Genomic DNA, 57671 nt, shown 5'->3' on the forward strand with positions numbered 1-57671 from the left:
TGATAGGTCGAAGGTGTAAGTGCAGCAATGTATTTAGCTTATCGATACTAATAGGTCGAGGACTTGACCAATATTTATTTGATGTTCATTGATTAAAATATATATGTAGTTTTTAGAGTGTTAACTCTAAAGAAACTAGTTTTACTAGTTATAAAAATTTAATGCGGGTGTAGCTCAATGGTAGAGTTCTGGCCTTCCAAGCCAGCTGTGAGGGTTCGATCCCCTTCACCCGCTCCAAAAGATTATGTGGTTACAATAGCAGAGAGGATACACCTGTTCCCATTCCGAACACAGAAGTTAAGCTCTCTAGCGCTGATGGTACTTGGTGGGAAACTGCCTGGGAGAGTAGGACGTAGCCACGTAATCTTTTTTTGTATAAAATTTTATAAAAATGTAATTATTATATGTTTTTATTTGTCTTTTATAGATTTTTTTGGCAATAAATGATATAGTGAATATAATTAAATATTTAAATATTTAATTTTTTTTGTTTTTTTGTAAGTTTATTTTTATAAATTTCTTTAAAATTTTTGGGAGATACACTTTGACATACGTTTTAAAAGTAATTCTAACAGTAAGTAGGACAAAAAATAAATAAAATAGAAATTTGTGTTAAATAAGGAGATTAATATGAAAAAAAATGCAAGATTAATAACAACAGGAATTCTTTCAATGGCAATTGTTGCACCTACAATGGCATTTGCTACTGAGTCTAATGCTATGGAAAATAATGATAATTTAAATATAAATTTGGAGAAAAAAAGTATAGTTTTAGGAAGTACATCAAAAGTAAGTGTGAAATTTAAAGAAAAGCCAGATGCTGATAGCATTACATTAAAATATAAATGCTATGACATGCCACTAGATACAACTCTGAACTACAATCAATCAACTGGATTATATGAAGGAACAATAAACTATAATAAAGACCCAGAATATTTAAATGTGTGGGAATTACAGGGTATAACAATAAATAGTGCAACTAATCCTAAGACTTTAGACAGACAAGAATTAGAAGCTATGGGATTAAATTTAAAAGATTATGATGTAACACAGGAATGTATAATTGAAGACATAACTTCAAGAAAAGATGTAAGCAAATATATGAGAAAAACTTCTGCACCTATTACAGAACTTACAGGAAGTGATAGATATGAAACAGCAGTAAAGATAAGTAAAGAAGGCTGGAAAAATGGTTCAGATAAAGTAATTATAATAAGTGGAGATGTAAGTATTGATGGTATTATATCAACTCCACTAGCAACTACATATAATGCACCAATACTTTTAGTTGAAAAAAACAATGTACCAACCAGTGTAAAAGCAGAATTAAAGCGTCTAAATCCTAAAGATGTAATAATAATAGGAGATGAGAATTCTATTTCTAAAACTACTGCTAATCAAATAAAATCAACTGTAAGTGCTAGTCAAACACGTTTGAATGGTTCTAATAGATATGAGACATCTTTATTGATAGCAAAAGAAATAGATAAAAATCATGATGTAGATAAAGTATATATAACAAATGCAAATGGTGGAGAAGTAGATGCACTTACTATAGCAGCAAAAGCAGGTCAAGATAAGCAGCCAATTATATTAAGTGATAAAGACAGTCTTACAAATGATACATACAAGTGGCTACAAAGTGAGGATTTACAAAGTGCCTACTTTATAGGTGGTCCTCAAATGTTATCAACAAATGTTATCAATAAAATAAATGATATAACTAAAGATAGTGTTACTAAAAATAGAGTATATGGAGCAGACAGACACGAAACAAATGCAAATGTAATAAAAACATTCTATACAGAGGATGAATTAGAAGCTGTTTTAGTAGCTAAGTCAGATGTACTTGTTGATGCTTTAGCAGCGGGACCATTGGCTGCTAGTTTAAAATCTCCAATACTTATAACACCAAAGACATATGTATCTGCATATCACAAGGATAATTTAGAAGCAAAATCTGCTAATAAGGTGTATAAGATAGGAGGCGGCTTGACTTCTAAGGTAATGAATTCTATAGCAGCGTCATTGTCTAAGCACAATACAACACCAACAGACCCAGGAACTAATAATGGAGCAAAGACAGTTATGATTGACCCAGGTCATGGTGGTTCAGATACTGGAACTACAGGTAAACCATTAGGTGGAATTAAAGAAAAAGATTATACTTTAAATACTTCACTTGCAACAACTGAGTATTTACGCTCAAAAGGAATAAATGTAATTATGACTAGAGATACAGATAAGACTTTATCACTTGGAAATAGAACTGCCTTATCCAACTCTTTAAGACCAGATTTATTTACAAGTATACACTATAATGCATCTGATACAACTGGAAATGGAGTAGAAGTATTTTATAAACTTGCAGATAAAAATGGTGGAACTACTAAAACTGTAGCCACAAACATATTAAATAGAATTTTAGAGAAATTCAATCTTAAAAATAGAGGAATAAAAACAAGAACACTATCAACTGACCCTACAAAAGATTATTTATATGTTTTAAGAACTAATGATATGCCAGCTGTACTTGTAGAATGTGCATTTTTAGATAATGAGAAGGACATGAGTTTATTAAATACATCATCAAAAGTAAAAGACATGGGTACACAAATAGGTAAAGGTATAGAAGAGTCATTAAAATAGTATATAATGAAAATACTTAAAAACTCAGCATAAATTAATTTATGACTTTAGATTTAGTTTAAATTCATAAAATAAAAATATAATTCTGTTATTAATAAAGACTATGTATAGATTTTTGCATATATAAGTGCAAATAGCATATACATAGTCTGTTTTGTAGTTAAGTTCTGATTGATAGGATTAAGGTACGAGTATAGCAATGTATTTAACTTCTCGATATTAATAGGTCAAGGACTTGAACAATATTTATTGACTTACAAAAAATTGGTATAAAATTCTACAAAATATAATCATTATATGTTTTTATTTGTCTTTTATAGATTTTTTTGGTAATAAATGATATAGTAGAAATGATTAAATATATTTAATTGTGTTTATTTTTTGTAATTTAATTTTTAATAAATTTTTGCAAATTTGGGGCATACACACTTTGCTGTGTTTTAAAAAATTAAAAAGACTAAAAAAGCAAGGTAGAAATCTATGTTAAGTAAGGAGATTAATATGAAAAAAAATACGAGATTATTAACAACAGGAATTCTTTCAATGGCAATTGTTGCACCTACAATGGCATTTGCTACTGAGTCTAATGCTATGGAAAATAATGATAACTTAAATATAAATTTGGAGAAAAAAAGTATAGTTTTAGGAAGTACATCAAAAGTAAGTGTGAAATTTAAAGAAAAGCCAGATGCTGATAGCATTACATTAAAATATAAATGCTATGACATGCCACTAGATACAACTCTAAATTACAATCAATCAACTGGGTCATATGAAGGAACTATCAATTATAATCAAGATCCAGAATATCAAAATGTGTGGGAGTTACAAGGGATAACAATAAACAGTGCAAATAATCCTAAAACCCTAAACAAACAAGATTTAGAAAAGATGGGATTAAATTTAAAAGACTACAATGTAACACAGGAATGTATAATTGAAGACATAACTTCAAGAAAAGATGTAAATAAATATTTGAGAAAGACTTCTGCACCTATTACAGAACTTACAGGAAGTGATAGATATGAAACAGCAGTTAAAATAAGTAAAGAGGGCTGGAAAAATGGTTCAGATAAGGTAGTTATAATAAATGGAGATGTAAGTATCGACGGTATTATATCAACTCCACTAGCAACTACATATAATGCACCAATACTTTTGGTTGAAAAAAATAATGTGCCTGATAGTGTAAAATCAGAATTAAAACGTCTAAATCCTAAAGATATAATTATAATTGGAGATGAGAATTCTATTTCTAAAACTAGTGCTAATCAGATAAAATCAGCTGTAGATTCTAATCAAACACGTATAAATGGCTCAAATAGATATGAGACATCTCTATTGATAGCAAAAGAAATAGATAAAAATCACGATGTAGATAAAGTGTATATAACAAATGGTAAGGATGGAGGAGAACTAGATGCACTTACTATAGCAGCAAAAGCAGGTCAGGATAAGCAACCGATTATAGTGACTGATAAAGATAGCATTACAAATATTACATATAAATGGCTGGAGAGTGAGGACTTACAAAGTGCTTATTTTATAGGTGGTTCTCAAATGATATCAACAAATATTATCAATAAGGTAAATGATATAACTAAGGATAATGTTGCTAATAATAGAGTATCTGGAGCAGATAGACATGAAACAAATGCAAATGTAATAAAAAAATTCTATACAGAAGAGGAATTAGAAGCTGTTTTAGTAGCTAAATCAGATGTACTTGTTGATGCTTTAGCAGCAGGTCCATTAGCTGCTAGTTTAAAATCTCCAATACTTATAACACCAAAGACATATGTATCTGCATATCATAAGGATAATTTAGAAGCTAAGTCTGCTAATAAAGTGTATAAGATAGGAGGCGGATTGACTTCTAAGGTGATGAATTCTATAGCATCATCATTATCTAAGCATAATACAACACCAATAGACCCAGAAACTAATAATGGAGCAAAGACAGTTATGATTGACCCAGGACATGGTGGTTCAGCACCTGGAGTAGATGGAACATCATTTGGAGGAATTTTTGAAAAAGATTATACTTTAAATACTTCACTTGCAACTACTGAATATTTACGTTCAAAAGGAATAAATGTAATTATGACTAGAGATACAGATAAAACTTTATCTCTTGGAAGTAGAACTGCCTTATCTAACTCTTTAAAACCAGATTTATTTACAAGTATACATTACAATGGCTCTACTAATAAAAAAGGTCATGGAGTAGAAGTATTTTATAAGCTTAAAGATAAAAATGGAGGAACTACTAAGACTGTAGCTACCAATATATTAAATAGAATTTTAGAGAAATTTAAACTTACAAATAGAGGTATAAAAACAAAAGTACTTAAAAATGACCCTACAAAAGATTATTTATACGTTTTAAGAACTAATAATATGCCAGCTGTACTTGTAGAATGTGCATTTTTGGATAATGAGAGTGATATGAAGTTAATAAATTCACCTGCAAAAGTAAAAGAAATGGGCATACAAATAGCTAAAGGAATAGAAGAATCATTAAAGTAATTACAAATAGGATGCTTAAAATTTAATATAAATTTATGATTGTGAGTTTATATTAAAGCTATAATTTGAAATATGGGTGTGTAAATATATAAAGACTATATATACATTGTTGCATATACTAATGCATAACAGTGTATATATGGTCTTTTTTGTAGTTAAATGCAATAATTTGATTGTATTTTGAGAAATGCACAATATGATATAATTAGATAATATACACTTAATTTAATTAAGGAAGGTGATTATGTGGAATATTTATTTAAAAAAAGCAGTCTAAAAAAAGATGAAAATGAATCCTTAGGTAAATATAAGGAATTGTTAGATAGAACTGAAAATAACTCAAGAAGTATTATTTTATTAGTACCAAATAACAATACTAGAATAAGATATGAGAGGTCATTAGAATTAGATTATAGTGAAGAATTAAAAATAACAACATATATAGGATTTGTAAAAAAAGAATTATTAAAATACTGGGCACTTATAATAGAAAAATGTGAAGGAATAAATAAAAAATCTATATCTCCAACATTTATATCAAATAGTTTAAGTGAATATTTAATAATTAAAAAAGTTAAGGAAAAAAGAGTGAAAGAAGGATATTTTGAAGATATCACAGGAACAAATAAATCAATCGCAAAAAGTATAATTACAAATATAAATAAGTCAGCATTTAATTTAATTGACTTTGATTTTATTGGAGAAAAAATATATTCATCAAAGAAAAATAGAAATAGTATCTATAGATTTTCATATACTCAGATGGATGAAATTATATCATATTACATAAATACATTAATTTCAAATTCAATGTTAGATAATGCATTGAGTGTGTATCTATATAATAATTACCTTCTTAATGATGAATTTTATTTAAAAATTTTACTTAAAGAATTGAGATATATAGTAGTTGATAGTCTTGAAAATTCAAGTAATGCAGAAGTAGATTTTATTGAAAAGGTATCAAGTAATGTATTAGAAAGCTATATATTCTTTGATTTTAGTAAAGATTATTCTGTGTTTAACAATACTGACATGGATTATATAAATGAAAAGATAATATCTAAAATTAAATTTAAAGAAGAAATTAACTTTAAAAAAAGTAATATAAAAATAGAAGATTTATATTTATTACCTTCAAGTATAGAATTAAATCAATCAAGTCAACTGTATAATGAAATGTTAGATTTAGTGAGTGAAAAGGTTATAACTCTTATAGAAAGTGGTATATCTCCAAAAGATATAGCAATTATATCACCTATAAACAATACAATATTGGAGTATCAAATTAAGGATTCTTTGAGAGAAAGAAATATAGATGTTTTCAACACTAAAAAAGATAAAAAAGCTATAGATTATCTATATGGAAATGCTCTAGTGGTTGCTACTTGCATATTTTATGGATATTTAGACTTTATAAAAGATGAAGAATATATAAGTTTTTTAGAGACCATTTTAGACATAAACAGAATAAAAGCATTTAAGATTTTTAAAGAAACAAGGCATTTAGAAGTTGATAAAATAGAAGGATATAATCAATATCGTGATATTTTACAGTATATTGAAGAAAAGAAGAAAAGTGACATAAAAATACATGAATTTTTAATTCAGTTTTATATAGATAAAATGTTAAATTTAAAAGATGGTAAAAAGAATGTTGGCCTATGTAAACAAATAATAGCTGAAAGTGAATCATTTAGTGAAAGTGCAGACCTACTTGGATTGAAAGAGGAAAAGATTTTTATAGAAGCTTTAAAGACGACAATAAATGATTATTATTCTGTTATTGATATAGAAGAGTTAAAAAGCAAAGATAAAATAGTAATAACGACTCCTTATTCATATATATCATCAAATATAGATAGAAGTATTCAAATATGGGTAGATATAGGAAGTAATTCTTGGAATATGAAAATAGAAAAAGATATAAGTAATTTAATTGTACTTAGAAAATCTTTTGAAGAGAAAAAAATTTATACAAATGAAATGGAAGAGTACTACAAGAAATACTATCTATATAATACAATATATAATTTATTGTTAAGTGCAAATAAAGTTTATGCATATAAGAGTGAATACACAATTAATGGTTATATTCAAGAAAGTATGCTATATAGTATACTTTTGAAACTCTCACATAAAGGGGATAAAATTTATGATTAATATAAATTATAGAGAAGACCAAATACCAATAATAAATTATGAGGATGGAACTATGGCAGTTCCAGCAGTTCCTGGGGCTGGAAAGACATTTATAATAACAAATTTAGTAGCTAAACTACTACTTGAACAGAAACATAAAGGTGGTAAAATATTAGTTCTTACATATATGAATAGTGCTGTAAATAATTTTAAAGGTAGAATAAAAAAAATACTTGAAGAAAACGAAATAGACGATATTAACTCATATGAAGTAATGACTATACATAGTCTAGCTGTAAAAATAATAAAAGAAAAACCCGAAATAGTAATGTTGAGTGAGGATTTTAATATAGCTGATGATTTACAAAAAAGTATTATATTAAATGAATGTATAAATAAATTTAGATTTGATGGAGGAGAAAGAGCATTTAGATGGTTTCTAAAAGAGCAAAAAGATGAGAGATGGAAAGAGATAACTCTTGAAGCTTGGGAGAGAGGTTTTTTTGAATTTGCAGGAAATGCTATAAGTGAACTTAAATACAAGGGAATTTCTCCAGATAAGCTTGAAGAGATACTATCAAGAGGACACAAAGGCATGCTTAAAGTGATTTTGCCAATATACAAATTATATGATAGAAAATTAAAGCAAAATGGCTTGCTAGATTATGATGATATATTAATTTTAGCAGAAAAAACTTTAAGCTTAGATGAAGGACTTAGAAAAAAATTCCAAACTAGATATAAATATATTTTTGAAGATGAATGTCAAGATTCAAATGAAATACAAGGGAATATAATAAAAATTATATCGAGTGAAAACAATAATTTAGTTAGAGTGGGAGATATAAATCAGAGTATAACAGGTACATTTTCATCATCAGACCCTAAGTTTTTTAAAGAATTTGTAAAAAATGCAAAGTGTTGTTATAGGATGGATATGTCAAATAGAAGTTCAAAAGATATACTAGATTTAGCAAATACACTTGTAGAGTATGTCACAAAAGAATTTAAACAAGAAGAATGTAGATATGCTCTTGAGGATATGCAAATAAAAACTGTTCCAACTGGAGTGGGATATAAAGAAAACCCTAATCCAGAGCATTATAATATAAATGTAAAATGGTATGATAGTTGGAAAAATGAAATAGAACAAACTGCTAAATATGTTAAAGGTATAAAAAAGAAATATCCAGATAAGAGTATAGGGATACTAGTTCCATTTAATGAACAAGTTACACAAGTTGCTAAGGAACTTAGAGAGTATAATCTAACATTTGAAGAATTGGGTCCAAACTCTTTAAGTAAAAGGAAGGTTATAAATAACATAGCTTCTATTATAGATTTTATGCTAAACTGTGATGATATAGAAAAATTAATAACCGTACTTGATAAGGTTTTTATAAATACAGATAATGAAATAGAAGAAAAGAATTTTTTAGACGGATTAAAAAACTATACAACAGAAGAAATTATATATGATTTTAAATTTAATAAAGATAAATTTGAACCACTAGAAATTAATGAGGAAAGCAATATATATACAAGTTTTAAAGATGGTATAGATATTATAAAACAGATATTAGAATACCCAATAATAAGGTTAGACCTGCTGATACTATTTATTGGTAAAAAGCTTAACTTAGAAAAAGAGGATAAGGCAGTATTAGATTATATATCTTTTTATATAAAGTATTTAGTTTCGGAAAATATATATATGGACTTAGAGGATGTTTACAATGTTCTATTTGATGTTAAAAATAAGGTGTTTAATCACATAATAGATGTAGTTTATGAGATAAATGGATATGAGCCAGAACCTGGTAGCATAACACTATGTAATTATCATAAATCAAAGGGGATGGAATGGGATTGTGTGTTTTTATTAGGTCTTGTTGAATATAATTTCCCTGACAATATTACTCAGAAATTTCAGAGTGATAAATGGTACTTAAAAGAAAAATACAAAAACCCAATGGCTATTATTAAGTCAGAAATTGAAGCTATACTAAAAGGGAGTATTTCAACTGATTACGCTTATCAAACTAAAATTGATTCTATAAATGAGAAGATTAGACTTTTATATGTAGGAATCACTAGGGCAAAGGAGATGTTAGTACTTTCAGGGAGTGCTTATAGAGATGAAAATGATATAGGAAATAAAAGAAAAGAACAGAAACCATGTGTCTATTTAAGAAGGCTGAATCGACATATTATTGAGAAAAGGTCAAATTAACATATAGATGAGTTAAGTTGATATATTGTTGAAAGAAAGTTAAGTTAACATATAATGAGTTCAGTTACTATGTTGTTTAAAGAATGCCAAATTAATATATAATAAATAGTTATTAAAAAATAAAGTTAAGAGAGAAGTGATATGATTGAATGATAAATTAAAATATTTTTCCTATAGTCAAAATTCAATTAACACATATAAGTCATGCCCACTAAAATTTAAGTATAAGTATATTGATAAAATAAATTGGAAAAATGATGATATAGGTAGTAGAGTGTATTATGATAGTTTAAAAACTGGAAGAGACTTTCATTTAATTTGTGAAAGATACTTTAGTAATATACCACTTGGAATCTATTTTAATGAAGATGACAAAAATAGTAAAAGATTTTTAAAATGGATTGAGAATATAAAAAAAATTGTTCCCATCGAAAAAGAAAAAATATATTTACCAGAATATGAAGTAAGGATGAATTTAAATGGGGACATATTACAAGCAAAGTATGATTTAATTGTAATTGGAAAAGGAAATATAGAGGTATGGGACTGGAAAACTGAATCTAAAAAGATTAACCATAAAAATGTAGAAAGTAGGATTCAAACAATAGTTTATATGTTTTTGGCAAAAGAAGTTATTCCGAAAGTTTTAAAAATAGAAGTAAATGTTAAAGATATAAGTATGAAATATTACCAACCTGAATTTGATGATTTGCCAATTAATATCTCATATAATGAAGAAAAACATGAGACAAATAGAAATAAAATTCAAAGCTATATAAACATGATAAAAAGTACTAATTATGAAGAACATACATACGAACACAATCTATACAATAATATAGAAAAGGTATATAATAAAGAAGAACGTATGTGCTATAGAAATAAAAGTCATTGTAAGTATTGTGAATTTAATAAATTATGCAATGGCAAAGAAATAGATTATAGTATTTTGGAGGCGGAAATTTATGGGACTTAGGTTTATATTAGGTAGATGTGGAAGTGGAAAATCTACATATATATTAGATGAAATTAAAAAAGAATCTCAAAAAAATGAAATGACATCTGTTATACTTTTAGTTCCAGAACAGTATACATTTGAAGCTGAAAATAGAGTAAGCAAACTATTTTTAGGAGGAGAAAAGGACAAGTATTTAAGAGTTAGAGTGCTTAGTTTTAAAACACTGAGCAACATAGTTTTTTCTCAAACAGGAGGATTAACAGATGTAAATATAAATTCTAGTGGAAAAGCAATGATGGTGTATCGAGCGATAGAAGATGTAAGTGAAGAGTTAAATGTATTTTCAAAATCAAAGTCACAATCTGGTTTTGTAAGTTCAATTACAGATATGATATCAGAAATGAAACAGTACAATATAAGCCCTGAAATGTTAGAAAACATATCTGGAGAATTAGAAAATGAGACATTAAGTTTAAAATTAAAAGACATAAGTAAGATATATAATTCTTTTGAAGGAAAATTACATGAAAATTATATAGATGCTCAAGATATGTTGACTTCATTATCAGGCAAAATAGAATTGAGTAACTATTTAGAAGGAGCTTATGTTTATATAGATGAGTTTACAGGTTTTACACCAAATCAATACAATGTTATAAAAAGTATATTAAATAAAGCTAAAGATGTTAGCATATCTTTGACTGTAGATAATGTTAATTATATTGGATATAGTAAAACAGATGTATTTTCTAGAACTAAGTTTACTTATTCAAAATTAACTCAATTATGTAATGAAGAAGGAATAAAAATATTACCACAAGTAAATTTGAATACAGGCGTTATAAAAAGGTTTGAAGAAATTCAAGAGTTACAACATTTAGAAAAATTTTATAATGCTTATCCATATAAAACATATATAAATCCAACTAAAAATATAAAAATAAAAGAATTTAATAATCTATATTCAGAGGTAGAAGAAATAGCTAAAGAAATTGTACATTTGGTTAGAGACAAGAATGTTAGGTATAGAGATATAACTCTTGCTACAAGAGACTTAAATAGATATGATTTTTTGGTACATTCTATATTTAATGAGTATAATATACCTAACTTTATAGATAAAAAGAGAGAGGCAAAAAGTAATCCAATAGTCATATTAATTATTTCAGCTTTAGAAATGAAAAACAGACGATATGGATATGAAACTATGTTTAGGTATTTAAAGAGTGGTCTTATAGGAATTGATAATGATGATATAAATTTGCTGGAAAATTATGTACTAGCCAATGGAATTAAAGGTAAGAAATGGTTTGATGAAAAATGGGATTATAGAATAACGCAAAGTCTTTCTAATGAAGAAAGTGAGTTCGAGTTAGAATTAAAAGATAAAATAAATGAGATAAAAAATAGAGTATTAGAGCCAATAATAAATTTACAAGAAAAACTAAAAGGAAAAAATAGAGTAAAAGAAATTTGTAAGTATATATATGAGTTTTTACTAGATATAAGTATGCCAGAAACGATAGAGAGTTTAATAGTAAATTTTAAGGATAAAGGAGAACTTGATGTTGCTAATCAGTATTCACAAGTTTGGGATATAGTAGTGGATGTTTTAGACCAAATGGTGGAACTTATGGGTGAAGAAATAATATCCTTAGAAAAATTTATAAAATTAATAACTCTTGGATTTGATGAGTATGAGTTAGGGCTAGTTCCTCCTAGTATAGATCAAGTACTTGTAAGTAGTGTGGATAGGATGAAAAATCCAAATACAAAATACTTATACTTAATAGGAACTACTGATGGTGTATTTCCTTTAATTACAAAAGATAGTGGAATATTAAGTGATAATGATAGGGAAAGTCTTGGAAATAAAGGTATTGAAGTTGATATAGATAGTAAAACTAGAAGTTTTGAAGAACAATTTTTAGTATATAAAGCTCTTACTTCAACATCTGAAAATTTAATTATAACATATCCTATATCTGACCATGAAGGTAAGACACTTAGACCTTCAATAATTATATCAAGATTAAAGAAGATATTCCCAAATATAGAAAATAAAAGTTATTTAATAGAAGAAGATAAAAGAACTAATGAAGATATACTTAAAAAAATAACTGTAAAATCACCTACATTTAATGAGCTTATAAGTGTAATAAAAAACTACGATAATGATGAGTACAGCAAAGAAGAAATTAATAGTATCTGGTTAGATATATATAGATACTATCTAAAGGATGAACTGTATAGTTCTATAACAAAAAAAGTTATAAAAGGTCTTAGTTATACTAATCAAGTTCATAGAATTGAAGAGAAAAAAATAAGGTCATTATATAAAAGTAATTCTCTTAGTGTGTCTAGGCTTGAAAAATATGCAGAGTGTCCATTTGCTTATTTTATACAATACGGTCTTAAAGCTAGGAAGCGTAAAGAATATTCATTTACACCACCAGATTTAGGAACCTTTGTTCATAATATTTTAGATAGATTTTCAAAAGAGCTATCACAAGATAATTTATTGTGGAAAGATATTGATGAGGAATATATAGAACTAAAGGTAGGTATTATAGTTGATGAAATAATCTCAAAGATACCAGGGTATATATTAAATAGTTCTGAAAGATATAAATATCTTGCATATAGATTAAAGAATATGCTTACAACAGCTATAAATATAATTAGCCAACAGATAAAACAAGGTTCATTTGAACCTGTAGATTATGAAGTTAAATTTGGTAAAGACGGTAAATACCCTCCTATAAAAATAGTTTTGAATAATGGAGAAGAAGTAAATTTAATTGGTCAAATAGATAGAGTAGATGAATTTGAAGAAGGTGAAAACAAATATATAAGAATAGTAGATTATAAATCAGGTAATAAAACTATAAATTTAACAGAGATATACTATGGTCTACAATTACAATTACTTGTGTATCTTGATGCAATCCTTGAAAGTGTAAAAGAAGAAGATATAAATTTAAATCCAGCGGCAATATTATATTGTAGAATAAATAATCCAATAGCAAAGTTTAATGAAGATAAAGATGATACTGAAATTCAAGAAGCTATACTAAAAGAACTTAGAATGAAGGGGCTTGTGGTAAAGGATTCTCATATAATAAAAGAGATGGATAAATCATTAATAGATGGAGAAAGAAAAAATTCCTTAGTAATACCAGTAGGTCTTACAAAGGATGGAAATGTAGGTAAAAGTACATCTACAGTAAGTTATGAAGATTTTAGGTTACTTAGAAAATATGTAAAACATGCGATAAAGGATTTATGTGAAGAAATGTTAAGTGGTGAAATAAAGATATCTCCATATAAACATAAAGAGGGAACATCATGTGATTTTTGTGATTATTCAGCTATATGTCAATTTGATTCAACTATGAAAGATAATAAATATAAAATTTTAAATAATAAGAGCAATGAAGAGATAATAAAAATGATGGAAGGAGATGTTGATTGATGAGTTCTCCTAAATGGACAAAAGAGCAAACAGAAGTTATAGAAAGTAGAGACTGTAATTTACTTGTTGCAGCAGCTGCTGGGTCGGGAAAAACAGCAGTACTGGTTGAACGTATAATTCAAATGATAACAAGTAGAGAAAATCCAATTGATATAGATAAATTATTAGTAGTTACATTTACTAATGCAGCTGCATCAGAAATGAGAGAGAGAATAGGTGATGCTATAGGAAAAGCATTAGATGAAAATCCAGAAAATAAGCATTTACAAAATCAACTTGTTTTATTAAATAAATCGAGTATTACAACAATACACTCATTTTGTTTAGATGTTATAAAATCGAACTTTCATAGAATAAACTTAGACCCTAATTTTAGAATAGGAGACCAAACTGAATGTGCTATTTTGAAACAAGAGGCAATCGAAGAAGTATTTGAAAAATTATATGAAGAAAGAGATGAGGGTTTCTTAAATTTAGTTGAAAGTTATGCAGAAAGAGGAGGAGACAAAGAAGTTCAGGATATTATTCTAGGAATATATTCATTTGCAATGGCTTCTCCTGAGCCTAAAAAATGGCTTATTGATTCAGCAGAGAGATTTAACATTGATGAGGATTTTGATTTTTCAGAATCTATTTGGGCTAGAGCTATATTAGATACTGTAAAAATAGAAATTGATGGAATTTGCTCAAATATGGAAAAGGCCTTAAAAGAAGTTAAGTCAATAGATGAACTAGAAACTTTTACAGAGAAGCTGTCGATTGAATATAAGAGAATGGTCGATATTTCAGAAGCATGTAATAAATCATGGAATGAGGCATATAAGAAGATGTCAAGTATGTCTTTTGAAAACTATGTCAAAGGTATAAAAAGGATACCAAAAGATGCTCCTTCATATATAAAAGAGTCAAAAGAAAAAGCAAAAGCAATAAGAGACAAAATTAAAAAATCTTTAGAAAGTATAATAAATTCTACGTTTAATAAAGATAATGAATCTATTAAAGATGAAATTAAATATCTTTATAATATAGTTAAACCAATCTCTAATATTGTTCTGAGATTTGAAGAAGAATACAGCAATAAGAAAAATGAAAAAGGAATAATAGATTTTAATGATATAGAGCATTTTGCCTTAAATATACTTACGAATATAGATGAGAACGGAAATATCATACCTTCTGATATAGCTATGGGGTATAGAGATAATTTCTATGAAATATTTATAGATGAATATCAAGATAGCAATCTTGTACAAGAAGTACTTCTTAAAACTGTGGCAAACATAGAGACTCCAAATAGATTTATGGTTGGCGATGTAAAGCAAAGTATATATAGATTTAGACAAGCAAAACCAGAGTTGTTTTTACAAAAGTACAATAACTATAAAGATGAAAAAGGAAGTTCTCACAGAAAGATAATGCTTTATAAAAACTTTAGAAGTAGGGAAGAAGTTGTAGACTCTGTAAATTATATATTTGAAAATATAATGAATGAGAATATAGGAGAGATTGAATATACAGAAAAAGAAAGACTTAATTTGGGTGCAGATTTTAAATCAGATTTAGAGGAGAACTCTATTGTCGGTGGAGCAACAGAAATACACCTTATACAAAAAAATACTAAACCTAGTAATGATATTATAAACAATAAAGATAATAATGCTAATAATGAAGAAAATGAAGCAGAAGAAGATGAAGAACTAGACAACATACAACTTGAAGCTAGAATGGTTGGAAAGATTATTAAGGATTTAATGAAAGTCAATGAAGATGGAAAGATTCAAAAAGTTTATGATAAAGGAATTGATGCCTATAGACCTGTGGAATTTAAGGATGTAGTGATTCTTTTAAGAGCTACATCTGCATGGGCACCTGTGTTTGCAGATGAGTTGATGAATATGGATATACCTACTTATGCTGATGTTGGAGTGGGATATTTTGATACAATTGAAATAAAAACAATACTATCATTACTTCAGATAATAGATAATCCAATGCAAGATATACCTCTTATAGCTGTGTTAAAGTCACCTATATTTGGATTTACACCAGAGGATTTAATTGACATTAGAATTCAAAATAAAGATAAAACTTTTTATGAAGTTTTAGAGAGTACATCAGAGTATGATGAATTTACAGATTCACAGAATGAAAGTAAGTCGGATTTTGTACCAAGTGAAGAATGTATAAATAAAAGTAAAGACTTTCTGATTAAACTAAAGGAATTTAAAGAGAAATCAATGTACATGAGTACAGATGAATTTATATGGTATTTATATACAAAAACTGGATATTATGCTTATGTTGGAGCATTACCAGGTGGAAGTCAAAGACAAGCTAACTTGAAAGTACTTTTTGAGAGAGCAAAACAATTTGAAGAGACTAGCTTTAAGGGAATATTCAATTTTGTAAACTTTATAGAAAAATTAAAAAAATCTAGCTCTGATATGGGGAGTGCAAAAACACTTGGAGAAAATGCAAATGTTGTTAGAATAATGAGTATCCATAAGAGTAAAGGTCTAGAATTTCCAATAGTTATATGTTCTGCTATGGGAAAAAATTTCAATACTCAAGATTTTAAAAAGAGTATTTTATATCATCATAACTTAGGATATGGACCTCAGTTTGTGGACTATGAGAGACGAATTTCTTTTCCAAGTATAGCTAAAGAAGCACTAAAAAGTAAAATAAATATAGAAAATTTATCAGAAGAGATGAGAGTATTATATGTTGCATTTACAAGAGCAAAAGAGAAACTGATTATAACAGGCTCTACTAGAAATGTACAAGATAGCATGAAAAAATGGTGTAGTGGAATTGAAAATTTAGATACAATATCACAATATGAAATACTAAAAAGTAAGAATTTCTTAGATTGGATAATGCCTTGTGTATTAAAACATAAAGATTTATCTAATTTATTGGAAGATATGGGATTAGATGTACCATTTAATGTTGAACATAATTCAAAATGGTATGGAAAGTTATGGAATAAGGATGATATTTTAATACAAAAGAAAAATGATGAAGAAAAAGAAAGTATTGAAGAAGTTCTTGAAAAAATAGATGTAGAGGAACCTGATAGCGATTATTATACTGAAATAGAAGAAAAGTTAAACTATATATACCCATATGAATTTAGTACAAAAAAACCTGCTAGTATATCGGTTACAGAAATAAAAAAGATACAAAATAATTATGAAGAAGAGTTGATAAATACTATATTTGAACAAAAAATAAACTTAAAAAAACCTCTATTTATTCAAAATGATGAAGAAAAAGAAAAAATAAATGGAGCAGAAAGAGGTACAATAATTCACTTAGTTATGGAAGTTTTAGATTTAAAGAAGGTAAACAACATAAATGATATAAAGATGCAAATAAAAAGTTTTATTTCAAAGGGTATAATAACAGAAAAGCAAGCTAGTATAGTAAATCCTTATAAAATATATAAATTTTTTACATCTAACATAGGAAAAAGGATGTTAAATGCTGAACTTATAAATAGAGAAAAAGCAATTTATGCACAAGTAAATATGAAAGATATATATATTTATGAAGAATTGATAAAAAATGATGATAAGAAAATTTATGACAAAGAAAGTGTCATGTTAAGAGGTATAGTTGATGCTTATTTTGAAGAAGATAATCAGATAGTTTTAGTAGATTATAAAACAGATTTTGTAAATGAGGAAAATATAAATCAGATAATAGAGAAATATAAAAAACAATTAGACTTATATGCAGATGTTATTGAAACTTTAACTGGAAAATCAGTAAAAGAAAAATGTATATATTTATTTGGAGTTGATGAGGCTGTTTGTTATTAATTATTTTGATATAAATTAGACATAAAGATAAAGGGGAGGGGAAAAATGAGATTCATTCATACATCAGATTGGCATCTAGGGAAATCCCTAGAAGGTCATTCTAGAATTGAAGAGCAGGCAAAATTTTGTGAGGACTTCATAAAAATAGTAGAATCAAGTGAAGTTGATATGGTAATAATTGCTGGGGATATATATGATAATTCTAATCCACCAGCACAAGCTGAAAAACTGTTTTATAAAACAGTTTCAAGACTTGCTAATAATGGACAAAGATGTGTAATAATAATTTCTGGGAATCATGACAATCCAGAGAGACTTTCTGCAATAACACCTTTAGCACATGAACAGGGTATACTTATATTTGGTTATCCATCAAGTTCTACAGAAAAAGCTAAGTATGAAAAATTTGAGATAACAGAGACTATACAAGGATGTACAACATTAAATATAAATGGAGAAAGTGTTGTAATTGCTACATTGCCTTATCCAAGTGAAAAAAGATTAAATGAGGTTTTTTCAAGTGAAGATGATTTGGAAAAGCAAAAGACTTACTCTGAAAAAGTAGGCGACATATTTAGAAGTTTAGGAGAAAATTTTAGAAGTGATACTATAAATATAGCAGTATCACATATATTTGTAATAGGTGGAGAGAGTACTGAATCAGAAAGACCTATACAACTAGGAGGAAGCTTTTTGGTTGAAAAAAAAGACTTACCAGAAAAAGCTCAATATACTGCACTAGGACATTTGCACAAACAACAAAAAGCTTCTGAACGATTAAATGCATATTATTCTGGTTCTCCACTTCAATATAGCAAAGACGAAAGAGCATATACTAAAGGTGCGTATATAGTGGATATAAAAGCAGGAGAAAAACCAAATATTGAGGAAATTTATTTTAACAATTACAAACCAATAGAAGTATTTAAATGTAATGGTATAGATGAAGCTTTAGATATATGTGAGCAAAATCAAGATAGAGATATCTGGTCATACTTTGAAATAGATACTGATGAGATAATATCTCAGGGTGAAATTAAAAAAATGAAAGAATTATTAAAAGACATAATAGAGATAAAACCAATAATAACATCTTGTTATGAACAAGAAAGTGTAGATATAAAAGAAAAGTCTATGGCAGAATTATTCAAAGAATTTTATTCCTTTAGTAGAGGTGTAGAACCAAAAGGAGAACTTATGGATTTATTTCTAGATATAATAAGTGAAGAAGGTGAATCAACAGATGAGACCAATTAGATTAGAACTGACTGGACTTAATAGTTATATTGATAAACAAGTTATAGACTTTGAAAAACTAATTGAAAGAGGTTTGTTTGGAATATTTGGGACTACTGGAAGTGGGAAATCTACAATTTTAGATGCTATAACTATTGCTATGTATGGAAATATATCTAGAAATACAAAAGAATATATAAACAGTGTATGTGATAAAGCAATTATATCGTATGAATTTGAGATAGGAAGCAAAAATACAAGAAGAAGATACATTGTAGATAGAACTATTGTAAGAAGTAAAACAGGAACAAAGACTTCTGGTGCTAGATTAGTAGAGGTGTTAAATGATAATACAAAAAATGTTTTGGCTGATAAAGTTGTTGAAGTAAATGAAAAGGTGGCTCAAGTTGTAGGACTAACATCAAACGATTTTACGAGGTCAGTAGTTTTACCACAAGATAAATTTAATGAGTTTTTGAGATTATCACGTGCAGATAGAAGAGATATGTTAGAGAGAATTTTCAATCTTGAAAAGTATGGAAGAAGTCTTGGAGATAAAGTAAAAAAGAGAAAAAATTTACATTCGCAAAAGTTAAAAGACTTGAAATCAAAATTAAGTCAATACGATGGAATTACAGAAGAAGTGTATAATGATATCAATCAAGAACTAATGGAGTTAAAAAAACTAGAAAAAGAGAAAAATAAAACTTTGGATTTAGTTCAAAAATCTTATGAAGAGAGTAAGGTAATATATGAGGAACAATTGAAACTAGAGAAAAATGAGCTTAGAAAAAATGAACTCAACCTAAAAAGCAATGAGATAAAGGAAAAGACTAATCTTGTAGAAAATGATAATAATGCAAGAAAAGTGGACCCATACATAGGAACAGTTCAAAATTTAGAAAAAAGAATAGAAGAAGATAGTTTTACAGTAGATAGATTAGATAAAAAATTAGTAATTTTAAATCAAGAACTTGAAATTACAAAACATAGATATGAAAGAATAAGTAAAATTAAAAATGAAGAAGTTCCTAAGTTAAGTGAGGAAAAAATAAAGTTACAACAAGCAATAAAATTAGAAGAAGAATTAGTTTTACTAGATAAGGAATTAAAAGAATTAAAAGAAAATGGTCTTGATTTAAGTAAGAACAAAATGGAGTTAGAAAAACTAAAAAAAGATTCTGAATCTAGAAAAGAAGCAGTTATTAAGTCTGTAAAAGAAATTGAAGGGAAAATAGATAAAGTAAATATAAGTGCAGAATTAAAACAAAAAATATTTTTAGCATATGAATATGAGAAAGATTATAATAAAGTATTAGAAGAGAAAACTCAAAAAATAAATAAACTAGAAGAAATATCTAAGGATACAGAAGATATAAATTTAAAAGTCAGATATATTGATAGAGACAAAAATGACATCAACCGTAACCTAGAAAGTTTGTCTCTTCATTTAGATGTTCTTCTTAAAAAATGTCCTGGCAAAAGTGAAGATTTGCTTTTAAAATCTGAATATGTAACTGAATTAAGGAATAAGGCAAATAATACCAAAGAAAATGAAATTAAGAAAAATAATATACAAGATGAATTAAAAGTAGTTTTAGAAAATAAATTTAATATTGAGAGAGAGCTAAATCTAGTAAATGAAAAGCTTGAGAACAATAGAAAAAATAGAGAAGACCTTGAAAAAGAGTTAGAAGAACTAAAATACTTGAATTTGGCTTCTGAGCTTAGACGTGAATTAAAAGAAAATGTGCCATGTCCAGTTTGTGGTTCAAAGCACCATGAAAATCATAATATAACTAATTATGATGAAAATATAGTTTTTGTTAAAGATAAATTAGATAAATTGGAAAAAGAAAAAGTAAGCATAAGACATAATATTGAAGAATTAAATGCTAAAGTAAGTGGTTATGTGTCTGTAGAAAAAATGAAAACTAAAGAATTGGAAGATGTAAAAGGAAAACTTGGGGAAATTCCATCCAGTCAATTATTTAAAAGACTTGATGATGAACAAAGAAAATTAGCTGTACTTAAATCTAATATTCAAGAGTGGGAAAAAGAGAAAGAGAGTACCGAAAATAAAATAACATTGGCAAAAGAAGAAAAAAATAGAATTGAAAAAGAAGAATTAAAGATAAACGAAAGTTTGAATAACTATAAGAAATTAATAAAAGATTTAAATATCGAAATTGAAAGTCTGGAACATAAATGTAAGAAATTAAAACAAGAGTATTTAGGATTAAAAACAATTACTAAAGTTTCAAATCTATCGTCAAAAGTAGAAGAATTAAGAGAAAATGAAAAAAAATTAGAATTATTAAATACTGGATATTCAAACTTATTAAAAAACAGAGATTTATTAGATATTAAAATAAGAGAACAAGAAAGTAAATTACATGAAATAGAGTTAGAGTTAATAAAGGCTAGAGAGTTATATGTAGAAAAAAAAGTGCATAGAGAAAGTAAATATAAAGAAGTAATTAACATAACAAAAGGTGATTTAGCTAAAAATCTTTTACATAATGTTGAAGAACGTATATGCAAGATACTAGAACAAGAAGAGTCTAGTAAAGTAAAGCTAGAAGAACAGAGGTTAGAATATGAAAAAAATCTTGCTGAGAAGCACAATATAGATGGAAGACTTAAAACTGCTAAAGAACAATATAAAGAACAAAAAATAATATTAAATAAACTGCTAGCAGAAAATAAATTTGAAAGTATATATGCGGTAAAAAGAGCTTTATTAGAAGGTGAAGAAGTAAAAAAACTGATTGAAGAAATATTAGAATATGAAGAAGAACAAAAGTTATTATCGTTTAAAATAAAATCATCAAAAGAAAAATTAAATGGAAGAATTATTAAAAAAGAATACTTTGAACAATTAAAAGATAATATTTATAATATGAAAGTAGAAATAGGAAATATATCCAAAGACATTGGAGCTAATCAAAATAAGTTGATAACATTAAAAGATTCTTTAGATAAGATAAATGATTTTAATAAGGAACTTAGATTGGTTGAACATAAAGTAGATTTGTTAGAAGAATTAGATAAATGTATACAAGGAAATAAATTTGTAGAATACGTCTCTACAAATCAACTAAAATATATAGCTTTAGAAGCATCAAAAAGATTAGAAGGAATAACTAAAGGAAGATATGCACTTGAAATTGACTCAACACTCAATTTTGTAATGAGAGATAATTTTAATGGAGGAGAAAGAAGAAGTATTGATACTCTATCTGGAGGAGAGACATTTTTAACTTCACTATCATTAGCACTTGCTCTTTCATCTCAAATACAATTAAAAGGGAGTGCACCACTTGAATTCTTCTTCTTAGATGAAGGATTTGGTTCATTGGATAGTGAGCTTTTGGAGATTGTTATAGAATCATTGGAAAGATTGCATAGTAATAATCTAAGTGTGGGTATAATAAGTCATGTCGAAGAGCTTAAAAATAGAGTTCCTGTTAAGCTATTGGTTTCATCGAGTGAAGCTGGAGTAGGTTCAAAAGTAAAAATTGAATACAGTTAGAAACAATATGTTAATTGAATATATTATCTAACATTTCCAAAAAATATATAATTGTGATATAATTAAAACTAATATTAAATTTATTTATAATTAATATCAATATAAAAAAACAAGTAAGTAGGAGTGTGGTAAGTGTTGGAATCGCCCAATAGTTTGGTCCAGATTATAATTTTAGTAGTATTACTTATGGGGTCTGCATTTTTCTCAGCATCAGAGACAGCTTTAATGTCTTTAAGTAAAATCAGAATTAGATATATGCAAGATGAAGGAGTCAAAGGAGCTAAGTTAGTAAGTTCATTAATAGAAAGCCCAAATAAACTTTTAAGTTCTATATTAGTTGGAAATAACGTTGTAAATATAGCAGCAACATCCATATCAACGTCACTGTTTATAGGGTTGATGGGAGAAAAAGGAGTAGCACTTGCTACAGCTGTTATGACAGTACTAGTGTTAATATTTGGTGAAATTACTCCAAAGACAATAGCAGCAAGTAACTCAGAAAAGGTTTCTCTTTTGGTATCTAAGCCTATAAGAGTAATTATATTTGTATTAAGACCAGTAGTATGGGTATTTAATATAATTACGAACGTTATATTTAAATTGTTTGGTATAACACATAAAGGAGCCAAGTCATTTATAACTGAAGAAGAATTAAAAACTATGGTAAATGTAAGCCATGAAGAAGGCGTCCTTGAAATGGAAGAAAGAGAAATCATAAATAATGTATTTGAATTTGGAGATATGCAAGCCAAAAACGCAATGATACAGAGAATAGATATGGTAGCTATAGATATGGAAGATAGTTACGATGAAATCATACAAGTATTTAAAGAAGAAAAACTAAGTAGAATGCCTGTATATGAAGAAACTATAGATGATATTGTAGGAATACTTAATATAAAAGATATTATATTTTTATCAGATGAGGAAATAGAGTCATTTGATATTAAAAATTATATGAGAGATCCATTTTTCACATATGAGTTTAAAAAGATAACACAGCTTCTTGAAGAGATGAAACTTGAAAAAAGTCAAATGGCTATAGTTGTAGATGAGTATGGTGGGACATCTGGGCTTTTGACTATAGAAGATTTAGTAGAAGTAATTGTTGGTGATATAGAAGATGAATATGATGAAGAAGAAGATGAAATACAAGTTATAAAAGAAGATGAGTATATTGTAGATGGAAGTACTAAAATTGGTGATGTTAATGAACTTATAGGTGTAAACTTAGAATCTGAAGAATTTGATTCTATAGGTGGGTTTATAATTGGACATTTAAGCAGATTGCCAGAAGAAAATGAAGTAATTGAAGTTGATAATATAAGATTTTGTATAGAAAGTATAGAAAAAAATAGAATCAAAAAAATAAGAATATATACATAATGTAATAATGTTCTTAAATTTATTATAAGTGCATTGAATGTAGAATTTAAATTCTATATTTAATGCACTTATTTTTATTTTATATTCAAATAAAACTAGTATGAAATGGACAAAATAGAAATATAAATTAGAAGGAAGGAGATTTTTAAGATGAACATATTAGAAAATGATTTTTTATACAAATTAAAAAATAACACTATCTTTTTTTGTATATACACATTGTTGTTTATTTTTATTTATAAAGCATTTCCATACATAGCTCCATTTTTTTTAGGTGGAATAATAGCTCTTATGATTAATCCTATATCACAAAAATTAGAAAATAAGTTTAACATCAATAAGGGTGTGTCCACATTAGTTTTGAGTTTTCTTGCAGTAGCAGTAGTAAGTACAGTTACTACAATAATCGTAATAAATTCAGTGAAAGAATTAATGGGATTTCTAAATAATATATCTACCAACCCTGAAGATATAAGCAATACAATTATGTATTTTTTAAATAAAGTAAATACATATATGAAATCATTTCAAGAAATAGCTAATTTTGATATAGAACAATTAGTAAGTAAGTTTAGTAATGAAGTAATGCATATTACAAAAAATCTCCTTACAAGTATACTTGGACTGGCTACTTCTATTCCATATATTATAATATTTATAATTACTTTGTTTATTGCTACATATTTTATAGCAAAAGATTTAGATAAAATTGAAAATAATTTCTATAATATGTTTACTGTTGATGTCAGAAAAAAGGTAAAGAATGTAAAGAAGGAAGCAGGTCTTTCTCTTGTAGGATATATAAGAGCTTATACAATACTTATGGCTATAACTTTTTTTGCGATATGGGGAAGTTTCGCTATATTTGGATTAAAATATGGTCTGATAATAGCTTTTGTAGGAGCTTTAATGGACTTAATTCCATTTTTAGGAATAATAACAATATATCTTCCAGTAATCGTGTACTATTTTCTTATAAAAAATTATTTTATAGCTGTAAGCATGACTATAATATTTTTTGTTTTATCTCTAATAAGAGAAATACTTGAACCCAAATTAGTATCAGTAAATGTTGGGTTAAATCCATTAGCAACACTGGCTGCAATTTTTATTGGAATTCAGGTAAAGGGAATAATAGGAGTAATTTTTTGTTTGGGTTTGGTATGTATGCATGATATACTTAAGAAGGTGGATATCTTTTAGCTATAAATAATGAAGATATTTTTGTAGTAAAATTTTATTCACTAATAAATAAAAATTCCATTAATATTGTAAGAAAGAAGGTATATGCATGAAACAAAAAGTAGTAGAAAGATTTTTAAAATATGTATCATTTGATACAACATCGAATTCTCAATGTGAAAATTGTCCATCTTCAGAAGGTCAAAGAGTTTTAGCTGAGTATATAGTTGAAGAGTTAAAATCAATTGGTATTGATGAAGTAAGTTTAGATGAAAACAGTTACGTAATGGCTACTTTAAAAGGAAATGTTGAAGGTGTAGATACTATAGGATTCATATCACACTTGGATACAATTGAAGATATAAGTGGAAAAGATATTAAACCAAGAATAATAAAAAATTATGATGGAAAAGATATAGTTTTAAATGAAGAATTAAATGTTGTTACATGTGTAAAAGATTCTCCAGAATTAGTAGAATTTAAAGGAGATGATTTAATAGTTACTGATGGAACAACTTTACTTGGTTCTGATGATAAAGCTGGAATAGCTGAGATAGTAACTGCAATAGAATATTTAATCAATCACCCCGAAATTAAACATGGAGATATAAAAATAGGATTTACACCTGATGAGGAAATTGGAAGAGGTGCAAATCTATTTGATGTTGAAAAATTTGGAGCAAAATATGCATATACTTTAGATGGAGGAGTAGTTGGAGAACTTGAATGTGAAAACTTTAATGCAGCAAATGCAACTATTACTATACATGGTAGAAACGTTCATCCAGGTTCAGCTAAGAATAAAATGGTCAATGCTATACATATAGCATCTGAAATCTCAGAAATGTTCCCAGCAGATGAAAGACCAGAAACAACAGAAGGTTATGAAGGCTTTTGGCATCTAAATACTATAAATGGAAATGTTGAAACTGTAAGCATGGCTTATATTATTAGAGACCATTGTAGAGAAAAATTTGAACAAAGAAAATCTATAATGATAGAAAATATAGAAAAAATAAATAAGAAATATGATAATAGAGTGGAATTAGACTTAAAAGATTCTTATTATAATATGAAAGAAAAGATTGAGCCAGTTATGTTCATCGTTGATATAGCCAAAGAGGCAATGGAAGAAGTAGGTATAAAGCCACGTTTAGTTCCTGTAAGAGGTGGTACTGATGGTGCAAGACTATCATTTGAAGGATTACCTTGTCCAAATATATTTACTGGAGGATTAAACTTCCATGGTAAAAATGAATGTATTCCAGTTAGTTCTATGGAGAAAGCTACTAAATTAGTTATAAGAATAGCTGAAAAATATGCTGAAAGAGTTTAGTTAAAAAGTATTCAAAAATTAAGAGTTTAAAGTTATAATAGCTATATCATTCTTTATAAAACAAACTGATTGTAAGTTTGTTTTGTATTTAAGATGATGTAGCTATTTTTATAATTATTTTGATAAAAGGTAATTATATTCACTTTGGAGTATAAATAAGTATTGCAGAGTAACAATAAGTATTAATATTTTAAATAAGGGGGAATTATATTGAAAATTAAATCTAAAAAAATAATGGTATTTGCACTTGTATTAGGGCTTGTAATGCCTAGCTGTGTATATGCAGATACAACTAGCAAGAATCAAAATTCGCAGGAAAATATGAATAGCTATATTCAAAATAGAAAATCTCCAAAGGGAGAAAAGTTAATTGGGGAAGATAGATTTGATACAGCTATAAAAATATCTCAAAGTGGATGGAATAATGGTTCAGAAAGGATTTTTCTAGTAAATTCAAATTCATTACCAGATGCACTAGCTTCAACTCCTTTAGCAAGTAAATTGGATGCTCCAATACTACTTACTAATAAAAATAATGTACCAGAAAATGTAGCAGATGAGATAACAAGACTTAATCCTGAAGAAATTATTTTAATTGGAAGTGAAGGAGCAATTTCATCAAGTGTAAAAAAATATCTTGAAGATACAGGTGTTTTAGTAAGTAGAATTGGAGGAGCAGACAGAGAAGAAACTTCTTTGCTTCTTACTAAACAATTGGATGATACAGGAGATTTAGGCGTTTCAAAAATAGCAGTAGTTAATGGGTATAATGGCCTAGCAGATGCAACTTCTATATCAAGTCCAGCTGCAAGTGATAATATGGCTATAATATATGCAAGTAAAGATAGTATAAGAAGTGAGGCTAAAAGTTTTATAACACAAAATTCAAATGAGACATACATAATAGGTGGAGAATATAATATAAGCAAAAAACTTGAGGGACAACTAGTAAATTCAGAAAGATTAGCTGGAACAGATAGAAAAGATACAAATGCTAAAGTTTTAGAAAAATTTTATGGAAAATTAAGTAAGGTTAGTAATATGTATTTTGCAAAGGATGGAAGTGGTAGAGAAGCTGATTTAGTTGATGGGCTTGCTGCTGGAGTATTGGCGGCAAAAACAAAGTCACCTGTCATTCTTGCAAGTGGAAGTCTAAGTAATGGACAACAAAGTTTTATAAAGAAAGTAAAAGCAGATAAATTTATACAAGTTGGTGGAGGAAAAAATAGTAATCCTTATACAGAAGCATTAGGATTACAGTAGTTTTATCAATTAGTAATATTATATAATAAAGACAAGTAAACTAAGTTATGTTTAATTAGAAGTTTGAATTGATGTATATGAAATTCTAATTAAGTTGCAAATAGCTTAGTTTACTTATTTTTGTGCTAATAGATACTTTACAATACAGTAGGTTATACAGTTTTCTAATGATATAGAAAAGACACCTCAATGTGAAGTGTCTATCTATAATATATTTTTCTTTTTCAATTAAATTTACTATATATGTTTTAAGTATTAACCTTTAATGTTTTTCATACATTCTTATGGAATACTACATTTAGTTAATATTGATTACATTTCCAGTATTAATATCGATTAAATTGATATCAAGTTCAAGCTCATCTTCATCATCAGTTTTTATAATATCTATAATTGCTACAGAATGGCTTCCATCTTTGGGGATAGAAGTACTTCCTGGATTTATAACTATTAAATTATCATCCATATATAGTTTCTTTACATGAGTATGTCCTAAAACTAATATGTCAGCACCCATTTTCTTTGATTTATCAATAATTTCTTCTTCTGTTTCTGTATAACCATGATTTAATATAATCCTAATTTCTCCAAATTGGCTCATGACATAAGGACTTTGAATAGGATGTTCTATTACCATCTGGTCGACATCTGCATCACAGTTACCTTTAACAATTATAATATTTTCTAATTTGTTTAACACTTCTATAAATTTTTTAGGATTATATCCTTCTGGAATATCATTTCTAGGACCATGATATAAGACATCTCCTCCATGTAAGAGAATATCACAGTCAGATAATACATTTAATGCTTTTTCAAAGTAAAGTAAACTACCATGAGTATCACTCATTATTCCTATTTTCATATTAAAATCCTCCTAAGTGCAGTCTATAAAAATTTTTCAGATACTCTATGCCAAAACTCGTAATTTGACATCCTAAGTAATTTTATTTTTGCATCAGACATGCTAACTTTTATATTTTCGATTTGTCTAAATCTGTGCTCAACACCATCAACAACAATCAATAATGAATCTTCAAATCTGTATTCTGGTGCAATCTTTATAACAGATTCATTTGAACATATTATGCTTGATGTAAAACATCTATATGCATTAGTGTTTATTGGATGTAACGGTGTAATCTGCATAAGTTCAAGTTTTATATCAACAATACTACCGCCAGCAGAATAGTTGTAGGCGGTTGAACCTGTGGAAGTAGAAATAATCATACCATCTCCACTAAAATTTTGTATATGTTTATCATCAAGGCTTAGATTAAGATGTATAGTTCTAGACTTGTCTCCTCTTATAACAACTTCATTTACAGCAAGCATGTTAGAACCGCTAGTAGTTGTATATACTTCAGCATTAAGAAGTGACATTTCTTGAATAATATAATCCTTTTTTATATAAGCTTCAATAAAGCTATCAATCTTATCTGGTAAAATATCAGGAAAAAATCCCAGATGTCCTGTATTTATACCCATTATGGGAATTTCAGGAAAATCGAAATCTCTAACTGTTCTTAAAAAAGAGCCATCACCGCCAATTGATATAATAAGTTCTGTATCTGGATAAATATCTGAATACACCTCAAAGCCAGCGTTGACAAGTTTTCTAGTTAAGAGTTCTTTAGTCTCAAGGGACTTATTTAATTGGTTTGCATTTATAGTTATAATTCTTTTCATATATTCACCTCTTCATACTTTGTATTATAACATAGTTTTATAATTCTTAATTTATAAATTTATAAATGACCTAGCTTGTTGTGAATGTGTTAAAATATGTATAGGGGGGTATAAAAAATTACATAAGAGGTGAAGACGTGTTTAAGGTAAAGAATATCACAAAAAAATTAGGTAAATTTAAATTAAATAATATAAACTTGGAATTAAAAGAAGGAGATATTATTGGAGTTATAGGACCAAATGGTTCTGGAAAGACAACTTTAATAAAAATTATAATGGGCATTATTGATGCTGATGAGGGTGAAATTGAACTTTGTAATGAAACAATTGACAATTCTCCAGTAAGTTTTAAAAACAATATTGGTTTTGTATATGATTCTTTACAATTTTATCCGCATTTAAAGGTGAAAGAGTTTAGAAGAATAGTATCCTTATTTTATAGTAATTTTGATAGAGAAAGATTTGATGAATATCTTGAAAAATTTGAGATAGAAGAAAATATACATATTAAGAATTTATCCAAAGGACAATCTGAGAAGCTTATGCTAGCAAATGCACTTAGCCATAATGCAAAACTACTTATTCTGGATGAACCAACTGCTGGAATAGACCCAATTGTAAGAAAAGAAATAATGCAGTATCTAAAAGATTTTGTGAAAAATGGAAATAGTAGTGTAATAATTTCAACTCACAATACTGATAATTTAATTAGGATTGCGGATTATCTTATTTTTATAAATAAAGGAAATCAGATTTTTACAATAAAGAAAGATATGTTAGAGCAGGAGTATAAAATAATTAGGGCAAATAAAGCAGAATTAGAAGAAATTAAAGAAAATATAGTTGGTGTAAAAGAGTATAAATATTATAGTGAAGCACTACTGAAAGTTGGAGATAACTTAAAAGTAAAAAGCTTATTGATAGAAATTGATAAGCATAAAGTTAAAAATCCTACTATAGAAGAACTAATGTATTATTATATAAATGAGGTGAAATGATGTTCAATTTGATAAAAAAAGATTTAATAATAGGAATTAGTTCAGATGGTGTTCGTAATTTAAAGTACATATTGCTGTTTTTTGTTTTTTATTTTTTCCTTAACTCAATTTCGTATTATACAGTAAGTGTTGTCATAGGTTATTTAATTTTTGTAAATACATTTGAATGTGATTATGAAAGTGATTCAAGAATATTTATAAGAAGTATGCCAGTTAGTATCGAAGATATAGTGTATTCGAAGTACTTATTAGGTGTGGGATTAATAATTTTTATAACAACAATTGTATCTTTAATAAGTAAATTGACATCATTAGTGTTTTTTAGAAGCATGGTTTTAAATGATGTATTCTTTTCTATAAATATATTTTTAGCAATTTTATCAATAGTGCTTCCTTTATTTTTTAAATTTGGATATGGAAAAATGAAAATTTGTGGATTAATAATAAGTATTTTAATTTATTTTGTATATGGGAGTCTTTTAAGAATGGTTAGTATGATAGTATATCAAGTAAAGCATGTTAATTATAGTAATGTAGGAGGCGTATACCTTTCAAATTATATTACTGATATGACTAATACTAGATATATAAATCTATACAGTGTGACGTTTTTGACTATAATAATTTTTATAATATCTATGTATTTCTCTATTAAGATTTCAAAAAAAAATAAGTTTAATTATAAAAGTTTTTAATTAATATTATAGCGTAAAATATAAGGAGATTAGAAATGAATAAGTTCATAAAAGTTTCAATTTTTATTTTGGGAGTTTTTACACTATTCATAGCTATAAATAAATTAGCATATAGAGATATGGTAAGTGTCAAAGATTATGAAATAAATCATTTAGAGGAAATTGTTTTTGATTTTGATAGCAGAAGAAGTGAAGAAATTGGTACTGTTATAAGATTCAAAATAAGTAATAACAGTAAATACAGTTATAGGTTAAACAGTGCAAAAATGAGATTTGAGAATTGTATAGAGAGTAAAAAAGGAGAGAATAAATGCTCTTATTATGTAAATATAGATTTGTTTAATGAAAAAAATTCTATAACTGAAAAAACCTTAAACTATGGGATAAAGTCGAATAATCAAGGTTATGTCGATTTTGTGATTCCAAAGGGGTTAAACTTTGATTATAGGTATTTTAACGACTCTGGTATGAGTGTAGAATATAAGGGCGAATTTACTGTGGAAATACCTATTGCAAAAGGTTTATATCTAGTAGTTGGAAAAAATAATGATGTATGGAATTCTAATGTTATGGAGTAATTTGAAAAAATTGAAAAATAAAGTTATTACATATATAATTAAAATAGTATGAAATTTATAAATATTCAGATTGGGAGGGTGTTCAATGTCAATAAGCAATGTAAGAGAGTACTTTAAAGAATTTGGAAGGGAAGATAGCATACTAGAGTTTGAACAATCCAGTGCTACTGTAGAACTTGCGGCAGAAGCGGCGGGAGTTATTCCAGCTAGAATCGCTAAGACTCTTTCATTTAAAATAGGAGAGGATGCAATTTTAATTGTTACAGCTGGAGATGCTAAGATTGATAATAAAAAATACAAGGATGAGTTTAGTTGTAAAGCTAAAATGTTAGCACCAGAAGAAGTCCTAGACTTTACTGGACATGCTATTGGTGGTGTTTGTCCATTTGGTTTAAAAAAGCCTTTAAAAGTATATTTAGATGATTCAATGAAGAGATTTGATACAGTATTTCCTGCATGTGGGAGCAGTAATTCAGCAATAGAACTTACATGTGATGAAATGGAGAAGTTTTCTAAGTGTGAGAAATGGGTAGATGTTTGTAAAAATTGGTAAAAAATATAGTGAAAATTAGTAAAAAAATATCCCTGTATACAATCTGTTTGGGGATATTTTTATGTGGAAAATATTTATAAATCTAAGAGGAAAATCTAATTTAAACTAATAATCCAAAATAAAGTTAAAAAATTCTGATTTTTCTTCGAAATAATAAAAAAATGACAAAAATATGGAAAAAATGTAGTAAATATTGTTAAAAAAATAATTAGAAATTATTGAAAAATTATCCTTTGAGTGATACTATTATAGATGTAAGATATTTAAAAAACAAAAATAATCACAAAAAATATGATTATTTAGCTCTATTAAAATAATTTTGATATGATAGAAAAAATTTATATATGGGTTGAAATACTAATATATAGAACATTTACTATTGATATACCCTAGAATTAATATCATAAACAAATTATTTTATCTATAACCATTGTGAGAGAAGTTTTATTATAGCTTGAAATTTCACAAAATTCCAAAAAGCGAGATTTTTTTTAAGTGAAGTTGACTTTAAATTAACAATTTATAATTAAATTAATGTCATAATCGGTTAATATAATTGCATATAAATATAGGGCGGACTTTAATTAAGGTTATAAATTTCTCGACGTATACTCAAATACTTTATTATAGATGTTGCCGAGATTTTAATTAATAAATGAAAATAAAATATTTATAAAATACTGAGGAGGCTATTATGGATTTAAATTCTAAAAAATATCAGATGCTTAAAGAGTTATATGTAAGCTTCGCTGAAAATGAAGTTAAACCTTTAGCAACAGAACTTGATGAAGAAGAAAGATTTCCTTATGAAACAGTGGAAAAAATGGCAAAAGCAGGAATGATGGGTATACCATATCCAAAAGAATATGGTGGAGAAGGTGGAGACACTGTAGGTTATATAATGGCAGTTGAAGAATTGTCTAGAGTTTGTGGTACTACAGGAGTTATATTATCAGCTCATACATCTCTTGGTTCATGGCCTATATATCAATATGGTAATGAAGAACAAAAACAAAAATTCTTAAGACCATTAGCAAGTGGAGAAAAATTAGGAGCATTTGGTCTTACTGAACCTAATGCTGGTACAGATGCGTCTGGACAACAAACTACTGCTGTTTTAGATGGAGATGAATACATACTTAATGGCTCAAAAATATTTATAACAAATGCAATCGCTGGAGATATATACGTAGTAATGGCAATGACTGATAAAGCTAAAGGTAATAGAGGAATTTCAGCATTTATAGTTGAAAAAGGAACTCCTGGATTTAGCTTTGGTGTTAAAGAAAAGAAAATGGGTATAAGAGGTTCAGCTACTAGTGAATTAATATTTGAAGATTGTAGAATACCTAAAGAAAATTTACTTGGAAAAGAAGGCCAAGGATTTAAGATAGCAATGTCTACTCTTGATGGTGGTAGAATTGGTATCGCAGCACAAGCTTTAGGTTTAGCACAAGGTGCTCTTGATGAAACAGTTAAATATGTAAAAGAAAGAGTACAATTTGGTAGACCATTATCAAAATTCCAAAATACACAATTCCAATTAGCTGATATGGAAGTTAGAATACAAGCGGCTAGACATCTTGTATATCAAGCAGCTATAAATAAAGACTTAGGAAAACCTTATGGAGTAGAAGCAGCAATGGCAAAATTATTTGCAGCAGAAACAGCTATGGAAGTTACTACAAAAGCTGTACAACTTCATGGTGGATATGGATACACTCGTGATTATCCAGTAGAAAGAATGATGAGAGATGCTAAGATAACTGAAATATATGAAGGAACTAGTGAAGTTCAAAGAATGGTTATTTCAGGAAAATTATTAAAATAGAGATATTAAAATATACACAATAGGTCGATATTAAAATAGATATGGAGGAAGGATTTATGAAGATAGTCGTTTGTATAAAACAAGTTCCAGATACAACAGAAGTTAAACTAGATCCTAATACAGGTACTTTAATTAGAGATGGAGTACCAAGTATAATAAACCCTGATGATAAAGCAGGTTTAGAAGAAGCTATAAGATTAAAAGAAGAAATGGGAGCTCATGTAACTGTAATAACAATGGGACCTCCTCAAGCAGATATGGCTTTAAAAGAAGCTTTAGCAATGGGTGCAGATAGAGGAATATTATTAACAGACAGAGCTTTTGCAGGTGCTGATACTTGGGCAACTTCATCAGCATTAGCAGGAGCATTAAAAAATATAGATTTTGATATTATAATAGCTGGAAGACAGGCTATAGATGGTGATACTGCACAAGTTGGACCTCAAATAGCTGAACATTTAAAGCTTCCATCAATAACATATGCTGAAGAAATAAAAACTGAAGGCGAATATGTGTTAGTAAAAAGACAATTTGAAGATTGTTGTCATGACTTAAAAGTTAAAATGCCATGCCTTATAACAACTCTTAAAGATATGAACACACCAAGATACATGAAAGTTGGAAGAATATATGATGCTTTCGAAAATGATGTAGTAGAAACATGGACTGTAAAAGATATAGAAGTTGACCCTTCTAACTTAGGTCTTAAAGGTTCTCCAACTAGTGTATTTAAATCATTTACAAAATCAGTTAAACCAGCTGGAACAATATACAATGAAGATGCAAAAACATCAGCTGGAATTGTAATAGATAAATTAAAAGAGAAGTATATCATATAATTTAAGGGGGGATAAAGAATGGGTAACGTTTTAGTAGTAATAGAACAAAGAGAAAATGTAATTCAAACTGTTTCTTTAGAATTATTAGGAAAGGCAACAGAAATAGCCAAAGATTATGATACAAAAGTTTCTGCATTACTTTTAGGTAGTAAGGTAGAAGATTTAATAGATACATTAGCACATTATGGAGCTGATGAAGTAATAGTAGTAGATGATGAAGCTTTAGCAGTGTATACAACTGAACCATATACAAAAGCTGCATATGAAGCAATAAAAGCAGCTGACCCAATAGTTGTATTATTTGGTGCAACTTCAATAGGTAGAGACTTAGCACCTAGAGTATCTGCTAGAGTACATACAGGACTTACTGCTGACTGTACAGGACTTGCAGTAGCTGAAGATACAAAATTATTATTAATGACAAGACCTGCTTTTGGTGGAAATATAATGGCAACAATAGTTTGTAAAGATTTCAGACCTCAAATGTCTACAGTTAGACCAGGAGTTATGAAGAAAAATGAAGTTGATGAAACTAGAGAAGCTGTAATTAATCGTTTTAAAGTAGAATTTACTGAAGCTGATAAATTAGTTCAAGTTGTAGAAATAATAAAAGAAGCTAAAAAACAAGTTAAAATAGAAGATGCTAAAATATTAGTTTCTGCTGGACGTGGAATGGGCGGAAAAGAAAATTTAGACATACTTTATGAATTAGCTGAAATTATAGGTGGAGAAGTTTCTGGTTCTCGTGCAACTATAGATGCAGGATGGTTAGATAAAGCAAGACAAGTAGGTCAAACTGGTAAAACTGTAAGACCAGACCTTTATATAGCATGTGGTATATCTGGAGCAATACAACATATAGCTGGTATGGAAGATGCTGAGTTTATAGTTGCTATAAACAAAAACCCAGAAGCTCCAATATTTAAATATGCTGATGTTGGTATAGTTGGAGATGTTCACAAAGTACTTCCAGAACTTATAAGTCAATTAAGTGTTGCAAAAGAAAAAGGTGAAGTTTTAGCTAACTAATTTCTTGGGGAGGGTATTATGAGTACAAGCGATGTTAAAGTTTATGAGAATATAGCTGTTGAAGTAAATGAAAATATATGTACAGTGAAAATGAATAGACCTAAAGCCCTTAATGCAATCAATTCAAAAACTTTAGAAGAACTTTATGAAGTATTTGCAGATATTAACAATGATGAAACTATCGATGTAGTAATATTGACAGGGGAAGGAAAAGCATTTGTAGCTGGAGCAGATATTGCATATATGAAAGATTTAGATGCTGTAGCTGCTAAAGACTTTAGCCTTCTAGGAGCTAAAGCTTTTAGAGAAATAGAAGATAGTAAAAAAGTAATAATAGCAGCTGTAAATGGATTTGCTTTAGGTGGAGGATGCGAACTAGCAATGGCTTGTGATATAAGAATTGCATCTGCTAAAGCTAAATTTGGGCAACCAGAAGTAACTCTTGGAATAACTCCAGGATATGGAGGAACTCAAAGACTTACAAGACTGGTTGGACTGGCAAAAGCAAAAGAATTAATCTTTACAGGTCAAGTTATAAAAGCTGATGAAGCTGAAAAAATAGGGCTAGTAAATAGAGTTGTCGAGCCAGAAGTTTTAATGGAAGAAGTTGAAAAACTAGCTAAAACAATAGCTAAAAATGCTCAACTTGCAGTTAGATACTCTAAAGAAGCTATACAACTTGGTGCTCAAACTGATATAGATACTGGAATAGATATAGAATCTAATTTCTTTGGACTTTGTTTTTCAACTAAAGACCAGAAAGAAGGAATGTCAGCTTTTGTTGAAAAAAGAGAAGCTAACTTTATAAAAGGGTAAACAAATCTAATTAAAAATATATTTTCTGTTAACTAGATTGAATAAATACTTTAATCTAGTTAACAGAATATAAATACTAAAATAACAGGAGGTTATAACTATGAAATTAGCTGTAATAGGTAGTGGAACTATGGGAAGTGGTATTGTACAAACTTTTGCAAGTTGTGGTCATGATGTATGTTTAAAGAGTAGAACTCAAGGTGCTATAGATAAATGCTTAGGATTATTAGATAAAAATTTAACTAAATTAGTTACTAAGGGAAAAATGGATGAAGCTACAAAATCAGAAATATTAAGTCATGTTAGTTCAACTACTAACTATGAAGATTTAAAAGACATGGACTTAATAATAGAAGCATCTGTAGAAGATATGAACATAAAGAAAGATGTTTTTAAATTATTAGATGAGTTATGTAAAGACGATACTATTTTAGCAACAAATACTTCATCATTATCTATAACAGAAATAGCTTCTTCTACTAATAGAGCAGATAAAGTTATAGGAATGCATTTCTTCAATCCAGTTCCTATGATGAAATTAGTTGAAGTTATAAGCGGTCAATTAACATCAAAAGTTACTTTTGATACAGTATTTGAATTATCTAAGAGTATCAATAAAGTACCAGTAGATGTATCTGAATCTCCTGGATTTGTAGTAAATAGAATACTTATACCTATGATAAATGAAGCTGTTGGTATATATGCAGATGGTGTTGCAAGTAAAGAAGAAATAGATGAAGCTATGAAACTAGGTGCAAACCATCCAATGGGACCTTTAGCATTAGGGGATTTAATAGGATTAGATGTTGTTTTAGCTATAATGAACGTTCTATATACTGAATTTGGAGATACTAAATATAGACCTCATCCACTTTTAGCTAAAATGGTTAGAGCTAATCAATTAGGAAGAAAAACTAAAATAGGATTCTATGATTATAATAAATAAGAACTTAAATCTAAAAAATTTAACTGATATTGTCTAAAAAAAAACAATCTCAAAAATCTGATAAAAATCTAATTTAATGGGGGTAATGAATATGAGAGAAGTAGTAATTGCCAGTGCAGCTAGAACAGCAGTAGGAAGTTTTGGAGGAGCATTTAAATCAGTTTCAGCAGTAGAATTAGGGATAACAGCAGCTAAAGAAGCTATAAAAAGAGCTAATATAACTCCAGATATGATAGATGAATCACTTTTAGGAGGAGTACTTACAGCAGGTCTTGGTCAAAATGTAGCAAGACAAATAGCATTAGGTGCAGGAATACCAGTAGAGAAACCAGCTATGACTATAAATATAGTTTGTGGTTCTGGATTAAGATCTGTTTCAATGGCATCTCAACTTATAGCATTAGGGGACGCTGATATAATGCTAGTTGGTGGAGCTGAAAACATGAGTATGTCTCCTTATTTAGTACCAAGTGCTAGATATGGTGCAAGAATGGGTGATACTGCTTTCGTTGATTCAATGATAAAAGATGGATTATCAGATATATTTAATAACTATCACATGGGTATAACTGCTGAAAATATAGCAGAACAATGGAATATAACTAGAGAAGAACAAGATGCATTAGCTCTTGCAAGTCAAAATAAAGCTGAAAAAGCTCAAGCTGAAGGAAAATTTGACGAAGAAATAGTTCCAGTGGTTATAAAAGGAAGAAAAGGTGACACTGTAGTAGACAAAGATGAATATATTAAAGCTGGTACTACAATAGAAAAACTTGCTAAATTAAGACCTGCATTTAAAAAAGATGGAACAGTTACTGCTGGTAATGCATCAGGAATTAATGATGGTGCTGCTATGTTAGTAGTAATGGCTAAAGAAAAAGCTGAAGAACTAGGAATAGAACCTCTTGCAACTATAGTTTCTTATGGAACAGCTGGTGTTGACCCTACAATAATGGGATATGGACCAGTTCCAGCAACTAAAAAAGCTTTAGCAGCTGCTAATATGACTATTGAAGATATAGATTTAGTTGAGGCTAATGAAGCATTTGCTGCTCAATCTATAGCGGTAGTAAAAGATTTAAACATAGATATGGCTAAAGTTAATGTCAATGGTGGAGCAATAGCTATAGGACATCCAATAGGATGCTCAGGAGCAAGAATACTTACTACACTTTTATATGAAATGAAGAGAAGAGATGCTAAAACTGGTTTAGCTACACTTTGTATAGGTGGTGGAATGGGAACTACTTTAATAGTTAAAAGATAGTTTTAGATTATAATTTTTAAAAATTAAACATTTAACCAGGAATTTAACCTGTAAGAGTAACTATTTGTTATTCTTACAGGTTTTTATGGTTAAAAAATAACTATTATCTATTAAACAAAAATAGTGTAAAATATATAATATCATGATTTTGAAGATATAAAAGAAAGTAGGTAAAAGTTTGTTTAAAAAAGAAAATCAAAAATATAATCTTATATCATATACAAATGAAGAAGAAATGACTCTAAAAGAAGTTTTGCTGGATAAGCTAAATTTTTCGGTGAGGTCATTGTCAAAGATGAAAAGAGAAAAAAGTGTATTAGTAAATGGTGTATATAAAAAACCAAGTTTAAAAGTGTCTTGTGGTGATTTAATAGAGGTAAAAATAGAAGAAGAAAAAGCAAATTTTGAGCCACAAGATTTAAATTTACAAATAATATATGATGATTTTGATATAATTATGGTAAATAAGCCACCATTTATGGTAGTTCATCCAACTAAAAGTCACTATGATAATACAATAGCAAATGGTATTAGTTATTATATAGAGAAGCATAAAGAAAATGTAAAAATACGATTTGTGAATAGACTTGATATGAACACTTCAGGGCTTGTTATAGTAGCAAAAAATGCTTATGCACATCATACTTTGTCTACATCAATGAGTGAAAATAAAGTTGAAAAAACATATATAACAGTAGTGAATGGGATTATAGATGAAGATGAGGGAACTATAAATGAACCAATTTATAGACCTGAAGAGGATTCAATAAAGAGAGTAATAGATGAAAGAGGACAAGCATCTGTTACCCATTATAAAGTAGTAGAAAGATTAAAAAATGCAACCGTACTAGAAGTAAAGCTAGAAACTGGTAGAACACACCAAATAAGGGTGCATATGGCTCATATAGGTCATAGAATAATAGGTGATGAGTTATATGGTTATATAGATGAAAATCTTATAAATAGGCAAGCTCTTCATGCATATAGCTTAGAGTTTGAACAACCAAGAACAAAAGAAATTTTAAAATTTAAAACAGATATACCGAAGGATATGCAAGAGTTAATATCGAAATTAAGATAGATGGGGTGATGTATATGATAATACATAAATTTATAATACATGTTTTGGATAAAAATAGTGATGTTCCAATATTAAATGATTTTGAAGGTAAAGTTAATCAAGAAGTAGATGGATTTTTTCAAAAAGCAATAAAGAGAATTTCAAAGGATGAAGATTTAAGAAAAGGTATCTTTAAAGATTATAATGACAATTTAATCAAAAATTGTTGTGAACAAATAATATACGATGAAAGTTCATTTTTAAAAAATTCTAAAGAAATAGCATCTTATCTGTTTGAGGTCATGAAGATTAATGCAGCATTAGAATCTTGTGATTTGGCAGTTTGCCTGTATACTGTAAAAGATGAGAAGAGTGTTGCTATATTGAAATTAGATTATAAAAAACTGTATACTCATTCAATTGAGTTTGTAGATGATAAATTTAATATTCAAATGGTATCAAATGAAATTGGAATTCCAGAAACTATAAGACAAAAGCAAGGGGCTTTAATTGGATTAAGTGGAATGAATGATGAGTTTCATCTAAGACTCTTAGACAAAGATGCAGAAAAAGAGGGTTCAGAATCAAAGTTTGTAACAGAATTTTTGAATGCTAAAAAAATAGACGATGATAAGTATAAGACAAAAGTATTTAAAAATACAGCCGAAAATTGGATAACTAATGCTCTTAGCAATGATATAAAGCAAGCAGAAGATGTAAGAAGTATATTAAATTATACATTAAAAGAAAAACATGAAATTGATATAAATGATTTTGTTGATAATTCAATTAAGGATGAAGAATTAAAAGGTAGTTTTAAAGAGCACATGGAAGAAAAAGGTCTTGATGAAGGTTTTAGCATAGATAAAAAATGGGTTGAGAAAAAGCTCAAAAAGAGAAGTATAAAAACTGATAATGGCTTTGATATAAAAGGTAACCTAACTGATTTTGAGGACCCAATGAAATATACTGTAAAGCAAAATCAAGATGGAACTATAGATATAGTAATAAAGAATGTAACATTTTATGAAGAAAAGTAATCTTAATTTGAGTAATTTATATAATTAGATATAAATTAAATTAGAATAAATGTATAGTTAATATAATTATAAATAAATGTAGACTAGTCTGTGTAAACTTCTAATAGAAATATTAAATAGAAGTAGACACAGACTATTTATATTTGTAGAAAAGATGATATTATTTGTTTTCTTCGATATATTTACATATATCACCAATACATTTAAAGTTTTCAGCTTCCTCATCTGGTATTTCTATACCAAATTCATCTTCAAGAGCCATTATAATCTCAACAGCATCTAATGAATCAGCTTCTAAATCTTCCATTAAAGATGCTTCCATAGTTATTTCATCTAAATTATCTAACCCTAATTGTTCTGCTATTATTTCTTTTATTTTTTCAAACATTTTAAGCCTCCTACAGCAGTTTTAATTAATTTTAATGTTAGTTTAATATAATATCAAAAATTTTTCAATATGGAATTAGTAAAAAGTAATAAAATTTTATAAAGGTAGTAATAAAGTCTTGTTTGATGAATAAACTTTATTGATAACAAATATAACTTAGGAGGAAATGCTATGAAATATGTAGGCTTATTACTAACATCTGTAGGAATATTTTTACTTATAGCAGTAAATTTTTATTATAATTCAATAACTTTGGATATGCAACGAATAGAGGACTATGTAATGGAAACAAATTTAATTCTTGAAGATGTAGCAGAGAAGGAAAGCTATGTATCTAATGAAAAGGACGATTATATATCAAGATTAATGCATGTAAAGAAAGGGATAGAAAATTCAAAAACATCCTTCTTGATAGAAAGATATAAAGAATACAAAGTAAAATCAATAGAAAGTTTAATTTACACTATATCAGAAGAAAAAAAGGATTATTTAGATGAAGTTGATAGATACAATAAATTGGGAGAAAAAGAAATAAATAAATTAATTAATAAAAACTTTTTAGAAGTAACTTATCTGTCTATTACTACATATATTTAATTAAAGAGACAAAAGTTAGTCTCTTAATGATTCAAGGAGGATTAGTTATGACAAAATTAGAAGACAATATGGAACGTTTCTTTGGAGGATGCGAAGGATTTTTTGGTAATAAAATGTTGATAATAATAGTTATAGTATTCTTATTATTATGTACAGACATTTTAGAAGACTTATTATGCGATGACAATATATGGATATGGGTTATATTAATAGTATTGTTGTTATTTAACTTCGATGATGGTTGTTGTTGCTAAAAAATATTGATTATTAAATAGGCAGAACCAGTAACTTATACAAGTTATGGTTTTGCCTTTTTTAGTTAAGATAAAAAAATTAAAAAAAAAATAAAAATACATTAGCAAAATGGAAACCAAATGCATAGTATATGTTAGGAGCGAAAAGCTCAACAAAATATCAACAGGAGGTAACGTGAAATGTTAGATAGATTCTTTGGAGAAGATGGATGTTTTGGTGGAGGAGGATGGTGGATAATCGTACTATTCTTCCTATTCTTAGCTTTTGGAGATAGCTGGGCAGAATTTGACATAATGGCATGGATTCCATTCTTAATAGTTTTATTAATACTTTGCTGCTGTAGTGGATGCTTAGATTAAGGGTAGCAGTTATTAAAAAAGGAGGGTTTTATTATGTTAGATAGATTTTTTGGAAACGATGGATGTTTTGGTGGGGGAGGATGGTGGATAATCGTATTATTCTTCCTATTCTTAGCTTTTGAAGATTGTTGGAGAGATATCGATATAATGTCATGGATACCATTCTTAATACTATTATTAATAACTTGTTCATGTGGTGGATTCTTTGATGGTGATGAGGGTTGTGGCTGCTAAAATTAAACCGTTAAAGTGAAAAAATGCTGGTATATTTTATACCAGCATTTTTTTTATTTTATTTTTTAATATAATTTAAATTAAGAATGAATATTATTAAAATTGTTGAATATAGGGTATAATATAAAATATAATGTATTTAAATGTACTTGCTTTTATGGTAAAATAAGAACTTATATAAATATAGTTAAAATAAGAACCTGTATAAATTTGGTTCAGATTTAGATAAATTTAGCAAAATTAGGAGGATGAAAATGAAAAGTAATATAACGATAAAAGATGTTGCTAAACAAGCAGGCGTGTCAATATCTACAGTATCTAGAGTTATAAATGATTCAAAACCTGTGACTGATGAAGTCAAACAAAAAGTTTTAGATGTTATAAAAGAAACTGGATATATACCAAATCCACTTGCAAGAAGCTTAGTAACTAAGAAGAGTCAATTAATAGGGGTAATAGTTCCAGAAGTTTCAGATTCTTTTGTTAATGAGGTATTAAATGGAATAGAAGAAGTTGCTAAAATGTATGATTATGATATCCTTTTAGCTAATACATACTCTGATAAAGAACAAGAATTAAAGAGTATAAATCTATTAAGAGCAAAACAAGTTGAAGGTATAGTTATGATTTCATGGGTAGTTGAACAAGAACATATCAACTATATGCAAAATTGTGGTATACCAGCAACGTATATAAGTAAAACTGCTAGAAATTATGATATATACACAGTAAGCACTAGTAACAAAGAAGCTACTTTTGATATGACAGAACATCTTATAAAGAAAGGTCATGAAAAGATAGCTTTTATAATGACAAGTAAAGATGATACTGTTTTAGAGATGGAAAGACTTTCAGGCTACGAAAAAGCACTTTCAAGTAATAATATAGAGTTGGACAAGAGTTTAATCAAATATGGTGGAACTGATTATGAAAGTGGATACAATAGTATGAAAGAATTATTGGATGAGGGAATAATACCTCATGCAGCTTTTGTTACGGGTGATGAGGCTGCTATAGGAGCTATAAACGCTATCTGTGATGCTGGATATAAGGTTCCAGAAGACATATCAGTTGCAGGATTTAATGATGTTAAGATAGCTAAAATGTATAGGCCTAAACTTACTACAGTTTATCAGCCTTTATATGATATGGGAGCAGTGGCGATAAGAATGGTTATTAAATTAATAAATAAAGAATTAATTGAAAATAAGAAAATAGAATTACCTTATCAAATTATTGATAGAGAAAGTGTTATAGAGAGAAAGAAATAAAGTTATTAAAGTTAATCAGGTAGTGTTTAAAACACTACCTGATTTTTAATTTAAATAATATGCAATTTAAAATATTTTAATTAAAAATAATAGTTTTAAGTCTTAAAAGTAGTTTATCTTTGTTTATTCGTGAGGATTGGATTTTTTAGTCTTCTTAAATATACTCTTAGATTTTTTCTGTTGATTATTTGGTGTATTTTTTGGTGCAGGTGTATTTGATTTACCTTTAGTAGGTTGTTTAGTCTTTTTAGTTTTGGTAGTTTTAGCAGGTTTAGTATCTCTTTGAGTCTCTGCATCTGATATTTTATCCATTATAGTATCTAATTTTTTACGTTGATTGTCATCTAAAAATGCTTTGAATTTTGATACTACTTCTTCTCTTCCATCTAGGTTTTTACCTATTTTTATAAGTTCCTCCATAAGTTCACTTTCTGATTTTCCTTTGTAATTATCAGCAATCTTTTCTATCTTATCCTTGTCAATATTTTTTTGCTTAGCCATCTTTTCTAATGAATCTGTATCTATTTTTTTCATAAAAAAACCCCTTTCTATAAATATATATTGAATTATATTCATACTATTTATATATAGAAATAATATTGAAGTGGTGAATTGTGAGTGATATATAATATAAATAAAAATTCTTATAGATAATATATATGCACTGAGCTTTAAAAATGGAACATTAAAATATGAAAAACATACTTTAATATAGGGCAATTATATAATATAAGGGGGGATTGTCTTGAATAATTTACTATTTTTGATTGGAGTGATTGCATTGAGTAATGGTAATATCTCTATATTTGATGATAAAGATAAATCAAAGAAAAATAATAGAGTTAGAAAAAACAAAAAAAATTCAAATGAGAAATTATCAAAAGCTATACATGACACTTTAAGGTTTGATGCAAATGATATAAAAAGAGGTCTAAGACTTATGGATTTGAGTGAAGAAGACCTAGAAATGGGAATGGAAATAATAACAAGAACTAAAAAATACATGTCAAGAGATGAAAGGAAAATACTAGTAAAAATAGAAAGTGTTTTGGACCTAGTTAGAGGCATAAAGAAACTCAACAATATAGATATGGTAGATGTTGAAGAGGAAACAGATTTTTTTAGAAAAATGGATAGTGAAGACAAAAAAAATATGATGATAAAAGAAATTATAGATGTATTTCCAGAAAAGAGAAAAAATTCTGTTGAAAAGGCTATAGGAATGAAAAAAAAGATAGATTTATTTGCAGAATTGTTTTTACCTGATGATTTTGGAGAAGGTGGATTTAGTTTAAGTTCTTTGGCAAATATAAATAATCTAGGTAGTATGAATAATCTTAAATTGCTAGGAAATCTTTTAAGAGGTGATGATAGCAATAATGATGATGAGGATGAATATGAAGATAATGAAGATAATAATGAAGAATTTGAAGATGAAGAGTCAACATATGAAGATAATGAATTAGATTATGAAGATGAGATAGATGATAATGAAGAAGAATTAATGGAAGATGAAGAAACAGACTATGAAGATGAAGATAATGATGAAAATATAGTGTATGATGAAGAATTGTATGATGTTAATGAACACAAGCATGAACATAATCATAATGAAAAAAATACTAGAAGTAAAGCTAAGAGAAAGTGATAATTAACTAAATACATAAAGAGAAAAGGAAGAAAAAGTAATATTAGAATAAGATTATCTCAATTACTATATAAAACCACTTTAAAAAATTCGAAATTTATTATATAATAATAATATGAAATCCTGAAACATACGATAAGGCTTTTTTAAATTCAACCTACAAATGAAATACGGGAGACCGTGTCTAGTAAATTATAACATGCCTGTTTAGTTTGGACGTTAAAGGTTACTGGCAAGTCACCCACCTGGGAGTGCCTAGGGTGTGAATTTACTTAGCCACCGGTGTTTCGGGACAAAAAAAGTGCTACTATTTTAAATAGTAGTACTTTTTTTTATTAAAATGCATTTTTCTACCAAATATACTTAATTATATATAAACTTAAAAAGCATAAGTAACAAATGATATTATAAGTGCATAGTATTAATTAGGCTATAAAAAAGCCGAAGACTTAATAAGAATCGCTTACAGGGAGGGCAATGAAAAATGCAAGATTACAAAAAAAATAAAAAAAGAATGCTAAATCAGCCAATGTCTACAATGAATGAAGAAGAAGTGTATACAGATGAGATAAACTCAGATGATATGAGAGGATTCAAAAAATCACATCATCATAATGGATGTAACAATGATAATAATTGTGATTGTCATGATGATTGTAAACCTAATCCATGCAAACCTAATCCATGCAATCCATGCAAACCTAATCCATGTGATGACAATTGTGGATGCCATGATAATTGCAAATGTGATTGTGAACCATGCCAAATGGATTCAGATGAATGTTTTGAAAACAAATGTGGACCAAATTGCTGTAATCCTATATCTCCAAGAAACTTTTCTATAGCAAATGCAGTTCCATTTGCAATAGAAGCTAATAGAATTTTTGATACTATGCAATTCCAAACATTTACAGATGCAACTGGACCAAATGGAGAACCATTAACTTTTGAAACAGAAGTAGTAGAAGTATTTGGTTCAGTTCCAAGTGCAGGTAGAGCAAGTGTAACTATAGACAAAATATGCTTAAGTAATGATGGAATAGTTATTGACACAGGAATGACAACTTTAGAAGATTTTGAATTGGAACCATTAGGAGATATAATAGGAAGAAACTGTGAAACAACTTTTGAATATGCAGTATGTGGAGAAAGAAACGCTGAATGTTGTAGACAAGGAAAAGGCAAATCAGTAGCTTATAAACAAAGAGGATTAACTGTAGCAGTTCGTAATCTAGTATTAGAACTAAGAGGTAGATGTGGATGTACAGAATTCGTTGCATTAGCTTTCCCAGCAGTCAGAGCAGGAGGTGGATGTAAGAGAAGAGTTGATTTTGTAGAATTTACTTTTAACACACTTTCAGCACCAATATGCTTGCCAGCTGATGGAAGAGCTGTCACTTTAAGACAAGAATTCCAAACTAATTTAACAGTTGATTGTATAGGAAAATCTATATTAAAATTAGAATGTAGAGAAGGTTGTGATCCTTTCTTTGAATTAATCATACCAAATGATATAGATTTAGTACTTTGCTTACAAGAAACAGTTAGCACATTAATAAGTGAACAAATAGTAGTTTTAGCATCACCAAACCCAATCCAACCAAGACTTGTTGATACTTTCTCTAAAGTATGTGATTTTTCGCAATGTGGACCTAATCAAGGAAATGAAAATTCAGGTTGCCACAGATAGATAGGTAGATATATAGACAGTTTAAATTATAAATAAAAATCATTTAAGGAAGGCTACCAATAGTAGACGATTTACATTGGTAGCCTTCACGTTATTTATAACTAATGTATAGATTTTATAGATTTAAAAAGTACTATAGTATGTAATAAACAAGTAAATATTGATACTATTGTCATTGTGTATATGTATGCATAAATATTAAGTCCTGGAATAGGAAGAAATACATATAGAGCTACTAGCTGAATTAACATACCAGTGATAGTATTTATACTTGAAGCTAATTCTTTTCTTATTGAATGTAAAATACCAGATAGCGTTTGATTTAGTGACATAAATAGTGGTACTAAAAACATAGCTTTTAAATATTCTCCAGCAAGTTTATTTTTAAATACTAATATACATAAATCTTTTCCAAAGAAATAAAAAAACACTGATGATAGTATACCTACAAATAAAGTTAGGAGTATAGAATACTTTATTTTTTTTAGGACACTTTTACGTTTTCTTAAAGCAATTTCTTGTGATATAGTAGGTATCAAATTTACAATAAGTGCTGAGCCAACAGTAAATGGTAAAAATATAAATGGCATTACCATTCCACTGACGACACCGTACATACTTAATGACTGTTGATAAGTCATTCCTGATAATGCTAATCTTGATGGTATCATCATAGAACTAATAGATTGTAAAAGTATGTTTGACATTCTATTGCAAGTTATGGGTATAGACATTTTTAATGTTTCCATAGAAGAATTATAAAAATCCTTTATACTTATAATATATTTATTGTCAAATGAAGAATCTCGACATAGACATATGAGCATAAATATGATATTACTCAATTCACCAATAGATATACCTAAAAGAGCAATATAACAGTTCATAGACTTATCATTTACATACATAACGAGTAAAAAAACAAATAGAATTTTACCCATCTGTTCAATAATTTGTCCAATAGCAGGGACTTTTACGTTCTTTATGCCATAGTAATACCCCCTAAGTACATTTGAAAGTGTTATTATAACTATAGCAGGACAAACTGCGAGTATAAATAAATTCAATTTAGGGTCTTTTAGAAACTTAAGTGATAAAAAAGAACTATTGAAAGATGCAATTATAGATATAATTAATGCTACAAAAAATGATATGTATAAAGTTGATATAAATAAAGCATTAGTATTGTGTTTATCGTTTAAAGCTTTTCTTTTTGCAACTAGGCAACTAAGTGCAGTAGGTATTCCAGTTGTTGTAACAGCTAAGCAAATCATTAAAAAGTTAAAAATCATATGATAAATACCTAAACCTGTTTCGCCCAAAGCTCTTGATAAGAATATTTTATATAAAAATCCAAATATTCTTACGACAAAGTTAGACATAAATAAAATAACTGTTGATAGTACTAAATAAGGTACTTTCAAAAAAATCACCTCCTTATCTTTTAAATATATTCATAAGGAGGTGTAAAAATTTATAATTTTATAAATTCTGGTTTCATTTTATTAAATTTAGATACATACTTAAATCCCATCTTTTTTAGCAATGAATATATGTAATCAAACTCGTATGCAATTTGACTTACATGATGTGAATCTGAGCCTGTAGTTATGATTTCTCCTCCTAAATCTTTATACATCTGAAGTATATATCTAGATGGAGTTAAATCTGGCAGATTGTATCTATAGCAAGATGTGTTTATTTCAATACCTTTACCATCATAGATGGCTTGTTTAAGAGTTTCTTCAATTATATCTGAAAATAGTCTGTCATCTAAGATAGTATCATAAGGTGCATATCTTTTAATTAAATCTAAATGCCCTAAAACAGAGTAATCCTTATAGTTTTTAACAATATTATACAAATAAAGGTAGTAATTCTCATAGACCTCATGTTGAGTCTTACCTTCAAAATAGCTACCAAGGTATAAATCCATTGTATCTATAGCATGAATAGAACATATTATAAAATCTAATGGATATTGATGAGCTTCTTTTCTATATGTATCTATTAATTGAGTTTGAACTCCAAATTCAATCCCTTTTTTTATTGATATTTTATCTTTATATCTATTTTTAAGAGTTTCTAGACTTTTAAAATAATCTTCGTAGACAATTGAAAAAGAATCATCAGCATAAACATCATAATCGACATGGTCTGTGAAGCAAATTTCATTTATACCAAGGTCTATAGATTTTTTTATCATTTCTTCCATTGTAGATTTTCCATCAGTAGAGAAACTTGAGTGCATGTGATAGTCGTAAAACATAAATATTTCCCCTTTTTATAAAAATTTTGGTATTATATATACATACTAAATAATATCAAATATATACCAAAGCATCAACAAAATATAAAAACAATAAGCGGTGATAAATGTGGAAAAATACAAAATAGATTTAAGTGAAAGGAAGTCAACTAAATATATACAAATATTTAATCATATAAAGCAGTTAATAATAAACAAAGAACTAGTTGAGCATGAAAAACTTCCACCAATAAGAAAGTTATCAGATTATTTACATGTAAATAATACTACTATAGTCAAAGTATATGAGCTTTTGGAAAATGAAGGATATGTATATAAAATTATAGGAAGTGGAACTTTTGTATCAAATTCAAATTCTTATAAAAATGGTATAGATAAAGGGAAAAACAAGAATATTAGACAAAGAGATGATTTAATTCATTTCGATAATGGAAATCCATCTAATGATATGTTTCCTATAGATTCATTTAAAAATGCTGTAAATATGGCACTATCTAAAGATGGAAGTTCAATATTTGATTATGATGAAGGTCTAGGCTCTGAGGAATTAAGAGAAAAGATGGTAGAGTATTTAAGTGATGAAAATATAAATACTACTAAAGAAAATATTCAAATAATCTCAGGAGCACAGCAAGGTATAGATATAGTTTGTAAAGGTCTTATAAGTTATTCTGATGTTGTTTTTATGGAAGAGCCATCTTATAATGGGGCAATTGAAGTATTTAAAGGTAGAGGTGCAAAAATAATATCTATACCTATGTTAGATGATGGAATTGATATAGGTATTTTAAAATTAAAATTGGAAAAAATAAAACCAAGGCTTATATATATTATGCCTAATTTTCAAAACCCAACAGGTATATCTTATTCAACATATAAAAAAAAGAAGCTAATAGAATTGGCAGAAGAACATGATTTTTATATAATTGAAGATGATTTTATAAGTGATTTTATATTTGACTCAAAAGACAATAGAACAGTCAGAAGTTATGATGATAAAAATAGAGTAGTATATATAAAGAGTTTTTCAAAAATACTTATGCCAGGTTTAAGAATAGGGATTGTAGAAATGCCAAACGAATTATTAAAAAAAGTTTTATGGGCTAAATATTCATCAGACATATCAACCCCAGGTCTTATTCAAAAATCAATGTACTACTACATGGAGAATTTTAATTGGAAGAATTATTTGAGTCATATAGAGAAAATATATACTGATAAATACAAGTTAGCAAAAAGCTTGATTAATGATAAATTGAGTGGTAAATTAAAAGTTAGAAAATCTTGTGGAGGGATAAACTTTTTTTTAGAATTGCCAAGAGGATATACATCTCAAAGTTTTACAAGTTTTATGTTAAATAAAGGAGTATCTATGCTTCCAGGGACTTATTTTTTTGATAATCTAGTGGATGATAGATTTTTTAGAATAAATATAGCTCGTCCAAGTATGGAAGAATTAGAAAAGGGAATATCTATAATAAGCGATAATATAGATGAGTTTTTCTGTGAATATAAAAATAAATTAGATATAAAAAGTAATAAATTATTTTATTAATAAATAGAAGTTTTTTAGGAGGAAAAAATGTTTGACAAGAAGAAATTAGATAGGATTAATGAATTAGCAAAGAAAAATAAAGAGGGAGCTCTTTCTGATGATGAAATCAAAGAAAGAGAGACTTTAAGAAAGGAATATTTAGAAAATTTTAGAGCTCATTTTAAATCAAGACTTGACAGTGTTAAAGTAGTCTCACCAGAGGAATATGAACAATATATGAAAAATAATAAAAATTAAAACTTAATAGGAGGAAAACATGGACTTAAAGCATGAATTTAAGAATGCATGGGAAATTGAAAAAAAAGAAAATGCTATTGAACAGGTTATGGAATATGCTCGCAATTATATGGATTTTTTAAGTAAATCAAAAACTGAAAGACTTTCAGTAAAAGAAATTATAAAATTGGCTAAAGAAAATGGTTATATTTCAATAGATGAAGCTATGGAAAAGGGAAGTGTAAGTCATGGGGACAAGATTTATGCTATAAATAAAGAAAAAGCAGTAGCACTTTTTGTGATAGGTAAAAATTATATAGAAAAAGGTATGAAGATTATAGGTAGTCATATAGATTCGCCAAGATTAGATTTAAAACCAAACCCATTGTATCAAGAAGCTAATCTAGGTTTTTTTAAGACTCACTACTATGGAGGAATTAAAAAATATCAATGGACAGCTATTCCTCTTGCTTTACATGGAGTAGTTATATTAAATGATGGTACAAAAGTGGATGTATCTATTGGTGAAGAAGACAGTGACCCAGTATTTTGTGTAACTGACCTATTGGTTCATTTAGCTGGAGACCAAATGCAAAAGAAATTGTCAGAAGGAATCAGTGGTGAAGCCTTAAATGTATTGATTGGAAATATGCCTTTGGATGGCGAAGAAAAAGAACCTATAACAGCAAATATATTAAAAATTTTAAATGAAAAATATAGTATAGTTGAAGAAGATTTATTAAGTGCTGAGATTGAAGTAGTTCCAGCTGGGAAGGCAAGAGATTTGGGATTTGATAGGTCAATGGTATTAGGATATGGCCATGATGATAGAGTATGTTCATATGCTGCTGTAAAAGCTATATTAGAGACTAGACAACCAGAATTTACTTCAGTTACATTATGTGTGGACAAAGAAGAAGTTGGCTCCCAAGGAAATACAGGTATGCATTCAAAGTTTTTTGAAAATACTGTAGCTGAGTTAATAGCTTTAGAAGGCGATTACTGTGATATTAAAGTAAGAAGAGCTTTAGCAAATAGTAAAGTATTATCAGCTGATGTTGCAGCTGGATATGACCCAAATTTTGGTGAGGCATATGAAAAAAGAAATTCTGCATATATGGGAAATGGAATAGTTTTAAATAAGTATACTGGTTCGAGAGGTAAGAGTGGATGTAATGATGCCAATGCTGAGTTTATATCAGAAGTAAAAAGAATTTTTAATGAGGGTAATGTAGTATGGCAAACTGCTGAACTTGGGAAAGTGGACCAAGGTGGAGGAGGCACAATAGCCTACATCCTAGCAAATCAAGGCGCAGAGGTTATAGACTGTGGTGTTGGTGTTTTAAATATGCATGCGCCACATGAGATTGTTTCTAAAGTAGATATATATGAAATGTACAAAGGATATAAGGCGTTTTTTAATATAAACTTATAAATTTAATATACAATAATATAAGTAATAAGTAATAAGTAATAAGTAATAAGTAATAAGTAAATAGAGTAGTATTATACTATGCTCATTAATTAAATGAACATAGTATAATACTACTCTATTTATTTTATTAATTTAGTAGTTTATAATTTAAATTTGAGTTCCATGTATTAAAATTATTATATTATGATTTCAAAGTACTCACATAGTCTGTTTAGAAATTTATCTTCTAATGGAGAAAAAGTTTTCTTTTTAGAATAAATAAAGAAAAATTTTCTTGTAAAATCAATATCTTTTATTTTGTAGCATTTTATTTTGCCTGCATTTAGATAATCAATAGCTGAAATATATGATATAAAAGATACACCAAGGCCTAATCTAACCATTTCTTTAATGGCTTCATTTGATTCTACATGAGCTATTACATTTAATTTGTTTACCGGAAAGTTATTTTTGCTGAGTGTGTTTAGTATTAAGTTTCTAGTACCAGAGCCTTCTTTTCTCATAATAAAATTGAAAGAAGCCAATTCTTCTATATCAATGTAATTGTTCTTGTTATCAATTTTAAAATCTGAAGGAGTAATAAGTACAAGTTCATCATCTAATAAGTCTAGATATTCGATTTGAGGATTGTTAATTTTAGAACCAACTAATCCAAAGCTTATCCGTTCATTTAAAATTTCTGATATAGCGTATTGAGAATCATAATGGCTTATGGAAAATTTTACATCTGGATAACTCATAGAAAAATTCTTCATAAAATCAGGGAGAATATAAGTTTCAGGTATAGAACTACATGCTATATCTATAATACCTTCTATTTTACCTGAATATTCTTTTATATCATAAATTGCACGTTTGCAGTTGTTTAATATATATATAGCGTGCTCGTAAAGAATTTCACCAGATTTTGTGAGTGTAATAACTTTGTTGCTTCTGTTTATAAGTACAGTCTCTAACTCTCTTTCTAAATTTTGTATATGTGCACTTACAGTAGGTTGAGTTAAAAAAAGTTCTCTTGCAGCCTTTGAAAAACTTTGATGTTTTGCAACAGCAACAAATACTTCGAGTTGTTTAAAATCCATTATTTAATCCTCCTTAAATTATCTAAAACTATTATAACATATTTGATAAATTAATGGTTGAAGGGGATTTTTGAAATAGAAAACCTTAAAATGTTTATGGAGTTTTTGATTGTTTAGGAATAATTTGGTATAATGTTATAAGGATATTTACCACAAGTATCTTGTAAATTGAATTTTCAAAATTCAACCTTAAAACGTGTTTTGTTACAAAAAAATTACAAATAGCTTATTAATCTTATTAAATTTAAATAAATATTATATAATTATTTTATAAAATAATGAACGTAATTATTGAAAAAAGAGATAATCACACAATGAGATATAGATAAATATTATAGAATTTAAGAAAGGAGGATTGATTTATGAAGTTAAAAAGGTCATTAGTTTGTGTAACTATTTTAGGGATTGTACTTGTTGGATGTCATAAGGAAACTACTAAAGAGAAAAATCAAGTAGCAAGTAAAGCAACACAGCAAAAAACTATGACAAAAGTTCAAAATGATGTTAATGAAATGATAGATAAAGATTATAAATATGTTATAAAGAATATGGGAATACCTTATAACACAATTTATTATATAAAAAATAAGAATTTAAAAGAATCAAATGCAATGCAAGATATAAATACATCAAGTTATATGACATTAGTTTACCCTAAATATACTGGAAACAATGAATTAGATGGAAGTGCTTTATACATTAATATTAATAAAAATAAAGTTGTTAATGTTGAAACAAATTCTTTTTCATCACAAAGTATAATAACTGTAGATGAAAATTATGATATTATGATTGAAAAAAATGATAATGAAAAGTCAGCTGTATCTTTAGAAGAATATAAAAACATTGATTTAGGAGAGTATATTGGAGTTGAAGAATCTAGGATAAATGAAATCGTGGGTAATGCCAATTATGATTTAACAGCATATAACTATGAAGGAAATAGGGTAGTGAAGAGTTATAGATTAAAGAAAGATAATAAAGTATTAGAAAAAGAAATACTTACAATAAGTATAGTAGACAATAAAATAAAGTCTATAAAAACTATTGAGAGCGATAAATTTGTAAAAATAATAAAAGGAGCTTTATTAGAATAATGAATTTTAAAGCATATAAGCCTGTTTCAAGGTAGAAGTAAATTTCTAACTTGAAACAGTTTTTTTATAAAATGTATAAAATTGAAGTTAATACAATTAATGATAATTTTATAAGATTTATTAAATTTAAACTGCACTTATAGATAACAATTAGTTATAATTAAATATAAGCTAAAATGATTTATTGTAATTTATAATTATACTACATTAAGAATGTTTTTAAATAAAAAATATATTGGGGTGTATTTAAAATGATAGGATTAGCAGATGCCATAAAAATTATTGAAGAAAATGTTATACCAATAAGTAGGATTAAGAGAGTTAATCTTATAGAAGCAGTAAATAAAGTAGTTGCAGAAGATATATATTCAACAATTGATAGTCCTCCATTTGACAGGTCACCATATGATGGTTATGCATATGATGCAAATTCTGAAAATAAAAGTTTAAAGGTCATAGGAATATTATATGCAGGAGAAGTGTTTGATGGTATATTAAATAAAAATGAAGCAGTGAAGATAATGACTGGTGGAAAAATTCCAAATGGAGCAAACTGTGTGGTAAAAAAAGAAGATGTGACAATTAGAGAAGACATGATAACTTTAAATGTAAAACTAAAGGAATATGACAATTATATATTTAAAGGTGAGGATATAAAAAAAGGTCAATTAATTATTAGTAAAAATCAACATATAGGGTATGATGGTATAGGAGTATTAGCGAGTCTTGGAATATCTAAATTAGATGTATATGATGATTTAAAAGTAGGCGTTTTAAATACAGGAACAGAATTACAAGATATAAATGAAACTTTAGAGGATGGTAAAATATATGATAGTAATAGATATACATTATATTCAAAGCTTCTAAAGCTTGGAATACAAGCAGATACAATATGTACTTGTTCTGATGATATACAAGAGTTAGAAAAAAAAGTAAAGGATATGCTAGAAAATGTAGATTTTTTAATTACTACAGGTGGTGTATCTGTTGGAGATAAAGATTTAATACCAGATGTATTTAGAAACATAGGAGCAAAAGAATTGTTTTGGAAGATAAATATTAAACCTGGAGGTGCTTGCTATGTAGCTACATTGGGAGAAAAAATATTGTTTGGGCTTTCTGGTAATCCACATGCAGCAATTGTGGTATTTGATAATGTAGTTGTTCCTGTGATTGAGTATTTAACATATAAAGAAAGCAGCCATTATATAAAAGCTATATTTAAAGGAGAATTTAACAAATTCTCAAATAACGATAGGTTTGTAAGTGGAAAATTATATACAGATGAAGGTAAATTATATGTTAAGTTAAATGATAAAAAAGATGCCAAGGCTAGATTATCTGCAACATTAAGAAGTAATTGCATGATTAAGATAAAAAAGAGAGAAATAATAAAAGAAAACCAATTAGTAGATGTTGTTGTTATATAGTTTTATGAAGGGGATATGGTTTTATGTATAATGTATTATCAATTGTTTCCTATTCAGGAGTGGGTAAAACTACATTAATTGAAGGTATAGTAAAAGAATTAAGTAAAGAAGGTTATAATGTTGGAGTTATCAAACACACATGCCATGATTTTGAGATGGATGAGGAAGGTAAAGATACTTATAAACATAGAAAATCAGGTGCGAGAAAAGTTTGTATAATATCAAATAAGAGGTTAGCATATATTGAAGAATTAAAAGATAAAAATCCACTATATAAAATGATTAGGTTTTATGAAGACATGGATTTGATTATTATAGAGGGGTATAAAAATTACAGATTTAAAAGATTAGAGGTAACTAGAAAAGATAAGTATAAGGATATTTTATCAAATAAATCTGATTTGATAGGTATTATAAGTGATATAGAATATGATTTAAATGTTAAGCAGTTTGGTTTGAATGACTACAAAACTATATCAAAGTACATAGAATCTTGTATAAAAAATAATACTTTAAAATTAAATGATAGTGAAATAAAAAACATATTAAAAGAATAATTTTAAGATATTATTTTGATATAAAATGGTATAATTATTTATATATAAATAAAGATATGAGAAATTTATTTAATTATAAAAATCGTAGGAGGATAATATGAAAAAAATATTAGTAGCATGTGGAGCAGGAATTGCAACATCAACAGTAGTTTGTGACAAAGTAGAAAGATTGGTTAAAGAAAATAACATACAAGCAGAAGTTATACAATGTAAAATTGCTGAATGTGCAACAAAACAAGAAGGTGCTGATTTAATAGTATCTACTACTATATTACCAACAACTTATGATATACCTGCAATAAAAGCAACAGCATACATAACAGGTATAAATACTGCTGCATTAGATAAGAAAATATTGGATGCTTTAAAATAAGTTTTTAAGTTTACAGTTATAAAAAATATTTAGTACTAAATATAGAGTTGTATCTTCGTAAAATTTTATTTACATAGATATGGCTCTTTTTAGGTGTATTTTAAATATGTAATTATA

At 27.6% G+C, this 57671-nt stretch carries 46 protein-coding genes, 1 tRNA gene, 1 rRNA gene and 1 other RNA gene; 42 read left to right on the forward strand and 7 right to left on the reverse strand.

Going from position 1 to position 57671, the window contains the following annotated elements; all coding sequences use genetic code 11:
• Positions 1–163: 163 nt before the first annotated feature.
• The 15 genes from KGF41_RS09515 to KGF41_RS09585 all read left to right on the forward strand — a co-directional run bounded on the left by KGF41_RS09515 (position 164) and on the right by KGF41_RS09585 (position 27754).
• Positions 164–237, forward strand: a tRNA-Gly gene (locus KGF41_RS09515).
• Positions 238–245: 8 nt separating this feature from the next.
• Positions 246–362: ribosomal RNA gene (rrf, locus tag KGF41_RS09520) — 5S ribosomal RNA — on the forward strand.
• 268 nt (positions 363–630) lie between these two features.
• Positions 631–2652: an N-acetylmuramoyl-L-alanine amidase gene (locus KGF41_RS09525; protein WP_227856606.1), complete on the forward strand. Its 2022-nt coding sequence runs from the start codon at positions 631–633 to the stop codon at positions 2650–2652.
• Between the two features lie 501 nt (positions 2653–3153).
• A complete protein-coding gene (locus tag KGF41_RS09530) occupies positions 3154–5181 on the forward strand; it encodes an N-acetylmuramoyl-L-alanine amidase (protein ID WP_227856607.1) in 2028 nt (675 codons plus the stop codon).
• A gap of 246 nt (positions 5182–5427) precedes the next feature.
• Entirely contained in the window at positions 5428–7344 is a 1917-nt protein-coding gene (locus KGF41_RS09535; protein WP_227856608.1) for a hypothetical protein, read from the forward strand.
• A complete protein-coding gene (locus KGF41_RS09540) occupies positions 7337–9556 on the forward strand; it encodes an ATP-dependent helicase (RefSeq protein WP_227827001.1) in 2220 nt (739 codons plus the stop codon). The genes KGF41_RS09535 and KGF41_RS09540 overlap by 8 nt, the downstream gene beginning before the upstream one ends.
• A gap of 145 nt (positions 9557–9701) precedes the next feature.
• On the forward strand, positions 9702–10532 hold the full coding sequence (locus KGF41_RS09545) for a PD-(D/E)XK nuclease family protein (RefSeq protein ID WP_227856609.1): 831 nt from the start codon (positions 9702–9704) through the stop codon (positions 10530–10532).
• On the forward strand, positions 10522–13989 hold the full coding sequence (gene addB, locus KGF41_RS09550) for a helicase-exonuclease AddAB subunit AddB (protein WP_227827003.1): 3468 nt from the start codon (positions 10522–10524) through the stop codon (positions 13987–13989). Before KGF41_RS09545 ends, addB begins: the two co-directional genes overlap by 11 nt.
• Positions 13989–17816 (forward strand): helicase-exonuclease AddAB subunit AddA, encoded by a 3828-nt coding sequence (gene addA, locus KGF41_RS09555; protein ID WP_227856610.1) that lies wholly within the window; start codon positions 13989–13991, stop codon positions 17814–17816. The genes addB and addA overlap by 1 nt, the downstream gene beginning before the upstream one ends.
• Positions 17817–17861: 45 nt before the next feature.
• On the forward strand, positions 17862–19073 hold the full coding sequence (locus tag KGF41_RS09560) for an exonuclease SbcCD subunit D (protein WP_227827005.1): 1212 nt from the start codon (positions 17862–17864) through the stop codon (positions 19071–19073).
• Positions 19060–22587 carry an AAA family ATPase gene (locus KGF41_RS09565; protein ID WP_227827006.1) on the forward strand — a complete coding sequence of 1176 codons (3528 nt, stop codon included), beginning with the start codon at positions 19060–19062 and terminating at the stop codon, positions 22585–22587. Before KGF41_RS09560 ends, KGF41_RS09565 begins: the two co-directional genes overlap by 14 nt.
• A gap of 132 nt (positions 22588–22719) precedes the next feature.
• Complete coding sequence (locus KGF41_RS09570; protein WP_227856611.1) at positions 22720–23973, forward strand: hemolysin family protein; 1254 nt, start codon at positions 22720–22722, stop codon at positions 23971–23973.
• 150 nt (positions 23974–24123) lie between these two features.
• Complete coding sequence (gene ytvI / locus KGF41_RS09575) at positions 24124–25176, forward strand: sporulation integral membrane protein YtvI (RefSeq protein ID WP_227856612.1); 1053 nt, start codon at positions 24124–24126, stop codon at positions 25174–25176.
• 88 nt (positions 25177–25264) lie between these two features.
• Positions 25265–26491, forward strand: coding sequence for a peptidase T (pepT, locus tag KGF41_RS09580; protein ID WP_227827009.1), 1227 nt, complete (start codon positions 25265–25267; stop codon positions 26489–26491).
• 210 nt (positions 26492–26701) lie between these two features.
• On the forward strand, positions 26702–27754 hold the full coding sequence (locus KGF41_RS09585; RefSeq protein ID WP_227827010.1) for a cell wall-binding repeat-containing protein: 1053 nt from the start codon (positions 26702–26704) through the stop codon (positions 27752–27754).
• Positions 27755–28052: 298 nt separating this feature from the next.
• Here KGF41_RS09585 and yfcE read toward each other — a convergent pair whose 3' ends face one another.
• On the reverse strand, positions 28053–28619 hold the full coding sequence (yfcE, locus tag KGF41_RS09590; protein WP_227827011.1) for a phosphodiesterase: 567 nt from the start codon (positions 28617–28619) through the stop codon (positions 28053–28055).
• Between the two features lie 23 nt (positions 28620–28642).
• Positions 28643–29443 (reverse strand): NAD(+)/NADH kinase, encoded by an 801-nt coding sequence (locus tag KGF41_RS09595; protein ID WP_227434012.1) that lies wholly within the window; start codon positions 29441–29443, stop codon positions 28643–28645.
• Between the two features lie 137 nt (positions 29444–29580).
• Here KGF41_RS09595 and KGF41_RS09600 point away from each other — a divergent pair, with 137 nt between their 5' ends.
• From KGF41_RS09600 to KGF41_RS09655, 12 genes are all read left to right on the forward strand, one after another.
• Entirely contained in the window at positions 29581–30441 is an 861-nt protein-coding gene (locus KGF41_RS09600; protein ID WP_227827012.1) for an ABC transporter ATP-binding protein, read from the forward strand.
• A complete protein-coding gene (locus tag KGF41_RS09605) occupies positions 30441–31136 on the forward strand; it encodes an ABC-2 transporter permease (RefSeq protein ID WP_227827013.1) in 696 nt (231 codons plus the stop codon). The genes KGF41_RS09600 and KGF41_RS09605 overlap by 1 nt, the downstream gene beginning before the upstream one ends.
• Positions 31137–31171: 35 nt before the next feature.
• The gene (locus KGF41_RS09610) at positions 31172–31714 is read left to right on the forward strand and encodes a hypothetical protein (RefSeq protein ID WP_227827014.1); all 543 of its coding nucleotides are present in this window, start codon (positions 31172–31174) and stop codon (positions 31712–31714) included.
• 85 nt (positions 31715–31799) lie between these two features.
• Positions 31800–32267 carry a YbaK/EbsC family protein gene (locus KGF41_RS09615; RefSeq protein ID WP_227827015.1) on the forward strand — a complete coding sequence of 156 codons (468 nt, stop codon included), beginning with the start codon at positions 31800–31802 and terminating at the stop codon, positions 32265–32267.
• 694 nt (positions 32268–32961) lie between these two features.
• Positions 32962–34098 (forward strand): acyl-CoA dehydrogenase, encoded by a 1137-nt coding sequence (locus KGF41_RS09620; protein ID WP_227827016.1) that lies wholly within the window; start codon positions 32962–32964, stop codon positions 34096–34098.
• A 56-nt stretch (positions 34099–34154) separates the two neighbouring features.
• Positions 34155–34937, forward strand: coding sequence for an electron transfer flavoprotein subunit beta/FixA family protein (locus tag KGF41_RS09625; RefSeq protein WP_227827017.1), 783 nt, complete (start codon positions 34155–34157; stop codon positions 34935–34937).
• Positions 34938–34955: 18 nt separating this feature from the next.
• The gene (locus tag KGF41_RS09630; RefSeq protein ID WP_227827018.1) at positions 34956–35966 is read left to right on the forward strand and encodes an electron transfer flavoprotein subunit alpha/FixB family protein; all 1011 of its coding nucleotides are present in this window, start codon (positions 34956–34958) and stop codon (positions 35964–35966) included.
• A gap of 18 nt (positions 35967–35984) precedes the next feature.
• A complete protein-coding gene (locus KGF41_RS09635) occupies positions 35985–36782 on the forward strand; it encodes an enoyl-CoA hydratase-related protein (protein ID WP_227827019.1) in 798 nt (265 codons plus the stop codon).
• Positions 36783–36882: 100 nt separating this feature from the next.
• Positions 36883–37728 (forward strand): 3-hydroxybutyryl-CoA dehydrogenase, encoded by an 846-nt coding sequence (locus KGF41_RS09640; RefSeq protein WP_227827020.1) that lies wholly within the window; start codon positions 36883–36885, stop codon positions 37726–37728.
• 91 nt (positions 37729–37819) lie between these two features.
• Positions 37820–38995, forward strand: a complete 1176-nt coding sequence (locus KGF41_RS09645; protein ID WP_227841999.1) for an acetyl-CoA C-acetyltransferase — start codon at positions 37820–37822, stop codon at positions 38993–38995.
• Between the two features lie 178 nt (positions 38996–39173).
• Positions 39174–40076 carry an RluA family pseudouridine synthase gene (locus KGF41_RS09650; RefSeq protein WP_227827022.1) on the forward strand — a complete coding sequence of 301 codons (903 nt, stop codon included), beginning with the start codon at positions 39174–39176 and terminating at the stop codon, positions 40074–40076.
• Positions 40077–40090: 14 nt separating this feature from the next.
• Complete coding sequence (locus tag KGF41_RS09655; protein WP_227827023.1) at positions 40091–41095, forward strand: nucleoid-associated protein; 1005 nt, start codon at positions 40091–40093, stop codon at positions 41093–41095.
• Positions 41096–41255: 160 nt separating this feature from the next.
• On the opposite strand, the gene acpP is transcribed toward KGF41_RS09655, so the two are convergent.
• On the reverse strand, positions 41256–41483 hold the full coding sequence (gene acpP / locus KGF41_RS09660; protein WP_227434025.1) for an acyl carrier protein: 228 nt from the start codon (positions 41481–41483) through the stop codon (positions 41256–41258).
• Between the two features lie 171 nt (positions 41484–41654).
• Here acpP and KGF41_RS09665 point away from each other — a divergent pair, with 171 nt between their 5' ends.
• The 5 genes from KGF41_RS09665 to ccpA all read left to right on the forward strand — a co-directional run bounded on the left by KGF41_RS09665 (position 41655) and on the right by ccpA (position 44199).
• Entirely contained in the window at positions 41655–42080 is a 426-nt protein-coding gene (locus tag KGF41_RS09665; protein WP_227434026.1) for a hypothetical protein, read from the forward strand.
• Positions 42081–42127: 47 nt separating this feature from the next.
• Positions 42128–42334 (forward strand): hypothetical protein, encoded by a 207-nt coding sequence (locus tag KGF41_RS09670; protein WP_009888870.1) that lies wholly within the window; start codon positions 42128–42130, stop codon positions 42332–42334.
• Between the two features lie 180 nt (positions 42335–42514).
• Positions 42515–42694: a hypothetical protein gene (locus KGF41_RS09675; protein ID WP_227827025.1), complete on the forward strand. Its 180-nt coding sequence runs from the start codon at positions 42515–42517 to the stop codon at positions 42692–42694.
• 33 nt (positions 42695–42727) lie between these two features.
• Positions 42728–42928 carry a hypothetical protein gene (locus tag KGF41_RS09680; protein ID WP_227827026.1) on the forward strand — a complete coding sequence of 67 codons (201 nt, stop codon included), beginning with the start codon at positions 42728–42730 and terminating at the stop codon, positions 42926–42928.
• Positions 42929–43176: 248 nt separating this feature from the next.
• Positions 43177–44199, forward strand: a complete 1023-nt coding sequence (gene ccpA / locus KGF41_RS09685; protein WP_413840709.1) for a LacI family transcriptional regulator CcpA — start codon at positions 43177–43179, stop codon at positions 44197–44199.
• Between the two features lie 123 nt (positions 44200–44322).
• Here ccpA and KGF41_RS09690 read toward each other — a convergent pair whose 3' ends face one another.
• Complete coding sequence (locus KGF41_RS09690; protein ID WP_227827028.1) at positions 44323–44733, reverse strand: hypothetical protein; 411 nt, start codon at positions 44731–44733, stop codon at positions 44323–44325.
• 211 nt (positions 44734–44944) lie between these two features.
• Here KGF41_RS09690 and KGF41_RS09695 point away from each other — a divergent pair, with 211 nt between their 5' ends.
• From KGF41_RS09695 to KGF41_RS09705, 3 genes are all read left to right on the forward strand, one after another.
• A complete protein-coding gene (locus KGF41_RS09695; protein ID WP_227827029.1) occupies positions 44945–45847 on the forward strand; it encodes a hypothetical protein in 903 nt (300 codons plus the stop codon).
• Positions 45848–45964: 117 nt separating this feature from the next.
• Positions 45965–46145: non-coding RNA, 6S RNA (gene ssrS, locus KGF41_RS09700), on the forward strand.
• A gap of 186 nt (positions 46146–46331) precedes the next feature.
• The gene (locus tag KGF41_RS09705; RefSeq protein WP_227827030.1) at positions 46332–47537 is read left to right on the forward strand and encodes a hypothetical protein; all 1206 of its coding nucleotides are present in this window, start codon (positions 46332–46334) and stop codon (positions 47535–47537) included.
• A gap of 101 nt (positions 47538–47638) precedes the next feature.
• On the opposite strand, the gene KGF41_RS09710 is transcribed toward KGF41_RS09705, so the two are convergent.
• Both KGF41_RS09710 and KGF41_RS09715 read right to left on the reverse strand, forming a co-directional pair.
• Positions 47639–48961, reverse strand: a complete 1323-nt coding sequence (locus tag KGF41_RS09710) for a polysaccharide biosynthesis protein (RefSeq protein WP_227827031.1) — start codon at positions 48959–48961, stop codon at positions 47639–47641.
• Between the two features lie 50 nt (positions 48962–49011).
• A complete protein-coding gene (locus tag KGF41_RS09715) occupies positions 49012–49806 on the reverse strand; it encodes a histidinol-phosphatase HisJ family protein (protein ID WP_227827032.1) in 795 nt (264 codons plus the stop codon).
• 109 nt (positions 49807–49915) lie between these two features.
• Here KGF41_RS09715 and KGF41_RS09720 point away from each other — a divergent pair, with 109 nt between their 5' ends.
• Genes KGF41_RS09720 through KGF41_RS09730 form a run of 3 tightly spaced genes read left to right on the forward strand, consistent with a single transcriptional unit; the run spans position 49916 to position 53012 of the window.
• Positions 49916–51361: a PLP-dependent aminotransferase family protein gene (locus KGF41_RS09720; protein ID WP_227827033.1), complete on the forward strand. Its 1446-nt coding sequence runs from the start codon at positions 49916–49918 to the stop codon at positions 51359–51361.
• A 27-nt stretch (positions 51362–51388) separates the two neighbouring features.
• Positions 51389–51598 carry a DUF896 domain-containing protein gene (locus tag KGF41_RS09725; protein WP_227827034.1) on the forward strand — a complete coding sequence of 70 codons (210 nt, stop codon included), beginning with the start codon at positions 51389–51391 and terminating at the stop codon, positions 51596–51598.
• A gap of 19 nt (positions 51599–51617) precedes the next feature.
• Positions 51618–53012 (forward strand): aminopeptidase, encoded by a 1395-nt coding sequence (locus tag KGF41_RS09730; protein ID WP_227827035.1) that lies wholly within the window; start codon positions 51618–51620, stop codon positions 53010–53012.
• A gap of 176 nt (positions 53013–53188) precedes the next feature.
• Here the strand turns inward: KGF41_RS09730 and KGF41_RS09735 are convergent, their stop codons facing one another.
• Positions 53189–54094, reverse strand: coding sequence for a selenium metabolism-associated LysR family transcriptional regulator (locus KGF41_RS09735; RefSeq protein WP_227827036.1), 906 nt, complete (start codon positions 54092–54094; stop codon positions 53189–53191).
• A gap of 362 nt (positions 54095–54456) precedes the next feature.
• Between KGF41_RS09735 and KGF41_RS09740 the strand changes: the two genes are divergently transcribed.
• The 4 genes from KGF41_RS09740 (at position 54457) to KGF41_RS09755 (ending at position 57554) form a co-directional block, all read left to right on the forward strand.
• On the forward strand, positions 54457–55191 hold the full coding sequence (locus KGF41_RS09740; protein WP_227827037.1) for a hypothetical protein: 735 nt from the start codon (positions 54457–54459) through the stop codon (positions 55189–55191).
• A 251-nt stretch (positions 55192–55442) separates the two neighbouring features.
• On the forward strand, positions 55443–56624 hold the full coding sequence (locus KGF41_RS09745; protein WP_227827038.1) for a molybdopterin molybdotransferase MoeA: 1182 nt from the start codon (positions 55443–55445) through the stop codon (positions 56622–56624).
• A 23-nt stretch (positions 56625–56647) separates the two neighbouring features.
• Positions 56648–57181 (forward strand): molybdopterin-guanine dinucleotide biosynthesis protein B, encoded by a 534-nt coding sequence (mobB, locus tag KGF41_RS09750; protein ID WP_227827039.1) that lies wholly within the window; start codon positions 56648–56650, stop codon positions 57179–57181.
• A gap of 97 nt (positions 57182–57278) precedes the next feature.
• Positions 57279–57554 carry a PTS sugar transporter subunit IIB gene (locus KGF41_RS09755; RefSeq protein WP_227434042.1) on the forward strand — a complete coding sequence of 92 codons (276 nt, stop codon included), beginning with the start codon at positions 57279–57281 and terminating at the stop codon, positions 57552–57554.
• The last annotated feature ends 117 nt before the right edge of the window (positions 57555–57671 follow it).

Source organism: Clostridioides sp. ZZV14-6150 (genome assembly GCF_020657875.1).
Lineage (GTDB): Bacteria > Bacillota > Clostridia > Peptostreptococcales > Peptostreptococcaceae > Clostridioides.

Bases quoted from the DNA above. Each gene is read 5' to 3' on its own strand.
- KGF41_RS09525 (WP_227856606.1), top strand. From the start codon at position 631: ATGAAAAAAAATGCAAGATTAATAACAACAGGAATTCTTTCAATGGCA.
- KGF41_RS09530 (WP_227856607.1), top strand. From the start codon at position 3,154: ATGAAAAAAAATACGAGATTATTAACAACAGGAATTCTTTCAATGGCA.
- KGF41_RS09540 (WP_227827001.1), top strand. From the start codon at position 7,337: ATGATTAATATAAATTATAGAGAAGACCAAATACCAATAATAAATTAT.
- addB (WP_227827003.1), top strand. From the start codon at position 10,522: ATGGGACTTAGGTTTATATTAGGTAGATGTGGAAGTGGAAAATCTACA.
- addA (WP_227856610.1), top strand. From the start codon at position 13,989: ATGAGTTCTCCTAAATGGACAAAAGAGCAAACAGAAGTTATAGAAAGT.
- KGF41_RS09560 (WP_227827005.1), top strand. From the start codon at position 17,862: ATGAGATTCATTCATACATCAGATTGGCATCTAGGGAAATCCCTAGAA.
- KGF41_RS09565 (WP_227827006.1), top strand. From the start codon at position 19,060: ATGAGACCAATTAGATTAGAACTGACTGGACTTAATAGTTATATTGAT.
- ytvI (WP_227856612.1), top strand. From the start codon at position 24,124: ATGAACATATTAGAAAATGATTTTTTATACAAATTAAAAAATAACACT.
- pepT (WP_227827009.1), top strand. From the start codon at position 25,265: ATGAAACAAAAAGTAGTAGAAAGATTTTTAAAATATGTATCATTTGAT.
- yfcE (WP_227827011.1), bottom strand. From the start codon at position 28,619: ATGAAAATAGGAATAATGAGTGATACTCATGGTAGTTTACTTTACTTT.
- KGF41_RS09595 (WP_227434012.1), bottom strand. From the start codon at position 29,443: ATGAAAAGAATTATAACTATAAATGCAAACCAATTAAATAAGTCCCTT.
- KGF41_RS09605 (WP_227827013.1), top strand. From the start codon at position 30,441: ATGTTCAATTTGATAAAAAAAGATTTAATAATAGGAATTAGTTCAGAT.
- KGF41_RS09610 (WP_227827014.1), top strand. From the start codon at position 31,172: ATGAATAAGTTCATAAAAGTTTCAATTTTTATTTTGGGAGTTTTTACA.
- KGF41_RS09615 (WP_227827015.1), top strand. From the start codon at position 31,800: ATGTCAATAAGCAATGTAAGAGAGTACTTTAAAGAATTTGGAAGGGAA.
- KGF41_RS09620 (WP_227827016.1), top strand. From the start codon at position 32,962: ATGGATTTAAATTCTAAAAAATATCAGATGCTTAAAGAGTTATATGTA.
- KGF41_RS09625 (WP_227827017.1), top strand. From the start codon at position 34,155: ATGAAGATAGTCGTTTGTATAAAACAAGTTCCAGATACAACAGAAGTT.
- KGF41_RS09630 (WP_227827018.1), top strand. From the start codon at position 34,956: ATGGGTAACGTTTTAGTAGTAATAGAACAAAGAGAAAATGTAATTCAA.
- KGF41_RS09635 (WP_227827019.1), top strand. From the start codon at position 35,985: ATGAGTACAAGCGATGTTAAAGTTTATGAGAATATAGCTGTTGAAGTA.
- KGF41_RS09640 (WP_227827020.1), top strand. From the start codon at position 36,883: ATGAAATTAGCTGTAATAGGTAGTGGAACTATGGGAAGTGGTATTGTA.
- KGF41_RS09645 (WP_227841999.1), top strand. From the start codon at position 37,820: ATGAGAGAAGTAGTAATTGCCAGTGCAGCTAGAACAGCAGTAGGAAGT.
- KGF41_RS09655 (WP_227827023.1), top strand. From the start codon at position 40,091: ATGATAATACATAAATTTATAATACATGTTTTGGATAAAAATAGTGAT.
- acpP (WP_227434025.1), bottom strand. From the start codon at position 41,483: ATGTTTGAAAAAATAAAAGAAATAATAGCAGAACAATTAGGGTTAGAT.
- KGF41_RS09665 (WP_227434026.1), top strand. From the start codon at position 41,655: ATGAAATATGTAGGCTTATTACTAACATCTGTAGGAATATTTTTACTT.
- KGF41_RS09670 (WP_009888870.1), top strand. From the start codon at position 42,128: ATGACAAAATTAGAAGACAATATGGAACGTTTCTTTGGAGGATGCGAA.
- KGF41_RS09675 (WP_227827025.1), top strand. From the start codon at position 42,515: ATGTTAGATAGATTCTTTGGAGAAGATGGATGTTTTGGTGGAGGAGGA.
- KGF41_RS09680 (WP_227827026.1), top strand. From the start codon at position 42,728: ATGTTAGATAGATTTTTTGGAAACGATGGATGTTTTGGTGGGGGAGGA.
- ccpA (WP_413840709.1), top strand. From the start codon at position 43,177: ATGAAAATGAAAAGTAATATAACGATAAAAGATGTTGCTAAACAAGCA.
- KGF41_RS09690 (WP_227827028.1), bottom strand. From the start codon at position 44,733: ATGAAAAAAATAGATACAGATTCATTAGAAAAGATGGCTAAGCAAAAA.
- KGF41_RS09705 (WP_227827030.1), top strand. From the start codon at position 46,332: ATGCAAGATTACAAAAAAAATAAAAAAAGAATGCTAAATCAGCCAATG.
- KGF41_RS09715 (WP_227827032.1), bottom strand. From the start codon at position 49,806: ATGTTTTACGACTATCACATGCACTCAAGTTTCTCTACTGATGGAAAA.
- KGF41_RS09725 (WP_227827034.1), top strand. From the start codon at position 51,389: ATGTTTGACAAGAAGAAATTAGATAGGATTAATGAATTAGCAAAGAAA.
- KGF41_RS09730 (WP_227827035.1), top strand. From the start codon at position 51,618: ATGGACTTAAAGCATGAATTTAAGAATGCATGGGAAATTGAAAAAAAA.
- KGF41_RS09735 (WP_227827036.1), bottom strand. From the start codon at position 54,094: ATGGATTTTAAACAACTCGAAGTATTTGTTGCTGTTGCAAAACATCAA.
- KGF41_RS09740 (WP_227827037.1), top strand. From the start codon at position 54,457: ATGAAGTTAAAAAGGTCATTAGTTTGTGTAACTATTTTAGGGATTGTA.
- KGF41_RS09745 (WP_227827038.1), top strand. From the start codon at position 55,443: ATGATAGGATTAGCAGATGCCATAAAAATTATTGAAGAAAATGTTATA.
- mobB (WP_227827039.1), top strand. From the start codon at position 56,648: ATGTATAATGTATTATCAATTGTTTCCTATTCAGGAGTGGGTAAAACT.
- KGF41_RS09755 (WP_227434042.1), top strand. From the start codon at position 57,279: ATGAAAAAAATATTAGTAGCATGTGGAGCAGGAATTGCAACATCAACA.